Below are 57,101 nucleotides of genomic sequence, written 5' to 3' on the forward strand. Positions count from 1 at the left end.
CTCCGAGGACATACCCGCAGCGACCAATTCCCAGAACTGACGCTGCACCGCCACCAACGAATGATGAGTCGCCATCAACACCCCTACCTACGAAGTGTTGCAACCACCCCTTTAACCCAAGCGGGTACACGCCACGCTCGCGTCGATCTCGACGCAAACAAGCTGGTGAACAAGCGGCTAGCTGCAGATCGCTCCGGTGGCCGCCGACCCGACCAGCTTGACGTACTTGGCCAGCACCCCGGTCTTGTAACGGGGTGGTAGCGGCGCGAAACCCTCACGGCGGGAATCTAATTCGTCCGCGTCCAGCAGCACGTCCAGCGTGCCGTTGGCGACGTCGAGCCGGATCCGGTCACCGTCGCGCAGGAAGGCGATCGGACCGCCGTCGACCGCCTCGGGTGCGATGTGGCCGACGCACAGGCCGGTGGTGCCACCGGAGAATCGGCCGTCGGTCAACAACAGCACGTCCTTGCCCAGGCCGGCGCCCTTGATGGCGCCGGTGATGGCGAGCATCTCGCGCATCCCGGGCCCGCCCTTGGGGCCTTCGTAGCGGATCACCACCGCATCGCCGTGGGTGATGGTGCCGTCCTCCAAGGCGTCCAGGGCGGCCCGCTCACGCTCGAAAACCCTTGCGGTGCCCTCGAACACGTCGGAGTCGAAGCCGGCCGACTTGACCACCGCGCCCTCGGGTGCCAGCGAGCCGTGCAGGATGGTGATCCCGCCGGTGGGGTGGATCGGATTGTCCAGCGCCCGCAGCACCTTGCCGTCCGGGTCCGGCGGGGCGATGTGCGCCAGGTTCTCGGCCATGGTCTGCCCGGTCACGGTCAGGCAATCTCCGTGCAGCAGACCGGCATCCAGCAGCGCCTTCATCACCACCGGCACGCCGCCGATGTGGTCGACGTCGAACATCACATGCTTGCCGAACGGCTTGACGTCGGCCAGGTGCGGCACCTTCGCGCCGATCCGGCTGAAGTCCGCCAGCGACAGTTCCACCTCCGCCTCGTAGGCGATGGCCAGCAGGTGCAGCACCGCGTTGGTCGATCCGCCGAACGCCATCACCACCGCGATCGCGTTCTCGAACGCCTCCTTGGTCAAGATGTCGCGCGCGGTGATTCCGCGGCGCAACAGGCCGATGACCGCTTCGCCACTGCGCCGTGCGTAGCCGTCGCGGCGGCGGTCGGTGGCCGGGGGAGCGGCGCTGCCGGGCAGCGACATGCCCAGGGCCTCGGCGGCGCTGGCCATGGTGTTGGCGGTGAACATCCCACCGCAGGCGCCCTCACCCGGACAGATGGCCCGCTCGATCGCGTCGACGTCCTCCCTCGGCATCAAGCCGCGCGCACAGGCGCCGACGGCTTCGAACGCATCGATGATCGTGACGTCGCGTTCGGTGCCGTCGGACAGCTTCGCGCGGCCCGGCAGGATCGAACCCGCGTAGAGGAACACCGACGCCAGATCCAGGCGGGCGGCGGCCATCAGCATTCCGGGCAGCGACTTGTCACAGCCGGCCAGCAACACCGAGCCGTCCAGTCGCTCGGCCTGGATGACGGTCTCGACGCTGTCGGCGATCACCTCGCGCGAGACCAGCGAGAAGTGCATGCCCTCGTGACCCATCGAGATGCCGTCCGACACCGAGATGGTGCCGAACTCGAGCGGGTAGCCACCGGCGGCGAACACCCCCTCCTTGACCGACTTGGCCAACCGCTCCAGCGACAGGTTGCAGGGGGTGATCTCGTTCCAGGACGACGCCACCCCGATCTGCGGTTTGGCGAAGTCCTCGTCGTCCATGCCCACCGCCCGCAGCATCCCCCGGGACGCGGCTTTTTCCAGGCCGTCGGTGACCTCACGGCTGCGGGGCTTGATGTCGATGTCGGGCGAGAGACTCTTGGAGGGCATTGGTTGATTATGCGGCTAGCGGCAGAGCGGCCAAAATCATTAAAATACCCCCAAGGGGTATCAGCGTCACGTGAGAAAACCATGCCTTACCAGGGTGGCGTGGCGCGCAGGTGGCCCGATCGTTGACAATGGTGTCCACACCGGCGCCGTCGAGATGGCCCGAGCACGATCTTCAAGACCACGATGTCGGAGGGGCAGATGGCACCCACACACGGATATTCGTCGCAGAAAGACAACTACGCCAAGCGGTTACGGCGCATCGAGGGCCAGGTGCGCGGCATCGCGAAGATGATCGAAGACGACAAATACTGCATCGACGTGCTCACTCAGATCAGCGCCGCCAACAGCGCGCTGCAGTCCGTCGCGCTGAATCTGCTCGACGAGCATCTCGGGCACTGCGTCACCCACGCGGTTGCCCAGGGCGGCTCGGAGGCCGACCAGAAACTCGCCGAAGCCTCGGCGGCCATCGCGCGACTCGTTCGGTCCTGATCGTTAACACCACGCCTGCGATGCGTGGTTGAGTAGGGGCCGTGGGGCCAGCCCGTGCTACCGAGGGGCGAACTGCTACCAGCAGGCCCTGGACTCCCCGAATCGCGGTGCAGCTGGCCGTGCTGGCCGCAGCGGCCTTCACCTACGTCACCGCGGAACTGCTTCCGGTCGGCGCGCTGCCCGCAATCGCCCGGGACTTCCACGTCAGCGTCCCGATGGTCGGCACGCTGCTGGCCTGGTACGCGCTGGTCGCGGCGGTCACCACGATTCCACTGGTCCGCTGGACCGCGCACTGGCCGCGCCGCCGCGCGCTGCTGCTGTCGCTGTCCTGCCTGACCGCCTCTCAGCTGATCTCCGCGCTGGCGCCCAACTTCGCGGTGCTGGCCGGCGGCCGGGCGCTGTCGGCGGTCACCCACGGGTTGATCCTGTCGGTCATTGCGCCGATCGCGACGCGGCTGGTTCCGCAGAGTCATTCCGGACGTGCGACGACGTCGATCTATGTCGGCATCAGCCTGGCGGTGGTGGTCGGCAGCCCCGCCACCGCGGCCATGAGCCTGCTCTGGGGCTGGCGGATCGCCGTCGGCGGCGTGACCGCGATCGCCGCCGTCGTCACGATCGCGGCGGCCGTCGTCCTGCCGCCGCTGTCGCTGAGTGACGAGCAGCGCGCCCGGGTCGGTCGGGCGGCCGGGCATCACCGCAACCGCAGGTTGGTGATCGTGAGCCTGCTCACGATGGTCGCGGTCACCGGTCACTACATCTCGTTCACGTTCATCGCGGTGATCATTCGCGACGTCGTGGGTATTCGCGGGCCCGATATCGCCTGGTTGCTGTCCATCTACGGGATCGCCGGCCTGCTGGCGATGCCTCTGGTGGCCCGGCCGCTGGACCACCACCCCCGGGCCGCCGCGATCAGCTGCATGGTGGGCCTCTACGTGACGCAGCTCGTGCTGACCATGCTGACCTTCCATCGGTTGCCGGCTTTGGCGACCGCCCTGGTGGGAGTGGTGGCCATCGCACTGTGGGGTGGCTTCGCCAACGCGGTGTCGCCCATGCTGCAGGCCGCGGCGATGCGGGCCGGCGCCGACGACCCCGACGGTGCGTCAGGGTTGTACATGGCGGCGTTTCAGATCGGGATCATGGCCGGATCGTTCGCCGGCGGCCTTTTCCTCGAGCGCGGCGTCCTGGCCATGTTCGCCGCCTCCGCCGCGCTGATCGGCATCGGAGCGGCCGGAATGACCGCCGAGCGGCAGCTCTTCGCGGTCGCCGCGGCCGACCCGCAGTAGCGGGTAAATCCGCAGGTCAGCGGCCTGACAGCGCCCTCGTTATTGACGCGTCGGCAATCGCTGGATTCATGGAGCGACGGCGCGCTACGGCATACTGGCCAGAGACCGTGACTTGGAGGGAATCAAATGTCGCAATGGACCAAAGGTCCTCTGACCGCTGCGTTCGGTGCCGCGGGACTGACCGCTGCGCTGTTGATGGGGCATGGTGTGGCCATCGCCGACCCGGACCCGGACCCGGCGCAGCCCGGACCCGGAGTGGAAGCCCCCGGCCCCGGACCGGTCGAGCCGCTGCCGCAGCCCGTCGACCCGATGGCCGGCCAGCCACAGGTCGGGGTGCCGCCTGCGGGCAACCCGGTCGTGCCGCCGTCGGGTGACCCGGCCGCGGTTGCCGCCGCAGCGCAGACGGGACCGGTCGTCGGGCAGAACCCGGAGCCGTTCACCGGCCCGCCCCCGTTCGTGCCGCCGACCTTCAATCCGGTCAACGGATCGACCGTGGGTGTGGCCGAGCCGATCATCATCAACTTCGCCCGGCCGATCGCAGATCAGCGGATGGCCGAGCAGGCGATCCACGTGTCCTCGACCCCGCCGGTGTCGGGCAAGTTCTACTGGCTGACGGCCAGCCAGGTGCGCTGGCGCCCGCTCAGCTTCTGGCCCGCGCACACCGCGGTGCACGTCGACGCCGCCGGCACGCAGAACAACTTCGTTGTCGGCGACGCGCTGCAGGCCACCGCCGACGACGCGACGCACCAGCTGGTGATCACCCGCAACGGCGTGGTGGAACAGACCTTCCCGATGTCGATGGGGATGGCCGCAGGCGGGCATCAGACGCCCAACGGCACCTATTACGTGCTCGACAAGAAGGCCAAGGTCGTGATGGATTCGTCCACCTACGGCGTGCCGGTCAACTCGACCTACGGCTACAAGGTCAACGTCGAGGACGCCGTGCAGTTCGACAACAGCGGCGACTACGTGCACAGCGCTCCGTGGTCGGTGGCCGATCAAGGCAAACGCGACGTCAGCCATGGCTGCATCAACATCAGCCCGACCAACGCAAAGTGGTTCTTCGCCAACTTCGGCGCCGGTGATCCCATCGTGGTCAAGAACTCGGTCGGGACCTACAGCAAGAACGACGGCTCCAACGACTGGCAGCTCTGAGTCGTTCGGTCGGCGTGAAACCTAGTTCCAGATGCGGACCCGGTGTCCCGGGTCCAGGAACAACGCGTCGGCCTCGCTGACGTCGAAGGCGTCGTAGAAGCTGTCGATGTTGCGGATCACGCCGTTGCAGCGGAACTCCGGCGGTGAGTGCGGGTCGATGGCCAGACGCCGGATCGCTTCGGCGTCACGGGATTTGGTGCGCCACACCTGCGCCCAGCCGTAGAACACCCGCTGCACCCCGCTCAGGCCGTCGATCACCGGCGCGTCCGCACCCTTGCGCGACAACTGGTAGGCAAGCAGCGCGATGGACAACCCGCCCAGGTCGCCGATGTTCTCGCCGACGGTGAAAGCACCGTTGACGTGGTGCGTGGCGTCCAGGCCGCGAGGCGTGAAGGCTTCGTACTGGTCGATCAAAGCCTTTGTGCGCAGGCCGAATTCGGCCCGGTCGTCATCGGTCCACCAGTCGACCAAGTTGCCGTCGCCGTCGTACTTGGCACCCTGGTCGTCGAATCCATGGCCGATCTCGTGGCCGATCACGGCACCGATGCCGCCGTAGTTCGCGGCGTCGTCGGCCTCGGCGTCGAAGAAGGGGGGCTGCAAAATCGCTGCCGGAAAGACGATTTCATTCATGCCGGGGTTGTAATAGGCGTTGACGGTCTGCGGCGTCATGAACCACTCGTCGCGGTCGACCGGCCCGCCCAGCTTGGCCAGATCGCGGTCGTACTCCAGGGCGTAGCCGCGCTGGTAGTTGCCGTAGAGATCGTCGCGCGCGATCACCAGCGAGGTGTAGTCACGCCACTTCGCCGGGTAGCCGATCTTCGGCGTGAACTTGTCGAGCTTTTCCAGCGCGCGCTGCCGCGTCTCCGGGGTCATCCACTCCAGGTCGGTGATGCTGACCCGGTAGGCCTCCCGCAGGTTGGCCACCAGCTCGTCCATCCGCGCCTTGGCGTCCGGCGGGAAGTGCCGCTCGACGTAGAGCCGCCCGACGGCGTCGCCCATCAGACTCTCGACCAGGCCGACGCCGCGCTTCCACCGGTCTCGCAACTGCTCGGTGCCCGAGAGCGTGCGGCCGTAGAACGCGAAGTTCTCGTCGACCAGTTCGTCGCTCAACAGCGATGCCCGCCCGCTGATCACCCGCCAGCGCAGCCAGCGTCGCCAGTCCTCGATGTCTTCGCTTTCCCAGAGCGCGGCGAACGCGATCAGCGCGTCGGGCTGACGGACGACCACCTCGGCGGCCTGCTCACCCGTGACGCCCAGTGCGTGGAACCACACCGCCCAGTCGAAACCGGTTGCCTCGGAACGCAGTTCGTCGAAGGTGCGCAGGTTGTAGGTCAGGTCGGCGTCGCGGCGCTTGACGACGTCCCAGTGCGCCGCGGCGATCTTGGTCTCCAGGGCGACGATCTGCGCGGCGGTGGTCGCCCAGTCGCCGTCGTGCTCGCCGAAGACGAGCGCGAACATCCGCGCGATGTGCTTCGGGTATTCGGCCAGGATCGAGGCGTGCTGCGGGTCGCGGTAGTACGACTCGTCGGGCAACCCGAGCCCCGACTGGCTCAGGTGCAGCAGGTAGCGGGTGGAGTTCTTGGAGTCGGTGTCGACGTACAGGCCGGTGCCGCCGCCGATGCCGGTGCGCTGCAGCTCGCCGAGTTCGGCGGCCAGCTCGATCGGCGTCAGCGCGGCGTCGACTCCGGCGATCTCGTCGAGCAGGGGTCGGACGCCGAGGCCGGCGATGGTGTCGGTGTCCATGAAGCTGGCGTAGAGGTCGCCGATGCGCTGCGGATCGGTGCCCTCGGCGCCGTTGCTCGCCGCCGCCTCGGTGATGATGTCGCGGACCTGCTCTTCGGCGCGGTCGGCCAACAGGCGGAACGCGCCGTCGGTGGCCCGGTCGGCGGGGATCGCGTAGTCGGTCAGCCAGCGCCCGTTGACATGACCGAACAGGTCGTCTTGAGGGCGGGCACCAGTGTCGACATGGCTCAGGTCGATACCCGAGCGGATAGCTTCTACCGTCACGCTTCTCATTCTTACCCGAGTGGGCGGCCGCGCCTCGGGCGACCGGCGGCTGACGTCGGCGACTGCAGCGTCACGACGGGCCCGCTGCCGGTCGACATGTAGCCTCACGGCCATGCCCGACGAGGAGCAGACCGCCGCAGCAGCCGACGACGCAGCCGACGCCGGTGCCGAGAAGGCCGCCGAGCAGGCAGCCACCGAGGCGGGCGACAGCCGGATGTTCTCTCCCTACGGCGTCGCCTCGGCGGTACTGGGCGCACTGTGTGTCGCGGCGATCGCGCTGGGCGCGGTGATCTGGACCGGCCACCGCGACGACGCCGGCGAGCGCAGCTACCAGACTCGCGCGATGCAGGCCGCCGCCGACTGGACCGCTGTGCTGATCAACATGAACACCGAGAACATCAAAGAGAGCCTGCAGCGCCTGCACGACGGCACGGTCGGCGAGCTCAACGCCGACTTCGACTCGTCGATCCAGCCGTACCAGCAAGTGGTGGAGCGGCTGCAGTCGCGCAGTCGCGGCGAGGTCAACGCGGTGGCTTTCGAGTCGGTGCACCACGACCTCGACGCGCAACCGGGCCGCCCCGCACCGGCCGAGCTGCCGGCGTCCATCGCCCGCCGCAACGACACGATCATGGTGGTGGCCACGTCGGTCAGTGAGAACGCCGGCGGTAAACCGCAGACCGCGCACTGGAATCTGCGGCTGGGGATCGCCGACGTGGACGGCAAGCTGATGGTCTCGCGGCTGGAGTCGGTCCGATGAGAAACGCCTGGCGGGTACTGGCATTCGACATCGCCGCGCCGGTGGCCGCGATCGCGGCGCTGCTGGCGATCGGCTACGTGCTGAACTGGCCGGTCTGGTGGGTGTCGCTGTGCTCGGTGCTGACGCTGCTGATCGTCGAGGGCGTCGCGGTGAATATCTGGCTGTGGCGGCGTGACGCGGTCACTTTGGGCACCGACGACGACGCGCCCGGTCTGCGCCTCGCCGTCGTCGCGCTCACCACGGCAGCGATGGTCGCGGCCGTGCTGACCGGCTACCGGCAGTGGACGTCACCGGACCACGACCTGAAGGTCGACTCGGCCGAGGTGGTGCGCATCGCCACCGAGATGGCCCAGGCGACCGCGACGTTCGCGCCGTCGGAGCCGATGGCCGCCATCGATCGGGCCGCAGCGATGATGGTGCCCGAGCAGGGCAACACCTTCAAAGAGCAATTCGGCAAGGCCACAACGGATTTGGCTCGTCGCAACGTCACCGCCACCGCGGCGACGATGGAAGCGGGTCTGGAGGCGATCGGCCCGTCGGCGGCCGCCGTGGCGGTGGTCATGCGGGCGACGCAGAACGAACCGGGCCAGCCACCCGACAACGCGGTGCTGGCTTTGCGTGTCACGTTGACCAAGCAGAGCGGTCATTGGCTGGTGCTCGGTGTCGCGCCGCTCAACCCCCGCTGACGGCTAGCGGAGTCGGGCGTGTTCGACCATCAGGCAGCGGTCCATGACCACCTGCAGGCCCGCCGCCGCGGCTTCCCGACCGACCTCGTCGTGCCATAACCCCTCTTGCAGCCACAGCGTCTTGGGGTGCGGCGCGAGTGCGAGCGTGTCGTCCAGTACGGCGGGCAGGTCGTCGAACCGGCGGAACACGTCGACCATGTCGGGCACCACGGGCAGGTCGGCCAGCCGGGAGTACACCGGCGCGCCGTCGATCTCGGTGATCGTCGGGTTCACCGGAAAGACCTGGAACTGACCGGTATTCACGAGGTAGGTGTAGATCTCGTTGCTGGGCCGGGTCGGCTTGTCCGACGCGCCGACGACGGCGATGGTGCGAGTTTCGGCCAGGATCTGCCGCAGGGTCGAATCGTCGGGACGGCCCGGCATCAGCGTGAGCGCGGCGGTCGCTGCTGAGTGCGCTGTGGTTGCGAAGGTGGCTCGTGCGAGCGGGCTTTGGCGAAGCGGTCGGAGAGTCGGCGCATCCGGATCATCAACGACGCCGACGGACTGGTGGTGGCCGCGAGGTAAGCGCGCACCTCGTCGACGGGCACGCCGATCCGCGATGCGAACTCGGGCAGCTTCAGGCCGGATCGCTCGATCAGGACCCGGACGTGGCGGGCCACTTCGGTGCGCTCGTTGGCTTCGAGGTGGGCGCGGGCGCGGTCCAGCACCTCGGCCAGCGCCTTGGAGATGCCGTAGGGGTGCGAGGTTTCCAGCACCTCTTCGACCTGGCGCGCGGTGCGGCCGAACGGGTCACGCTTGATGGCGACCGCGATCTGCTTCCAGGTGGCGATGTCGCCACCTTCGAGGGCCGAGCGGATCGCTGAGGTCGGCCAGAATTCGACGGGCCGGTCACCGTTGCGGGGACCTTCCGGTGCTCGGTGCGGCGCCTGCCCATGGCGTCGGTCCGCTGCCAACGTCACCTCGCCTCCTCCAGCATCGCCACCGCTACCGCGAGGCAGCGTCGTCGGACACCTTCCCAGTCTGCCTTGGTATCGGACTCGGGCCAACCGTCGTCGTCACCATCCGACGGGTGGGGGTCAGCGAGTCGGCGGACCAACTGGCTGGCGATCCACTGCCGCCGGGGTGATTGCCCAGAGTAATACCTGTCCATCCCGGCCAGAACGACCGCGGCGTTCTCGGCGTCCATGGTGTCGACCAGCTCGGCGAATTCGGCGTAGTCCCGGCTGCTGTTGCGGCTCAAGAGCAGGTAACCCTTCAGGCGCAGCGTCTCGGCGCCGGTCGGGATCTGCAACCGGTCGCCGGTGGGCAGCTGGACGTGGGTGGTCTCCACCGGGCTGCGCCGCTCGAATGCCGGCTGTTCGTTGTCGTCATCGGCCTGTGCTGACAGGGCGTCCAACGCCACCGACAACCGGCCACGCCACAACGTCACCGGGTGGACGGGCCGCACCGCGCGCGGGGCCGCGCGACCCGCGCCGCCACGGTGTGAGAGATTGCCGACGAACTTGCGGGCCGCCGATTGACCGGGGCTGGTGGTTCCGCCGTTGGGGCCGTTCGGCGTGCCGATCACCGCCAGCTGGCGGGTCGTCGAGCTGGCCACGTACTCGGTGCCCTTGATCCGGGCGCGCGGCTCGCTGCTTCGCCCGCATCCGATGAAGGCCAGCGGGTCGGCGACGGTGATCGCATCGGGCACCAGGCTCTTCAACCGGGCCGCGGACTTCAGCACGATGCGCAGGTCGGCACCGGGCACCGCGGGCGCTGAGATGTCGTTGGGGATCATCAGGACATCACCGAGATCGACTGCAGGCAAAGGCTTTTCGAAGTCGACGGAAGGCAGGATGCGTTCCAGCCAGGCCGGCAGCCACCAGTTCCACTCGGCGAACACCGCCATCAGTGCCGGCACCATCACCAAGCGCACCACGGTGGCGTCCACCGCGATCGCCACCGCGCACGCCACCCCGATCTCGGCCACCAGCGGCATCCCGGCGAACGCGAAGCCGATGAACACCGCGATCATGATCAGCGCCGCACTGGTGATGGTCCGCGCGCTGGTGCTCACGCCGTAGGCGACCGCGTCGTGGGTGTTGCCGGACTGCAGGAACCGCTCCCGGATGCGGGTCAGCAAGAAGATCTCGTAGTCCATCGACAGACCGAACGTCATCGCCAGCACCAGCGGCGGAACCGTGCTGTCGATCGAGGTGATCTGCGCGAAACCGAGTTTCTCCAGCCAGCCCCACTGGAAGACCACCACCAGGCTGCCGTAGGCGGCGGCCACCGACAGCATCGTCATCACGACGCCCTTGAGGGCCAGGAACACCGATTGAATCGACAGCAGCAGCATCACGAACGCGATCAGCGCCACGAAGACCAGCACCAGCCATTGGGTCTTGGACACCTGGTCGTCGAAATCTTTGATCAGCGCGGTCGGACCGCCGACGCTGATCTGCGCCGACCCGCTGGTCGACGCGGGCAGGTGCTCGCGCAGCCAGGAGATGGTGTGGCGGGCCCCGAGGTCCTCGGGGTCCACCGTCAGGATCGCCGAGAGCATCGCGCTGCTGTTGTTGTCGGCGAACACCGGCGGCGCCACCGACAGGATGTTCGGCGAGTGCCCGATCTGGTCGCGGATCGCGGCGATCGCCTGCGTGTGGGTGGCCGACGAGGCGTCGCCGTCAGGGAAGGTCACCAGCACCTGCACCGGGCCGAGCGCGCCCGGGCCCAGCGCCTCCGAGGCGGCCGACACCCCGGCCCGGATCTCGTGCGACGAGTTGAATTGGCGAAGCAGACTGTTGCCCAACACCATGGACAGCGCCGGCACCGCCATCGCCAGCAGCACGACAGATGCCGCGGCCGCAGACGCCCACGGCCGGTGCATCACCCCGCCGATCCAGTGCGTCCAGAATCGTGACTGGGTGGTCTCGGGGCGCCGCGACCAATGCAGCGCCGCCGACCGTTTGGCGGCCGACCGGCCGAACGTCGCCAGCACCGCCGGCGTCATCGTCGTCGACGTCAGCATGGCCACCGCCACCGCGAGGATCGCGCCGGTGGCCATCGACGTCAGCGCGGGGGTGTCGATCAGGTAGATGCCGGTCAGCGAGGCAACCACGGTCATCCCGGACAGCGCGACCGCCAGGCCCGAAGTCGCCATCGCGGCGTCGATCGCCTCCTGCGGCTGACGTCCGGCGCGTAGTTCCTCGCGGAACCGCATCAGGATGAACAGCGAATAGTCGACCGCCAGCGCGATACCGAACATCGACACCGTCGAGGTGACGAAGACGGACATCACCGTGTACGCCGACAGCAGGTAGACCAGGCCCATCGTGATGATGACGGTGATGATGCCCAGCGCGAGGGGTATCGCGGCGGCGGCCAGCGAGCCGAAGACCGCCAGCAACACGATCAGGATGATCGGAACGTTCCACTGCTCGGCCTTGGCGATGTCGTGTTTGGTGTTGGCCGCCGCCGCGGTGCTGAGCGCGCCCTGGCCGATGACGTAGAGCCGGACCCGGCCGCTCTGCATCTGGCCCGGACGCTCACCCTGCACACCGACCTTGACCCGCAGCTTCTTCGCCGCGTCGCTGGCGCTGTTGTTGGTGGCAGCGTCGAGCCGCAGCGAGACGACGTACGGCCGGTCGGGCTGCGGGGACGGCTGGGCGGGGTTGGCCACCACCACGACGTCGGGCTGCTGTTTGGCGACTTGCTGCAGGAAGCCGGCCGCGGCGTTCATGTCCTCGTAGCTGGCGTCCGCCCGCGGCGCCGCGACCAGTGCCAGCGGCGACGAGCCCTGGTCGGGATAGTGCGCTTCCAGTGCGTCGTGCACCCGCAGCGACTGGGACTCGGGCACCTCGAAGCCACCGCCGGTGAGGTGACCCGACGAGGTCAGCACCAGGTAGAGGGCGGGGACCAGCGCCAGCACCCAACCGGTGAAGACCAGCCAGCGGAACCTGCGCAGGCTGCTGCTCAAGCGCATCATGAAGTGCTGGATTGTGGTCTCCCCGCATTCGTTGCCACGCCCAGACCCGCAGGACTTTGCGTGTCCGCGAGCCTACCGCAGCCAGATACGTGCTGACCTGGCTTCCGGGTCGCTGAGCTGCAACAACTCGGCAACGAAGTCGATTCCTGCACAGGTATCCCACAGGTGTGACGAAAACCGCTCCGCCGGGTGGCGCCCGGCGCTGGATCGGATGGCAGGATGACCGCTAGGTGTCGGCCTCGAGCCGGCGACTGTCTGCGGGGGGCAGAGAATCCTCGCATGCCACGAGGAGCTCGACATGACGTCCCTGACTGGGAGTGCGGCTACGCAGCGCCGCCGACTGCTGGCCGCTTTGACCGCGACCGGGCTGGGCGGTGCCTCGGCGGCGATCCTGCTCTCCGCGCCGGCGGCGGTTGGTACGCCGGACCCCTGTGCCGCCAGCGAGATGGCGCGCACTATCAGCAACGTGGCCAGGTCCGCGGGTGACTACCTCGACGGGCACCCGGAGACCAACCAGGCGATGACCACCGCCCTGCTGCAACCTCCCGGCCCACAGTCGGCCGAGTCGCTGCGGACCTATCTCGGCGCCAATCCGAAGGCCGCCAGCGACCTGCAGACCATCGCGCTACCGCTCGCGGGATTGGCGACCACGTGTCAGACCCCGCAGATCAGTCTTCCGCAGGTGCTCGGGTTCCCGCAGTTCGCGTTGAGCGGCCCGCCGCCGACCAGTCCCGCCGCGCGAGCCGGCTACGGAGCGCCGGGTGCCCCGCCGGTGAACACCGCAACACCGGGGACGGGTGCTGCTAGATAGCGCTCTCGGCGGCGTCGGGACCCGTGTCATCGTCGCCGGCGTCGAGGTGGCTCTCGGCGCGGAACATGAAGAAGAACACCACCCAGCCGACCGCGGCCAGCATCAGCCAGCTGATCAGCCGGTAGATCAACATGGTCGAGACCGCGCTCGGCAGTGACATGCCGCTGGACACCAGGCTGGGCACCAGGACCGCCTCGACCACCAACAACCCGCCGGGCATCAACGGGATGGTGCCGACCGCACGGGCGGCGGCGCAGGCGACGGTGAGCCCTCCGAGCGACGCATGCGCGCCGGCCGCGTAGGCCGCGAACGCCAGACAGGCGACGTCGGCGAACCGGTTGATCACCGACCAGCTGAAGGCCGTCGCCAGGTCGCGGCGGCTCAGGCTGACCGATTCCAGCTGGCACAGCATCTCTCGCCACTTGGCCAGGCCGACGTCGGCGGGTCGGCCACGCAGCGCGTTGAATCGCGCCAACACCCGGCAGCCGATGCCTTCGATCAGCTCGGGTCGCGAGGCCACCGCCTGCGCGAGCAGTAGCAGCGCGACGAAGCCGCCCAGCGTGAACAGCAACGAGAACGGGTTGTTCTTGGCGCCCAGCACCAATGCGCCACCCAGGCCGAGCAGCGCCAGCCCCACCGCTTGCAACACGCCCGACAAGACCAGCTGCCACGACGCGACCAACGTCGAGGCGCCCCAAAGTCGTTGCTGCCGTAGGAGAAACGTCGCCGCGATCACCGGGCCTCCCGGCAGGGTGGTGCTCAGCGAGTTGGCCGCGTAGTAGGCGGCCTCGGATCGCGGCTTCGGAACCGGGACTCCGGCCGAGGCCAGTAGCGTCCGCTGCACCTCGGCGAAACTGTGCATCAACAACACCGCTGCCAACGCGCTGGCCAGTAGCCACCACCACTTTGCCGCATACAGGCTGCCGGCTGCCTTGGTCAGCTGATCCCAGGCCAGTTCGACCTCGACGCCCAGCACTACAGCCACGACGGCAAGGGCGGCCCACCGCAGCCACCAATACTTACCGCGGGCCCGCTCGGGAACCTGACCGTCGACGTTCCTGGGCGGTGCGTCGTGCGACACGCGCACAGCGTAACGCCGCAGGTCGTGTCGGATCGCTGCGCGACGCGGGTGTTCGCCCCTAGTCTTGCTGGTATGCCAGCACAGGCCGCCCACGATTACGCCGAGTCGGTCGAACCGATCGTCCGCAAGACCGCCGCCTGGGCCTGGCGTCTGTTGGTGATCCTGGCCGCTGTCGTCGCATTGCTCTGGGTGGTCGAGCGGCTGGAAGTGATCGTCGTTCCGCTGTTGCTGGCGTTGATGCTGAGCGCCCTGCTGGTCCCGGTCGTGGATTGGCTGGACAAGCGCGGCGCTCCCCGCGGCGGTGCGGTCGCGCTGGTGTTGCTGGCGAGCTTCGCGACCCTCGGCGGCATCCTGACGTTCGTCGTCAGCCAGTTCATCGTCGGCGTACCGGATCTGGTCGACGAGGTCACCCACAGCATCGACTCGCTGAAGAAATGGCTGATCGACGGTCCGCTGCATCTGAGCCGCCAGCAGATCGACCACGCCGGCAACTCGGCGATCCAGGCGCTGCAGAACAATCAGGAGAAGTTGACCAGCGGCGCGTTGTCCACCGCGGCCACCATCACCGAGATCGTCACCGCCGCACTGCTGGTGCTGTTCACGTTGATCTTCTTCCTCTACGGCGGCCGCAACATCTGGAGTTACGTCACCAAGCTGGTTCCCGCCCATGTTCGTGAACGTGTGCGCGCGGCCGGCGGCGCCGGATTCCGCTCGCTGACCGGCTACGTGCGGGCCACCTTCCTGGTGGCTCTGGTCGACGCGGCCGGCATCGGCACCGGGCTGGCGATCATGAGCGTGCCGCTGGCGTTGCCGCTGGCGTCACTGGTCTTCCTGGGCGCATTCGTCCCGCTGGTCGGTGCGGTGCTCAGCGGTTTCCTCGCGGTGATCGTCGCTCTGCTCGCCAAAGGCTTTGTCTATGCATTGATCACGCTCGGTCTGTTGGTCGCGGTCAACCAGCTCGAGGCTCACATCCTGCAGCCGTTGGTGATGGGCCGGGCGGTCTCGATTCATCCGCTGGCGGTGGTCATCGCAATCGCCACCGGCGGCGTGCTGGCCGGGATCATCGGCGCGTTGTTGTCGGTGCCCACCGTGGCGTTCGTCAACAACGCGTTCAAGGTGCTGCTGGCAGACGACCCGGAATCAGCGGCCGACGTATCCGACGAGGATGCCAAGGTGATGCAGGCCGACCCCGACGAGGTTCAAGTCAAAGATTAACGGCGTCAGGCGGATTCGCGCCTAGATGCGACCTTCCCGGCGGAGCAGGTCCTGGGCGCTGAGCCCGCCGCCGCGGCGTGGCCGAGGCTTTTCGCCGCGGGCGTTCAACTTCTCGGTGGCCGCGTCGGTGTCCTTGTCCTCCCGCGGTCCGGTCGGGATCGCGGTGGTGGCGTCGTCGGCTTCGGGTGGCGGCGGGTTCGACGGCTTCTCCCGCGGCGGGATCTGCAGCGCCCGGGTCTCGTCGGCCGACGGCTGCGGCGGCTTGGGCGCGGCACCGCGTTGTTCGCCGGTCGGCCCGCCCCGCAGGTCGCTGAGCCAGGACTCGATCTCGCGGTCTTCTGCGCGCGGGGGAGCGGCCGGCGCCGGTGGGCGACCGGAGGCCGGGGCGGCCGACGGGTTCGGCTGGGCCGAAAAACGAGTCGTGGGAGCCTCTTTCGACTCGGGTCGCCCGGGCGCCGACATTCTGGATGTGCCGGCGGTCGACGGCAGGTCCTGAGCTGGTGGCCGCGGGTCCGGTCGCGGCGCGGGCGGCGGTACCGGTGCAGCCGGCCGGGTCGGACGCGAGGCACCCTCGGCGGTGGGGTGCGTCGGGTCGTGCGGCGGCCGCGGTGCCGGTGCAACCGGCGGTCGGGTGGTCGCCGCGGGCCGGGACGACCGGGCTCGCGCCGACGGCGCCTTGCGCTCGTCGGGCAGGTGAATCTCGCCGAGCCCCAAGCGATTCTGCAGGCGCTTCATCCAGTGCGGCGCCCACCAGCAGTCGTCGCCGAGCAGCTTCATCACCGACGGCACCAGGAACATCCGGACCACGGTGGCGTCCAGCAGCAGCGCCGCCATCAGTCCGAACGCCAGGCACTGCATCATCATCAGGTCGGAGAATGCGAACGAACCGGCGACCACGGCAAGCACCAATGCCGCCGCGGTGATCAGGCGCCCGGTGGTTGCCGTTCCGATCCGGATCGCCTCGGCGGTGGACATGCCTCGGGCCCGAGCCTCGACCATGCGCGAGACCAGGAAGACCTCGTAGTCGGTGGCCAGACCGAAGCCGACCGCGACCACCAAAGCGATGATCACGATCATCAATGGCGCCGGCGTGAAGTTCAGCAAGTCGGCGAAATGTCCGTCAACGAAGATCCAGGTCAGAACGCCCAGCGTGGAGCCCAGAGTCAACGCGCTCATCACCGCGGCCTTGATCGGCAGCACCACCGATCCGAACGCCAGGAACATCAGCAACATCGTCGTGCTGAGCAGCACCACCGCCATCAGCGGCGCCTTCGCGGACAGGCTGTGAATACTGTCCTGCTCGAGCGCCGGGACACCACCGACCAGTACCGACAATCCCCGCGGCGCCGTCATCGAGCGCAGTTCAGCGAGCTTTTTCGCGGCGTCGCTGGCGTGCGCCAGCCCGTTCTGGATCACCCGGACCGAGTCGTCCTTCGGATGGGTTCCGTTGGGTCCCGAGACGCAGGGGTTGCCTTCGATCGCCGGGCAGGGGCGTTCCTGCCAGGTGGTGTCGGTGAACCCGCTGATCGACGCGGCGGCGTTGCGAACCTCGGCGACCTGCTGATCGGTCACCTTGCTGTGGTTGTTGCTCTCGATCACCAGCGTCAGCTGGTTGGTTCGATATCCGGGGAAGAGTTTGTCGAAGTTCTGCTGCGCCTGGCGCACCGAGTTGTTCGGCGGGAGATAGGTCTCGCTGATCCCGCCGCCGAAGGACAGGTTGTGCAGCGGAAGGATCAGCACGATCATCCCGATGATGATCGGGATGGCAAACACCAGCGGCCGCTTCATGACGACGTTGACCAGCTTGCCCCAGAATCCGGCTTCGACCTCTTCGCGGGTCTTGGTCTTCTGCAACCGGTCGGCCAGCCAGTTCAGGTAGGCCCGCGACGGCTTCCAGCTCGCCAGGAACGGGATGCGGAACAGGGTCCGCACGCCCAGCGCGTCGACGTGGTTGCCCAGTACCGACAGCACGGCCGGCAGCAGGGTGATCGACAGGATCGCGGCGAGTGTCACCGAGATGATCACCGCATAGGTCAAAGACTTCACAAAACCCTGCGGCAGCAGGAACAGACTGGCCGCCGAGACAGCGATCAACGTCGCCGAGAACGCCACGGTTCGGCCTGCGGTCATCACCGTGCGGCGCACAGCGGCCTCGGTGTCGTAACCCTCGGCGATCTCCTCGCGGAAACGGCTCACCACGAACAGCCCGTAGTCGATGGCGATACCGAAACCCATCATCGACACGACCGGCTGGGCGAAGAAGTGCACCGGCCCGAACTCAGCCATGAGTCGCAGGATGCCGAGCGAGCCGGCGATGCTCAGCCCGCCGACGATCGCGGGCAGCGAGGCGGCGACGGCACCGCCGAAGACCAGGAACAGCACGACCGCCACCAGCGGCAGTGCCAGCACCTCCATGCGTTTCTGGTCGGTGCCGATGGTCCCGGTCAGCGCGCTGGCGATCGGCTCGAGGCCGGCCAACTGGACGTTGCCGCCGTTGAGCTTCTGCAGATCCGGCGCGATGTCGTTGTAAGTGGTCAAGATGGCGTCGTCGTTGTCGCCCTTGAGCGGGATGCTGACGAAGGTGTGCTTGCCGTCCTCGCTGGCCATCCCCTTGATGACGGCGTCAGTGCTGGTCGGCGCCGCGAGCCAGCCGGCCCAGCCGACCACCTGGTCGGGGTGGTCCTTTTTGAAGGCGTTGAGCTCGTCGACGACCTTCTTCTGCCATACCGGGTCGTTGACCGTCTTGGGCGCGGTGAAAATGGCCACGACGTGGCTGGTTCGATCGCGTCCGTAGGTGTCGTCGCCGAGCACCGACGCCTTGACCGACTGGCTGCCGCCGTCGTAGAAACCACTCTGGGTGACGTGCTTGCCGAGGCTGATTCCGAAGACGCCGCCAAGCAGGCTCAGCGCCACCATGACGCCGATTACGATGAACCGGTAGCGATATACAGTTCGACCCCACCAGGCGAACACGTGAGCTCCTTTACTGGATCTGCAACGACCCGCGCATTGCTGTTGAGTTGTCAGACACGCGAGGTCAGCAACGAGGACAGTGGCCGGAACGGTTGCAGCCACGCCCCCTTGTCAGGCAGCGAATCGAGGCCGATTCGCGGCAGGGGCTCCCGGAAAACACCTGTTATGTCCTCCAGGTCGACAAACTCCAAGGTATCCGACGCTAGCGCCCAACTGGCATGTTCACGAAATCCAAGCACCTGGACGGGTACCCCGCTACGCGAGATTTCCTCCAGCGGCGTGCGGAAGGCCTGACCGTCGGCGGACGCCACCACCAGCGCCGCCAATCCTTCCTGGTAGCGCTCCGCGATGTGGGCGAGCATGTCGCCGTCGACGTCACTGTCCTCGTCGAGCTTCGGCTTGGCGAACACCGCGAAACCGGCGTTGCGCAACGCATCAACCCATGGCCGCACCACATCGGCGCTACCGGCGGCGATGTTGGTGAACACGGTCGCTTCAGGTTCCACCGCGACGCCGTCGTGGTCGGCCGACACCTCCGCGGTCCGGCCCAGCAACCAGCGGCCCAGCGCGTCGAAGCGGGGACGTTCCAGCGCGGTCGGCCGACGGCCCAGGATCGATCCAAGGCCCATGTCGAGGTTCGGCGCATCCCAGACCAGAAGTGCGCGCCGCGGGGCAGGGCCGGATTCGACTGCGGGGTCGATCGCTTCGGTAAGGCTCATCCGCGGGTCCGTTCCCAGATGAACTCGGTGACGGAGCTGCCGGCGTCGCGTGCCTTGCCCTCGTATTTCGTCGCCGGACGGACGGTCGAGACGGCCGTGGCCGCACCCGCGTCGAGCCTGCTCAGCAGCGGTTCCGCGTCGCCGACCTCGGCAATCTGCTCGGCGTAGCCCGCGTGATCGGTGGCCGCGTGCAGCACCCCACCCGGCCGGAGCCGGTCGGCGATCGTCGCGACGACCTCCGGCTGCAGCAGCCGGCGCTTGTGGTGCCGGGCCTTGGGCCACGGATCGGGGAAGAACACCCGGACCCCACTGAGCACGCCCGGCGTGAGCAGATGATCCAGCACGTCGACGGCGTCGCCGCGGATCAACCGGATGTTGGTGACGTGCTCCCGGTCGATGCCGGACAGCAGCTGTGCCAGCCCGCGCCGGTAGACCTCGACCGCGATGACGTCGACGTCCGGCTCGGCCTGCGCCATCGCCAAGGTAGAAGTTCCTGTGCCGCAACCGATTTCGAGAACAAGCGGGGCGTCGCGACCAAACCAGGCCTGGGTGTCCAGCGGTTCGGGGGCGGCACCGGGGTCATCCCCGGCCACGGCGACGCGGCCCAGCTCCGGCCACCGCCGTTCCCAGGTCCGCTGCTGCGCGGCAGACAGCTGTGACCGCCGGGTGCGGAAGCTGGTGGTCCGCCGGTAGCCACCGACGCCAGGTTCCGCGGGCAGGGCGGTATCAGGCGTCGGCGGAGTGGCCGCGTCCACCCAGGGGTGCGCGCGCATCCGTTCATCGTCGCCCATGAACCCATCATGTCGCCGCCCGCGGGGCAGATTGATACCCAACAGTTGCCTTCGCCTGGTATCGGTGACTCGCCTCGCAACCGCGCAAATGTCACCATTCGACCGACAAACCGGTGGTGCTACGTCCCAAACGCCAGGTACTCGGCCACAATGAGGGGTTAGCAGCACCTGCAAGGCGACTTGAGCGGAGGGGCATCCGATTTTCGTCGAAGAGCTGGCGCGGTTCGCGGCCACCATTGGCGACCCGCGCTGTGCCGCGATCGCCGAACGGCTCGCCGCCCCGCCACGGGTGATCGTGACCGGACGCCGCGGCGTCGGCCGGTGCACCGTCGCGCACGCCCTGACCCGTTCCGGGCTTGCCGTGACCACGTCCGCGGACGCGGACCTGGGCGTCCACGTGCTCGCCGACGTGGTCAAACCCGAGGATCGTGCCGCGGTCGACGCCGCCGACCGGCCGGTGCTGCTGGTGCTGAACAAGGCCGACCTGATCGCCACCACCGCTCCCGGCCGACGCCAGGACGGTCCGACGGCCGCGGCCCGGGCCCGCTGCGTGCAGCTGTCGGCCCGCAGCGGACGGCCGGTCGAACCCCTGGTCGGCCTGCTCGCGGTCGCCGATCTCGACGACTCGCGGTGGGCGCTGCTGGGGACGCTGGCCGCCGGGAACGCCGTCGAGCCCGCCGACCGCGGACGGCTGACAGACCGCCTCGACACCTTCGGCATCCGGCAGGCGATCGCCGCGATCCGGCGAGGCGCGACGCGCGCTGACGTCACCGAGCTCCTGCGCGACCTGAGCGGTATCGACGCGGTCGTCGACGCACTCGACGTACTCGGCGCGCCGCTGCGCTACCGGCGCGTGCTGGGCGCGGTGGCCGAGCTGGAGACGATGGCCGTGACCGATCGGCGGATAGCCGAGTTCCTGACGCACGACGACACCGTGGTCGCCCGGATGCGGTGCGCCTTCGACGCCGCCGAGGCGAGCGGTATCGACGTGGACCGCGCCGACACCGCGGCCGCCCACCTGCGCCGGGCCAGGCATTGGCAGCCCCGTCGGCGCGGCCCGGCCGGGCTCCGGCAGGCCTGCGGCAACGACATCGTGCGGGGATCGCTGCGGCTGTGGTCAACGGCCGGGGGCACGGCGTGAGCGGCAAGAAGGCGGCGGCCGAGGTCGACGCGATGGTGGCGGCCATCAGCCCGCAGCTCGGCGCGCCGGGTATCGAGCGGCTGGACGCGGTGCTGGTGACCGGCCCGTGGCTGGCCGGAGTCACCGGCGTGGTCGCCGCGCTCAGCGAGCGGATGCCCAAGCAGAAGTTCGTCGAACCGTCAGACCTGGACGCCGGCGTGGCGCCGATGGTGGTGGTGTTCGTCGTCTCGGCGGCCGCCGCGCTGACCCAGTCCGACTGCCTGCTGCTCGACGCCGCGGCGGCCGAGACCGACGGCGTGATCGGCGTGGTGTCCAAGATCGACGTCCACCAGAACTGGGAAGAGGTGCTGGCCGGCAACCGCACCACGTTGGCCTCCTACGCGCCGCGCTACCGCGACGTGCACTGGGTCGGGGTCGCTGCCGCGCCCGAGGAGGGTGAGCCGCGCATCGACGACCTCGTCGGCGCGGTGTCCGAACAACTGGCCAACGCGGAGCTGGCGCGTCGAAACAGGTTGCGGGCGTGGCAATCCCGCTTGCAGACCATCGCCGATCGATACGACCGTGACGCCGACGGCGCGGGTCGTCGCGCGCGGGTCGAGGCGTTGCGCGAGCAGCGCAGCGAGATCCTGCGGCAACGACGGCTGTCGAAGTCCGAGCGCACGGTCGCCCTGCGCAGCCAGACCCAGCAGGCCCGCGTCCAGCTGTCCTACTTCGCCCGCAACCGCTGCGCCTCGGTGCGCACGGAATTGCAGGAGGACACCGCGAACCTGAGTCGCGGCACGCTGGCCGAGTTCGAACCCGGGGCGGCCGCCCGGCTCCGGGACGTCATCGCCGAGGTGGACGACAGCACCACGACGCAGCTGGCCGAACTGGCCACCACGTTGGCCCTGGAGATCGACCTTCCGGCGCCGGCGCCGCTTCCCGTCGTCGACCTGCCGGCCGCGCCGCTGAAGTCACGGAAGCTGGAGACCAGGCTGATGATGCTGGTCGGAGCAGGCTTCGGGCTGGGCGTGGCGCTGACCCTGAGCCGGTTGCTGGCCGATCTGACGCCCGGGCTCACGGTGGCCGGTGCGGTGGCGTGCGCGGCGATCGGACTCGCGCTCACGGTGTGGGTCGTCGGGATGCGCGGCTTACTCCGCGACCGGGCCGTGCTGGACCGATGGGCCGGCGAGGCCACCGCCTTGGTGCAGTCTGCGGCCGAACAGCTGGTGGCAACGCGGGTGCTGACTGCCGAGTCGGCGCTCACGGCCGCACTCAGCGAGCAGGACGAAGGTGAGAGCACCCGGGTGGCCGAGCAGGTCAGCATCATCGACACCGAGCTGCGGGAACACTCCGTCGTCGGGGCACGGGCCGCGGCGCTGCGGGTCAGGGAGATGCCGGCATTGCAGGCCGCGCTCGAGGCGGTGCGAGCCCAGCTCGGCGAGCCGGAGCCAGCCGAAGACGGCGCGGACGAGGGGCCCGGGGAGCCGGTATCGGGTGACGTTTCCGACGCCGGCGCTGACGAGAATTCGCCGTCGAACACTGCCGACAACGTGTTCTGAATCGTTCCTGTGAGTTATGCGATAGGCTCCCGACTTTTTCTGGGTATTCAGCTCGCGATAACCTGTGTGAAGGCCGCCGCAAACTAGCCGCGCACGACGCACCCGCGAATGCAGGAGATTTTGATGACTTCAGCGACCGTTCCCGGTCTGGACACTGCCCCGACTAACCACCAGGGCCTGCTGTCCTGGGTGGAGGAAGTCGCCGAGCTCACTCAGCCGGACCGGGTGGTGTTCGCGGACGGCTCCGACGAGGAGTGGCAGCGCCTGGCCGACCAGCTGGTCGAGGCCGGCACCTTCACCAAGCTCAACGAGAAGAAGCACAAGAACTCCTACCTGGCGCTGTCGGACCCCTCCGACGTGGCGCGGGTCGAGTCCCGGACTTTCATCTGTTCCGAGCGCGAGGTCGACGCCGGCCCCACGAACAACTGGAAGCCGCCGGCCGAGATGCGGGCCACCATGACCGACCTGTACCGCGGCTGCATGCGCGGACGGACCATGTGGGTCGTCCCGTTCTGCATGGGGCCGCTGGGCGCCGAGGACCCGAAGCTCGGCGTCGAGATCACCGACTCCGAGTACGTCGTCGCCTCGATGAAGGTGATGACCCGGATGGGCAAGGCGGCACTGGACAAGCTCGGCGACGACGGGTTCTTCGTCAAGGCGCTGCACTCGATCGGCGCCCCGCTGGAGCCCGGCCAGCAAGACGTGCCGTGGCCGTGCAACGACACTAAATACATCACCCACTTCCCCGAGACCCGCGAGATCTGGAGCTACGGCTCCGGATACGGCGGCAACGCGCTGCTGGGCAAGAAGTGCTACTCGCTGCGGATCGCCTCGGCGATGGCGCACGACGAGGGCTGGCTCGCCGAGCACATGCTGATCCTCAAGCTGATCTCCCCGGAGAACAAGGCGTACTACTTCGCCGCCGCGTTCCCGTCGGCCTGTGGCAAGACCAACCTCGCGATGCTGCAGCCGACCATCCCGGGCTGGCGCGCCGAGACCCTCGGCGACGACATCGCCTGGATGCGGTTCGGCAAGGACGGCCGGCTGTACGCGGTCAACCCCGAGTTCGGCTTCTTCGGTGTCGCGCCCGGCACCAACTGGGACTCCAACCCCAATGCGATGAAGACCATCGCCGCGGGCAACACCGTCTTCACCAACGTCGCGCTGACCGACGACGGCGACGTGTGGTGGGAGGGCCTGGAAGGCGAGCCCGACCACCTGATCGACTGGAAGGGCAACGACTGGGTTCTCCGCGAGACGGAAACCAAAGCCGCGCACCCGAACTCGCGGTACTGCACCCCGATGTCGCAGTGCCCGATCCTGGCGCCGGAGTGGGACGACCCGCAGGGTGTGCCGATCTCGGGCATCCTGTTCGGCGCCCGCCGCAAGACCACGGTGCCGCTGGTGACCGAGGCGCGCGACTGGCAGCACGGTGTGTTCATGGGCGCCACGATGGGCAGCGAGCAAACCGCCGCCGCCGAGGGCAAGGTCGGCGATGTGCGCCGCGACCCGATGGCCATGCTGCCGTTCCTGGGCTACAACGTCGGGGACTACTTCCAGCACTGGATCGACCTCGGCAAGAACTCCGACGAGTCCAAGCTGCCGAAGGTGTTCTTCGTCAACTGGTTCCGTCGCGGCGAGGGTGGCAAGTTCCTCTGGCCGGGCTTCGGCGAGAACAGCCGGGTGCTCAAGTGGATCGTGGACCGCATCGAGCACCAGGCCGGCGGCCAGGAGACCCCGATCGGCGTCGTCCCGACCGCCGACGACCTCGACCTGAGCAAGCTGGACGTGGACGCGGCCGACGTGGAGCGTGCGCTCGCAGTCAACGCCGATGAGTGGCGTCAGGAACTGCCGCTGATCGAAGAATGGTTCGAGTTCGTCGGCGACAAGTTGCCGACCGGCGTTCGCGACGAGTTCGAGGCGCTCAAGCAGCGTCTGGCCGAGTCGGACTAAGGCCGGTCCCGCACTCGCGGCAGGGTTGCCACAACCGAAGTATCGGCTAGCCGAATTCTCGATTGCGAGGCTGCTGACCAGCAAATTTGATCCGCACGTCGGATCGATTTGGTAGCCAGGCTATGTTGCTGGGACGGTGTTCGCCGGGTAACTTGGCGGCGTGACAACAACTGCGTGCGGTGTAACGGCGCCGGAGGTCCGGACGCGGACGCTGTTCCGTTCTCTGGCCATCGTCGGTGTCGTCATCGCGCCTGCCCTGGTCCTGCGCATCCTCGGTGTGCAGCTCGATCCCGTGGTCGGCCTGGTCGCTTACGGCGCCGCTGTGGTGGGCGCCAGTTTCGTGCTGGCCTGGGCCGCCGAAGCCGCCCAGGTCGACGTGTCCGGCAGCCTGGCCGTCGCCGTCCTGGCAGTGATCGCGGTGCTGCCCGAGTACGCGGTCGACCTGTACTACGCCTACACCGCCGGCCACGTACCGGAGTACACCCAGTACGCGGCCGCAAACATGACCGGCTCGAACCGGCTGCTGATGGGTCTCGGGTGGCCGGTGGTCGTTCTGGTCAGCGTGTTGGTGGCCCGCCGGGCGTCCGGTCGCAGGCTCGACGGTTTGGAGCTCGAGCCGAGCAACCGGGTCGAGATCGGCTTTCTGATGATCGCCGGGGTTGCCGCTTTCACCATTCCCCTGACCGGTCGCATCCACATCGCCCTTGGTCTGGCCCTGCTGGGCTGGTTCGGCTACTACCTCTACAAGCTCAGCCGCGGTGACGTCGAGGAGCCCGAGCTGATCGGCACCGCCGCGGCGCTGGGTGCCCTGCCCGACCGGGTTCGCCGGATCGCGGTGTCCGGGCTGTTCATCCTCGCCGCTGCCGTCATCGTCGCGTGTGCAAAACCGTTCGCCGACAACCTGATCGGGGCGGGAACGCAGCTGGGCATCGACCGGTTCCTGCTGGTGCAGTGGCTGGCGCCGCTGGCGTCGGAGGCGCCGGAGTTCATCATCGCGACCATCTTCGCGGCCCGGGGCAAGGGCGGGGTGGCGATCGCGACCCTGATCTCGGCGAAGGTGAACCAGTGGACGCTGCTGATCGGCTCGCTGCCGGTGGCGTACATGCTCGGTGGCGGAAGCGCCGCAATGCATCTGGACGGCCGTCAGGTCGAGGAGATGGTGCTGACCGCGGCGCAGACATTGATGGGTGTGACGCTGTTACTGGGCCTGCGGTTCCGGCGCTGGGCCGCCTGGGCGCTGCTGGGCCTGTTCGCCGTACAGTTCCCCCTCACCTCGACCGAGGGACGTCTGCTGCTCAGCGGCGTCTACGCGGTCATCGCCCTGATCGCCCTGGTGCGGTATCGCCGCGAGTTGCCGGCGACGCTGTCCGCGCCCTTCGCCGGCCGGGCCAAGCGCCATGCCGGACACCCGCATCCGCAGCCCGAGCCGGTGGCTTCGCACTAGTCGCGCCCTCTTGACAGCTGTCAAGTTTCGCGGCGGTACAGTCTGCCCATGCAGATTCGTGAGCACACCTCCATCGGCGGAGGAGTCAACAAGCCGGCCATCATCCTGCACCCCTCCGGCACGGTGATCAGCTTCGACGAGCTGGAAGCCCGCGCCAACCGGCTGGCGCACTATTTCCGCCAGGCCGGCCTGGTCGAGGGCGACGCGGTCGCGATCCTGATGGAGAACAACGAGCACATCCACGCCGTCATGTGGGCGGCGCGCCGCGCCGGCCTGTACTACGTGCCGATCAACACGCACCTGACCGCGCCCGAGGCCGCGTACATCATCGACAACAGCGCCGCCAAGGCGATCATCGGTTCGGCCGCGCTGCGCAAGACGTGTGAGAACCTCGCCGAACACCTGCCAAGCGGTCTGCCCGGATTGCTGCTGATTGCCGACGATGATCTCGACGGATGGCAGCGCTACCCCGAAGCTGTTGCCAGTCAACCCGATACGCCGATCGACGATGAGATCGAGGGTGATCTGCTGCAGTATTCGTCGGGGACCACCGGCCGGCCCAAGGGCATCAAGCGTGCGCTGCCGCATGTTCCACCGGCCGAGGCGCCGGGCATGATGTCGGCTCTGGTCGGATTCTGGATGCATCCGGAGACCGTCTACCTCAGCCCCGCCCCGCTGTATCACACCGCGCCTTCGGTGTGGTCGATGACGGTGCAGGCCGGTGGCATCACCACCGTGGTCCTGGAGAAGTTCGACCCGGAAGGCTGTCTGGACGCGATCCAACGCCACCGTGTCACGCACGGGCAGTTCGTCCCGGTCATGTTCACCAGAATGCTGAAACTGCCTGAGGCAATCAGGAATTCGTACGACCTGTCCAGTCTGGAGCGGGTGATGCATGCCGCTGCCCCCTGCCCGGTGGAGATCAAGAAGCAGATGATCGACTGGTGGGGCCCGATCGTCGACGAGTATTACGCGTCCTCCGAAGCCATCGGGTCGACGTTGATCAGCGCCGACGAGTGGCTGGCGCACCCGGGTTCGGTCGGCAAGCCGATGATGTGCCAACTGCACATCCTCGACGAGGACGGCAACGAACTGCCGCCCGGGCAGCCCGGCGAGATCTACTTCGAGGGCGGCTTCTCCTTCGAGTACCTCAACGACTCGGAGAAGACCGCGGCGTCCCGCGACAAACACGGCTGGACGACGGTCGGCGACGTCGGCTACGTCGACGAGGACGGCTACCTCTTTCTCACCGACCGCCGTCACCACATGATCATCTCCGGCGGCGTGAACATCTATCCGCAGGAAGCCGAGAACCTGCTCGTCACGCACCCGAAAGTGCTTGATGCGGCGGTCTTCGGGATCCCCGACGAGGAGATGGGCCAAAGCGTCAAGGCGGCTGTGCAGACCGTCGAACCGGCCGACGCGACCGAGGAGTTCGCCGCCGAATTGACCGCCTGGCTGCGCGAGCGCCTGGCGCACTACAAGTGCCCGAAGTCGATCTCGTTCGAGGCACAGCTGCCGCGCACCGACACCGGCAAGATGTTCAAACACGAACTGGTCAAGAAGTATTCGGTGTGACACTGCGCGTCGTCGACGTTTCGGAGCCCGACTCCACGATCGACTCCGCGGTGCTCGGAGTTCCGATCGTGGCGGTCGGGTCGATGGCGCGCGCGACCGAGTTCTGGTTGCAGCAGGCAACATTCACCCTGACCGAGGACCAGGCCGACGATCGTCGGGTGATCACCGTCGCATCGGTCGATGCGGCTGTCGGCGCACTGGTCGAGCGCGTCGAGCGCTGGCCGATCGCGGCGGCGACATGCGACGACGTGCTGCGGTCCGTCGACCCGGCAGGTCCGGTACTGCCGGGCGTGGTGACCGAGTCGCTGGCCTACTCCACCCTGCAGGCCGGACCGGAGTTCGCCCGCTGGCTGGCCGACCGCGGGCCCGCCACGATGCCCGACATTCCCGACCCGGTGCGGGCCGACCGGGACGGCGGCACCTTGCGGATCGCGTTCAACCGGCCGCAACGGCACAACGCGTTCTCCACCGACGCCCGCGCGGCACTGCTCGAGGCTTTGACTGTGGCACAACTCGATTCGTCGGTCGAGGAAGTCGTGCTGACCGGCAACGGGCCGTCGTTCTGCAGCGGTGGTGACCTCGACGAGTTCGGCACCCTGCGCGACCCGGCCAGCGCACATCTGGCCCGCACCCGCTACAGCCCCGCGCTGGCGATCGATGCCATCACCGCGCGACTCGGCGACGCGTGTCGCGCGGAGGTGCACGGCCAGGTGATCGGCAGTGGACTGGAGATGGCCGCCTTCTGCGGACGAATCGAGGCCGTGCCCGGCACGGTGTTCGGATTGCCGGAGCTCAACCTCGGTCTGGTCCCCGGCGCCGGCGGCACCGTCAGTGTGACTCGGCGGATAGGACGTTGGCGGACAGCCTATTTGGTACTCAGCGGCCAGAAGCTCGACGCGTCCGAGGCTTTGGCGTGGGGCTTGGTCGACGCCGTGCGCTGAATTTCGAAACAGAAGCCACGGCTGCGATTCGGCGGCGATCGCGACCCTGGCTTCTGTTCCGCGACCGTCAGAGCCCGCCGCGTGACACCAGTTGCGCGGCGATCACATTGCGCTGGATCTCGTTGGTCCCCTCGCCGACGATCATCAGCGGCGCGTCGCGGAAGTAACGCTCGACGTCGTATTCGGTGGAATACCCGTAGCCACCGTGGATTCGGACGGCGATGAGTGCGATCTCCATGGCCACCTCGGAGCAGAACAGCTTGGCCATCCCGGCCTCCATGTCGCAGCGTTCACCGCTGTCGTAGCGTTCGGCTGCGTAGCGGGTGAGTTGGCGGGCGGCGGTGAGCTTGGTCGCCATCTCGGCCAGATAGTTGCCGACCGACTGGTGCTTCCAGATCGGCTGACCGAAGCTCTCCCGCTGCTGCGCGTAGGCCAGCGCGTCGTCCAGGGCGGCGGTCGCCACCCCGAGGGCTCGTGCGGCCACCTGAATACGGCCCGTCTCAAGGCCTTTCATCATCTGCGAGAAACCCTGGCCCGCGTCGCCGCCGAGGATCGCGGAGTGTGGCACCCGGTAGCCGTCGAACGACAACTCGCAGCTCTCCACGCCCTTGTAACCCAGCTTCGGCAGGTCCCGCGACACCGTGAGCCCGGGCCCGTGCTCGACGAGCAGCACCGAGATCCCGGCGTGCCGGGGCTGGGCGGCCGGATCGGTCTTGCACAGCAGCGCGATCAGCCCGGACCGGCGGGCATTGGAGATCCACGTCTTCGAGCCGTTGACCACCAGATCCTCGCCGTCGGACAGGGCGGTGGTCGACATGTTCTGCAGGTCGCTGCCACCGCCGGGCTCGGTCAGCGCCATCGTGGCGCGCAATTCGCCGGTGGCCATCGGTGGCAGGTAACGCTGCTTCTGCTCCTCGGTGCCGAACAGCGTCAGCAGCTTGGCCACCACCGTGTGACCACCCATCGCGCCGGCCAGGCTCATCCAGCCGCGGGCCAACTCCTGGGTGACCTGCACGTAGCACCACATCGACACCGGCGTGCCGTCGTACTGCTCGGGCACGGCCAGGCCGTAGATGCCGATGCGCTTCATCTGCTCGATCCACGCTTCGGGATACTCGTTGGCATGCTCGACTTCGCGCACCGTTGGCCTGACCTCTTTGTCGACGAATTCGCGCACCGTCGCGACCAGCATCGCCTCGTCATCCATAGGGCCATGCTGACACGGAGGCAAACCCGATGACCTCCGGCCCGTACTTCGACCAGGTGCACACCGGCCAGGTGTTCACCGGGGCGCCGTCGATGACGCTCACCGCGGGGCTGGCCGCGGTGCACCAGAGCATCCTGGGTGACCGGCTGCGGCTGCCGCTGGACGCCGAGCTGTCCGCCGCGGTGACCGGCTTGCCCGCGCCGCTGGCGCATCCGGGGCTGGTGTGCGACGTCGCGATCGGCCAGTCGACGCTGGCCACCCAGCACGTCAAGGCGAACCTGTTCTATCGCGGGCTGCAGTTCTTCCGCTTCCCGGCGATCGGCGACACGCTGTTCACCCGGACCGAGGTCGTGGGGCTGAAGAAGAACTCGGCCAAGCCGGGCCGCGCGCCCACCGGGCTGATGGCCTTGCGGATCACCACCATCGACCAGGCCGACCGGCTGATCCTCGACTTCTACCGCTGTGCGATGCTGCCGCTGAGCGCGGATGCCGATCCCGACGGGTCCAACCACGCCGACGACCTTTCGGCCATCGGTGCCGACCTCGCGCCACCGCCGTCGGCCGCCGCGGATTGGAACGGCGGGGCGTTCCGCCAGCGGGTCACCGGACCGCACTTCGACGACGGGCTGGCCGGCTCGGTGCTGCACAGCAGCGCCGACGTGGTCAGCAGCGCACCCGAATTGGCCCGCCTCACCCTGAATCTTGCCGGTGTGCACCATGATTCACGCATCGGTGGACGACGTCTGGTCTACGGCGGCCACACCATCGGCCTGGCGCTGGCACAGGCCAGCAAGCTGCTACCCAATCTGGCGACCGTGCTGGGCTGGCAGTCCTGCGACCACACCGGACCGGTGTACGAAGAAGACACCCTCTACAGCGAACTGCACATCGAGTCCGCCGAACAGGCCGACGACGGCGGAGTGCTCGGATTGCGGTCACTGGTCTACGCAGTCGGCGGCCAACCCGACGAGCCCCGGCAAGTCCTCGACTGGCGTTTCACCGCGCTGCATTTCTGATGCTGGACGAAGCCCGCCGCGTCGCCGCCGACATCGGCGGGCTTCTCGGTGTGGACGTCGACGCCGCGGTCACCGTGGCGGGGCGGGCGGCCATCATGAATCTTGGTCCGCCGTGCCGGATTTCGGCCGGTGGTGCGACCAGGCTGGTACGCAGCGCCGACGGGTGGTGCGCGGTGGCGCTGCCGCGCGACGACGACATCGCCGCGCTGCCCGCGCTCATCGAAGTCGACGGCGTCGTCGATCCATGGGCCGAGCTCACGAGTTGGGCGGCACAGCGTTCCAGCCAGGACGTGACTGCCCGTACCCGACTGCTCGACATCGCGGCGTCCGAGCTGGGCGAAGCATCCCCTGCGCCACCGACGGTCCGGAAGTGTGGCGCCGAGGTCGGGCCGCGGCGCGCCGAGGGCCTGCTGGTAGTGGATCTGTCGTCACTGTGGGCGGGCCCGCTGTGCGGTCAACTCCTCGCCCGGGCGGGTGCGCACGTCGTCAAGGTCGAGAGCCCCCGTCGCCCGGATGGCACCCGGCGCGGCGAGCCGGCGTTCTTCGACTGGATGAATGCCGGAAAGCTCTCCTACGCGGTCGATTTCGACACGGATGCGGATGCGTTGCGCCGCCTGCTGGCCGTCGCCGACATCGTCATCGAGGGCTCACGCCCGGCGGCGCTTCGACGACGCGCCTTGAGTGCCGACGATGTGGTAGCGCGACCGGGCCGAATCTGGTTGCGCATTTACGGCTACCGTGACCAACCGGACCGGCCGGCCTTCGGGGACGACGCGGCGGTCGCGGGTGGGCTGGTCGGCTCGTCTCTCCAGGGCCCGGCGTTCTTCGGCGACGCGATCGCCGACCCGCTCAGTGGGCTGGAAGCGGCGCGCGCGGTCGGGGAGTCACTGCGCCGCGGTGGCGGCGAAGTGATCGACGTGGCGATGGCGCAGGTGGCTGCCCGCTACGCGACGGTGCCGCGCGGGGCCGCCCCGACGGCCGACCGCCCCGAGACCTCACCCGCATCGCCACTGGGTGCCGACAACGCCGCGGTCGAGCGCCTGGTCGCCGAGAGAGCCGGTGCCACATGCTGATTCAACGGGCGCGAACGCTGGACGGGGTGACGGTCGACATCAGGGTGGGCGAGTGCATCGACGAGGTCGCCGAGTCGCTGAGCCCGCAGCCCGGCGAGGATGTGTTCGACGCCGCGGGCGGAGCTGTGCTGCCCGGCCTGCACGACCATCACGTACACCTGTACTCGGCGGCTGCCGCGGCGACGTCGATCCGGGTGGGTCCGCCGCAGGTGCGCGACCGCGACCAGCTGGCGGCGGCTCTGGCATCGGCCGGCGCGGACGAAACCGGCTGGGTCCGCGCGGTGGCCTACCACGACTCGGTCGCCGGAGCGCTGGACCGCGACGCCTTGGATGCCCTGGCTCCGACGACGCCGGTGCGCATCCAGCATCGCAGCGGCGTGCTGTGGATGCTCAACTCCGCCGGCTTGCAACGCATCGGCCTGGCCGACCACCCCGACGGACGGTTACGCAGCACCGACTCCTGGGCCGAAGCGTTGGGCCGCAGCGAGGCCAGTCTGTCCGACCTTAGCGAACGGCTGAGCAGCTACGGTGTCACCGGAATCACCGACGCCACACCGGACCTGGCGATCGCCGACGTCATGCAGCTGTCCGAGCTGCACCGGCACGGTGAGCTTCGTCAGCGGGTGCACTGCCTGGCCCCCGGCAAACGCATCCTGCACGACGACGATCTGGACCTCGAGCAGTTGGCGGGCTGGATCGCCGCGATACACCGCGACGACCATCCGGTCGCGATCCACTGTGTCACCGCAGCGCAGTTGCTGGTGACGATGGCGGCACTCCGCGAAACCGGTTCTCATCCCGGTGACCGCATCGAGCATGCGGCCGTCGTACCGCAGGACAGTCTGGCCGACCTGGCAGAGCTCGGCGTGACCGTGGTGACCCAGCCCAATTTCGTTGCCGAGCGCGGAGATCAATACCTCGACGAGGTGCCCGTCGCCGAACACGACCAGCTCTGGCGGCTGGCGTCGTTGCTCGATGCCGGTGTGCCGGTGGCGCTGTCGACCGACATGCCCTTCGGCGACGGCGACCCGTGGGCGACCGTGCGCGCAGCGGTGAACCGCAGGACGCCCAGCGGCGATGTTCTGGGTGGACGCGAATGTGTCTCGGCCAGAACGGCTTTGACGATGTTCCTGGGCGGCGCCGAGCAGCCCACCCGGCCGCGGCTCGTCGAGCCCGGTGAACCCGGTGACCTGTGCGTGCTGGCGCTGCCGCCGGAGACCGCGCTCGTCGAGTTGGACGTCGAGATGGTCACCGCGACGATTGTCGGTGGCGAAATCATCTACACCCGAGGCTGACTCAGGAGATATCGCCGATCAGGTAGCGCTGCAAAGTGGGTGCTACCGCGTTGACCAGGGTGTCGACGTCCATCGAGTGAATCGGCTCGACCCGCACCCCGTAGCGCATGATGCCCAGGCCGACCACCGCCGAGGCGCACAGCGAGGCACGGAACGTGATCTGGTCGGCGCCCAACGCCTTGAGCAGTGGGTTGAAAACCGGACCGATGAACAGGCCCTGCGCGATATCGACCGTTTTGGCTAGTCCTGCCGTGGCAATCGCGCTGGCCGCGAATGGCCCGCCACCGGTGGCATCCCAGGTGGTGATCAGCATCTGCAGAGTCCGCCGCCCGGCTTGGTCCACGCCGCCACGGACGATCTTGTCGATGAAATCACGGGTGCCGAAAGGCAGATGAAGCCTGCGTGCAACCGGGTCGAGAATTCCGCGTAACGGGTTTTCGCGCGGGGCCACGCTGCCAGGATGGCACGGGCCGGGTCAGTGCGGCAAGTCCCGGAACGGTGTGTTCTTGTACGGCTCAGGCTCTTTCGGCAGGCCCAGCACTCGTTCGCCGACGATGTTGCGCTGAATCTGATCGGTGCCGCCGCCGATCGAGGTGAAGTAGGCGTTCAAGGTCCGGAACGTCACGGCGTCGCCGATGGGATTCTCCGGGCCGGTCAACATCGCTTCGGCGCCGACGATTTCAGTCTCGACGCGCGCCGTCTCGTGCAGAATCCGCGACATCGCGATCTTGCCGAGCGCCATCAGGGTCGCCGACTCGACGCGATCGGTGGCGGCCTTCGACCGCTGGGTGTTCCACCGGTTGACCGCGGCCAGCGCGTCGACGCGGGCGATCTGCTGGCGAATGTAGGGATCGTCCAACCGACCCGCATCGCGCGCCAATTCGACCAGCAGATGCCCTTTTTCATCCCGCGGCCGCTTGGCGTCTTTCGCGGTGCGGGCGATGTCGGCCATGAAGCGGCGCTCGTAGGCCAGGGCGGTCTGCAGTACCGACCAGCCGGCGTTCAACTCGCCGACCAGGTTGGTCGCCGGGACGCGGGCGTCTTCGATGAAGACTTCGTTGAACTCCGATTCGCCGGTGATCTGGTGAATCGGCCGGACCTCGACGCCGGGCTGACGCATCGGCAGCATGAAAAAGCTGATGCCCTGGTGCTTCGGCACGGTCCAGTCGGTGCGGGCGACGAGCATGCCGTAGTCGGCGGTGGTGGCGAACGACGTCCACACCTTCTGGCCGTTGATCACCCAGTCGTCGCCGTCACGCTCGGCCCGGGTGCGCACACCGGCCAGATCCGAACCCGCACCGGGCTCGCTGTAGAGCAGGCACCATTTGCTCTCACCGCGGATCGACGGCGGAATGAGTCGTTGCTTCTGCTCCTCGGTTCCCAGGTCGTGCAAGGTGCATGCGAACAGGTTCCCACGGTCGTGCCCACAGCCGTGGGCCCCGACAGCGGCGAACTCTGCTGCCACCAAACGAGATTGGGCATCCGTCAGGCCACGACCGTAGAACGCCGGCTCCCAGCTGGGTGTCGCCCACCCGGCGTCCACCACGATGTGGGCCCAGGTGCCACGATCGAGATCGGGATTCCAGTTGCCCGCCAACCACTCTCGGACCTCGACCCGCAACTCATCGTCTGTCATGCGCCGCTCCTTCTCATCGCTTCGCTCTGCATCGTCGCCGGCGCGGTCTGTCATGAAAGCTCACGCTCCGATCTGTTGCAGGTAGCGCTCTCGGTGCCAGGACGCGCCGCCGAGCAGCTGGGCGTCACTGCGGGCGCGGCGCAGATACAGGTGCGCCGGATGTTCCCAGGTGAACCCGATTCCCCCGTGCACCTGAATGCTGGTCGCCGCCACGAACACGAACGCATCCGAGCAATACGCCTGCGCCAGAGCGAGATCGGCGAGACGGGACGGTGCTTGCGACGCAAAGGCCGCGACGGCGAAGCGTGCCGCCGACACCGTCGATTCCGCCTCCAGCAGCATGTCCGCGCACATGTGCTTGACGGCCTGGAAGCTGCCGATCGCGCGACCGAACTGGTATCGGGTCTTCGCGTATTCGGTGGCCATCTCGACCACGCGACGGGCGCCGCCGGCCTGCTCGCTGATCAGCGCCAGCGCCGCCCGGTCCAGCGCCGCGTCGAACACCTCGACACCGGTGCCCGGCCGGCCGACCAACCGGGCCGGGGTGTCGACGAACTGCAGGCGGCACTGCTTGCGTGTCGGGTCGACGGTGGTCAGCGGCGTCACGGTCAAACCGGGTGCGCCCGCATCGACCGCGAACACGCTCGGGCCCGCATCCGTGGCGGCCAGCACGTAGACCAGTTGCGCCGACAGTCCGTCGAGGACGAAGTGCTTGTATCCGGTGAGGTGCCAGGCGCCGCCGATCAATCCGGCGGACGTGGCGATCGGATCCGGTAACCGGGCCGAACCGTCTTCGGCGAACGCAGCGGTCGCGATCAGGTCACCCGCGGCGATCCGCGGCAGCACCGCGTCGCACTCGGCGGCATCGCGCGTCTCGGCGAGCAGGCCGGGCACCAGCACCGCGGTCGACAAGAACGGGCTGACCAGCAGCGCCCGGCCCATCTCCTCCATCACGATGCCCATATCGGCCGGGCCGGCTCCGGCTCCACCGTGCTTCTCGTCGATCAGCAGACCGGTTAGTCCCATGGCCGCAAGTTCGCGCCACACCGCCGGGTCGAGCCCCGTCTCGGTCGCCATCTGCGCGCGCACCTGCGCCTCGCTGGAATGACGGGTCATCAGGTCGGCGACCGCGCCGCGCAACGCACGCTGTTCGTCACTCACCGCGAAAGAGGGCGCGCCGATCGCCATCAGCGTGCGACGGCCAGAGCGGATCGCAGACTCGCACATTGACTGGCGAAAAACGATCTGGACACAGCCGCTTTCGGCACCACGAGGTCGAAACCGTGAAACGCGCCAGGGATCGTCTCGATCTGGCACGGCACACCCGCAGCGGTGAGCCGGGCGGCATAGGCGACATCTTCGTCGTGGAACAAGTCGTGGGTGCCAACGCCGATCCAGGCCGGGGGCAGCCCGCTGAGGTCCTCGTGACGGGCCGGCACCGCAACCGTGGGGTCGGCGTTGCCGAGGTAGGCCGCCCATCCGAAGCGATTGCTCTTCGGTCCCCAGAGCCGGTAGTTCGGGTTCTCCGGGGTCGATCCGCTGCGGTCGTCGAGCATCGGGTAGGCCAGCAGCTGCAGGACCGGCGTCACCTCGGCCCGGTCCCGCGCCAGCAACGCCAGGGCAGCCGCCAGGCCGCCGCCGGCGCTGGCCCCGCCGATCGCAATGCGCGCGGGGTCGACCGCGGGCAGCGCAGCCAGCCAGGTCAGCGCCGCGTAGCAGTCCTCCAGCGGGGCGGGGTAGGGGTGCTCGGGCGCCAACCGGTAGTCCACGGATGCGACCGTGACGCCGAGCTCGCGGGCGAATCGGCGGCACAGTTCGTCGTCCTGTTGCGCGGTGCCGATGACGTAGCCACCGCCGTGAATCCACAGCAGCGCCGGCCCGGGCTGGCCGGCGGCGGCCGGCCGGTGGAGCCGCACTCCGACACCGGAGCCCAGGATGAGTGCCTCGACGTCGCGACTCGCACCGCCGCGCTTGACCGCCGGCGAAAGTCGGCGAATCAGCTTCAACGACCTGGGGCCGACCAGCGCGCGCGGCGCGAAGCGAGCGACTTTGCGGAGGTCGGGGTGGAATTCTGGGCTCGGCATCGATCCAGTATCGCCAACGCCGACCAACTGCCGGTATCCGGACTACTCGACCGGCGTCCTACGGACGCAACTGCTCTGTTCCGATAGGTCAAACAAGCTGTAGCTCTTGTTAATTGAAGATTCCCGGATCTGAAGGTCAGTGATCTAGGCGCGAAGTTTCCGTCGGGAGAATCGTCTGATCGGGATCCCGGTGCGTGGCAGCGATGAAGTCGTCGAGGATGTCGATCACCGCTTTCGGGGACTCGACGTGCGGAAAGTGCCCGACGCCGGCCAGCACCTCGAGTCGGCTACCCGGCACAGCCTCGTGCGCGGCGTATCCGTGCGAGACGGGAATGATCCGGTCCTGGTCACCCCAGATCAGCAAGGTGGGCAAGCCATAACTGATGTGGATCTTGCCGAGCGCGCTGACCGCCTGCCCGCGGTAATCGACCACCGACCGCAACGTTCGCAGAAATGCCTGGCGAGTCGGCCGATCTGACAGCGTGCAGTAGGCGCTCCACATCTCGCTCGCGCGAGGCGACTGGATTCCGGCCGACGTGAACCACGATCCCAGCCTGTTGCCGAGGTTCAACACCGGCTGAGGAGCGACGACCGGCAGCACGAACTCGGCGCCGGGTGCCGAGAGCAACCGCAGTATCCAGTTCAGGTCGGGGCCGAGGCCGCCGCTGCTGATGAGAACGAGGCGCTGGCAGTAGTCGCGATGTTGGTAGGTGAACTGCATGGCCACTCCGCCACCCAGGGACTGACCGATCACCGTTGCCCGGCTGATGCCCAGCTCGTCGAGCAGATCACGCAGCCACGCCGCGAAGGCTCCCAGCGAATAATCCCCGCGCGGTTTAGCCGATTCACCATGCCCGAGCAGGTCCGGGGCGACCACCCGATACTTCTTCGCCAATTCGGGGATCACCGCACGCCACGTCGCAGAGCTCCCCGCCATGCCGTGGATCAACAGCAGCGCCTCGCCGGTGCCTTCGTCTCGATAGGCAACGCGCTCACCGTGCAGATCGAGATAACGCATCTCGGTCACCTGAACCGGCCTCCGATCGCTGGGACGCTTCCACGCCAGCCGCTCCGCTGGCCTCAGCCTGACCCTAGTCCAACCTACGATAGCGTAGGTTACCGATCAGTAGCTTGCCGCCACCGGAAGCGCGGTTCGGTCCTGACCGACACCATCGCCGGCGCGCGACTCGCGACGCCACTGTCGTACCGCCGCGATGGCGGTCTTGAGGCCGCGACGACGTCCGGTCGCCGGGTCGGTCCCGCTGAAACCGGGCTCCAGTTCGGCGAACATCCGCTCGCTGCGGGTCTCCGGGGCGTCATCGGCGGTGTCGCGCAAGTAGCGGTCCGGTAGCGACAGTTTGGCGATGGTGCGCCACACTTTCGCGCATTGCACCAGGAATGAGCCTGTGGTGTAGGGCAAGTCGTACTTGCTGCACACCTCGCGCACTCTCAGAGACACCTCGTGCAGCCGATTGCTGGGCATATCGGGGTAGAGGTGGTGCTCGATCTGGTAGCACAGGTTGCCGCTCATGAAACGCATCGTCGGCCCGGCGGTGAAGTTGGCGCTACCCAACATCTGGCGCAGATACCACTGGCCGCGACTTTCGCTGACCGTGTCGGACAGAGCGAATTTCTCTGCGCCGTCGGGGAAGTGACCGCAGAAGATCACCGCGTCGGTCCACAGGTTGCGGATCACGTTGGCCACGATATTGGCCTTCAGCGTCGACGCGAACGTCGCCTTCGGTGACACTGAGGTCAGCAATGGGAACGCGGCGTAGTCCTTGGCCAGCTGCTTTCCTGCTTTGGTCGCGAATTCACGGACTCGTTGAACAGCCTGGTCGCCCTCGGGCCCGTCGTCGAGAACCTTCTCGAATTCCAAGGGCTGCAGGCCGATTCCCCACTCGAAGCCGAGTGCGAGGACGGTGTTGTAGAACAGGTTGCCGAGGTTGCGCAACTCCCAGGGCTGGTCGCGGGTGACCCTCAGGGTGCTGTAGCCGACATCGTCGTCCATGCCGAGGATGTTCGTGTACTTGTGATGCTGGAAGTTATGGGTGGCTATCCAGTGTTTCGAGGCCCCGCTGAGGTCCCACTCCCAGGTAGTGGAGTGAATCTCGGGGTCGTTCATCCAGTCCCATTGGCCGTGCATGACGTTGTGGCCGATTTCCATGTTCTCGACGATCTTGGCCACCCCGAGTGTTGCCGTGCCTGCCCACCACGCGGTTCGGCGTTTGCCCCACGCCAGCAACAGCCGGCCGGCTATCTCGAGGAAGCGTTGCGCGGCGATGGTGCGGTGGATGTAGCGTGCGTCGGATTCGCCGAGGCGCGCGTCGACATCCGACCTGATCGCGTCCAGCTCTGCGGCCAGGTTGTCGATGTCGGCATTGGTCAGGTGAGCGAAGGCCGCTACGTCGGTGATCGCCATGGTCGTGCTTCTTCTTTCTGCGTTGGTGTGTCGGGATTTCCGGCCGTGACCGCCGGCATCAAAGCGATAGGCACCCGGCTCGGCCGCTGATTGCTGGCCGAGCCGGGGGGTCTGTCACCCGATCGGCGGTAGTGGCAGCGGCCGCCGGCCGCGCGTCCCAGCCGTCCCGGCCCGGCCGGCAATGCGCCGTCGGGAAAGAGAACGATGAGACTACGGGTGCGGTCATGGCGGCTACCTGATCTTGGGATGCGGCAGGAACGCGGCGCGCCATTGCGTTGCGAGGCAAGAGATTCGGGGCGCCAAGAGCTGCTGGCGAATCGGTGTGAGCGGCGCGAGCGTGTGCTCCTCGAATCGGCGGCGTTACAGCCAGATTCACTCCGCAGCGGCTGGACGTTTCAGCACCTTCAAGGCTACACCTGCCGGAAGGTGAGCGGCTGGGGCGAATCGGTGCGGCCGTGCCACAGCTACCGTCATTCGCGTCGTCGGCGCGGATCACGTCGTACTCGAGAATTCAGCGGGATGTTGCCGGACTGCTGCTCAGCGCATCTTCTCCGGAATCGAGTTCAGCGCGTGCAGGACGTGTTCCGCCAACTCGGTGGCTTCCTCGTCCTTGAGCTTGGAATGGGACACGAGGGCGTCCCTGACCAGTTCGACACGATCGAAATACGGTGAACGAGACGTCGTGGGTGAAGCCATTGGATTTCCTTTTCAGTCGGGCATTTTCGCTCGCTATCGAGCTGCCCGTCATCGTTGACCGTACGCCATCGGATGTAGCCCGGTCGCCGGCGGTGAACGGGGCTCGATTTCGGATTTAACCGCCATACCAAGGGGTACGCTGCGCTCATGACGGCTACACCGGCGCCGCGTCCTGCTGGGCGCTCCCTGGCGTCGCACATCAAATGGCTGCTGCGAGCCGGTCCGAGCGACTATGCGCTGGCGGCCAGTGACGCCTTGGCCTCACTTCCTTTGATCGGGCGGCACCTGGAACCGCTTGGTGGAATCACCGCCATGGGCATCTGGGGCTACCGCCTGGCGCCCGAGTATCTGGCGGCGTCCAAGGGTCGGCGCACTCCGGACAGAGACGCGACACGAAGGGCCGACCGGGCGCAAACGCAAGCGGTCACCGACGCGGCGCTACGCGGCTTGCTCCCGGCCGCAGACCTGGACATTGTGTGGCCGGCCGCCGACCGGTTCCCTCCTTTCTGGAGGGCGCGACAGCACCGTCGATTCCTGCACCGTGCGTCCGTGAGGTACGGCAAGAAGCCGACGCAGTTGCTTGACGTGTGGCGCCGGAAAGATTTGCCGGATAGCCCGGCGCCAGTGCTGATCTTCGTGCCCGGTGGCGCCTGGGTACATGGCGGACGTCAACTTCAGGGTTACGCGTTGATGTCACATCTGGCCGAGATGGGCTGGGTCTGTTTGTCAGTCGAGTATCGGGCATCGCCGCACAACCGTTGGCCCGCGCACATCACCGACGTGAAGACCGCAATCGCTTGGGCCCGCGCGAACGTCGACAAATTCGGCGGCGACCGCGATTTCATTGCGGTTGCCGGTTGCTCGGCTGGCGGTCATCTCGCCGCTTTGGCGGGTCTGACCGCGAACGACCCTGACATGCAAACCGATTTGACGCCGGACTCGGATACGTCCGTCGACGCCGTGGTGGGCATATACGGCCGTTACGACTGGGAGGACCGGTCGACCCCGGAGCGGGAACAGTTCGTCGACTTTCTCGAACGAGTGGTGGTCAAGCGTCGAATCAGCCGCCACCCCGAGGTGTTTCGCAACGCGTCGCCGATCGCACGGCTGCACCCGGATGCTCCGCCGTTCTTGGTCATCCACGGCAGCGGCGACGGGGTCATCCCGGTCGCGCAGGCGCGAAGTTTCGTTGAACGACTGAGAGCCGTTTCCCGTTCGATGGTTGGCTACGTCGAATTGCCCGGTGCCGGACACGGTTTCGACATGATTGACGGCGCGCGAACCGGCGCTATGACCACTGCGGTCGGGCTGTTTTTGTCCCAGGTTTATCGCAACAGGATGATCGCGGCCAAAGACGCAATTTAGCGAACGCACGGTTGTAGGGTCCATTCATGAAGCGGCTGAGCGGGTGGGACGCGGTACTGCTCTACAGCGAAACACCCAACGTGCACATGCACACGCTCAAAGTCGCTGTGATCGAGTTGGCCGCCGATCGTCGCGATTTCGACATCGAAGCGTTCCGACGGGTGATCCACAGCCGGCTCTACATGCTGGAGCCGTTTTGCTATCAGCTCATTGACATCCCGCTCAAACTGCACCACCCGATGTGGCGGGAGAACTGCGACGTCGACCTCACCTATCACGTTCGGCCGTGGCAGCTGCCGGCGCCGGGTGGGCGCCGCGAGCTGGACGAGGCGATCGGTGAGATCGCCAGCACTCCGCTGGACCGTGACCACCCGTTGTGGGAGATGTACTTCGTCGAGGGTCTGGCCGACGATCGGATCGCCGTGGTCGGCAAGATCCACCACGCGCTCGCCGACGGGGTGGCTGCCGCAAATCTGCTTGCGCGCGGAATGGATCTGGTGCCCGGGCCGACGTCCGGCCAGATCGATTACGCGCCCGATCCGGCACCGTCGACCGGGCAACTGCTGCGTTCGGCCTTCGCCGACCACCTGCGCCACATCCGCCGGATTCCAGCGACGATCGGCTACACCGCCAAGGGTGTCAACCGGGTGAGGCGCAGTCCGCGCAAGCTCTCGCCGGAACTGACCCTCCCGTTCGCTGCGCCGCCGACCTTCATGAATCACCGGCTTACTCCTGAACGTCGTTTCGCCACAGCTACTTTGGCGTTCAGCGACGTGAAGGAGTGCAGCAAGGCCCTGGGTGTCACGATCAATGACATGGTGCTGGCGTTGTCGGCGGGCGCGCTTCGCAAACTGCGGTTGCAGCACGACGGTGAGTCCGACGATCCACTGGTGGCGTCAGTGCCGGTCAGCTTCGACCGTTCTCCGGACCGGATCTCGGGCAACTATTTCACCGGTATGATGGTCGGCCTGCCCGCCGACGTGGAGGATCCGCTGGAGCGCGTGCGCCGCTCGCACGAATACGCCAACTCCGCCAAGGAAAGTCAGCAACTGCTCGGACCTGAGCTGGTCACCCGCTGGGCCGCGTATTTTCCGCCCGCGCCGGTGGAATCCTTCTTTCGGCGGTTAGCCGCCAGCACCGAGCGGAACAAGCTGATGAATCTGAATGTCTCGAACGTACCCGGCCCGCGCGAACACGGACGCGTCGGCGGCGCACTGGTCACCGAGATCTACTCAGTCGGACCTCTGACCGCCGGTACCGGTGTGAACATCACCGTGTGGAGTTACGTTGACCAGCTGAATGTCTCGGTCCTCGCCGACAGGGCCACCCTCGACGATCCGCACCAAATCACTGCCGCGATGGTCGAGGAGCTCAGCGAGATTCGGCGCGCTGCAGGTCTATCGGAGGAACTGACGGTGGTGGAAGAGGCTCTGGCGCAGGCCTGATTCTCATCCGTCAGTCCAGCGTTAGCCGAGCAGGCCGTGCAGATCGCGTCGCGAGATCTTGCCGGTGCTGCTGCGGGGCAATTCATCGAGCACGATGATCTCCCGCGGCACCTTGTAGTTGGCCAGATTCTCCCGGACATGCTGCTTGAGGTCATCGCCGGTGGCCGACGCGCCCGGCGTCAGAACCACGAAGGCGGCAAGCCGTTGTCCGTACTGTTCGTCGTCGACGCCCAGCACGGTGGCGTCGGCGACATCGGGGTGCAACCCCAGTGTCTTCTCCACCTCGATCGGGTAGACGTTTTCTCCGCCGGAGACGATCATCTCGTCGTCGCGGCCGACGACATAGAGGCGCCCCGCCTCATCGAGCCGGCCGACATCGCCGGACGCCATGAAGCCGTCGTGGAAGTTCTTCCCCCCGCCGGATGTGTAGCCGTCGAAGCGGTTCGAGTTTCGGACGAAGATCTGGCCGACCTCACCGGTGGGCACCGGCCGATGCTCGGAGTCGAGGATGCGAATCTCGGTACCCACAGCGGGTTTTCCAGCGGTGTCGGGTGCCGCCCGCAGATCCTCGGGTGTGGCGGTCGCGATCATGCCCGCTTCGGTTGCGTTGTAGTTGTTGTAGAGAATGTCGCCGAACTCGTCCATGAATTTCGTGACGACGTCGGGCCGCATCCGCGACCCGGACGCGGTGGCGAATCTGAGAGAGCGACCGCTGTACCGGTGGCGCACTTCATCGGGCAGATCCATGATCCGGTCGAACATCACCGGCACCACGCACAGTCCGGTGGCTTGGTGCCGGTCGATCAGGTCGAGGGTGGCCTCCGGATCGAACTTGCGCCGGGTGGCCACCGTGCAGCCGAGCGACGCGGCGAAGACAAGCTGCGAGAATCCCCAGGCGTGGAACATCGGCGCCACCACGACCGTCGTCTCCTCGGTGTGCCACGGCACCCGGTCCAGGATCGCTTTGAGCTCGGTCGCACCACCGCCGGAATGCTTGGCGCCCTTGGGGTTTCCAGTGGTGCCCGAGGTCAGCATGATCATCTTGCCGGTGCGATCCGCCTTGACCGGCCGATCGCCGAGATGGCCGCCGATCAGCTGCTCGACGGTGACGTCGTGCTGATCGGGGTGGTCGGTCCAGGCGACGATCCGGGTGACGCCGGATTTGTCGGCCAGCGCCCGATCGACCGACTCGGCGAACTCTTCGTCATAGATCACCGCGTCCGCGCCCTCACGATTCACCACGTCGGCCAGCGCCGGTCCGGCGAACGACGTGTTGAGCAGCAGGACGTCGGCGCCGATCCGGTTCGCCGCGATCAACGCCTCGACGAAGCCGCGGTGATTGCGGCACATGATGGCCACCACCTCCGGCGTTCCACCCGGCAAGCCCTGCAGCGCAACGGTCAGCGCGTCGGCACGCCGGTCGAGTTCGCGGTACGTCAGCGAACCCAGTTCGTCGATCAACGCGGCCCGGTTCGGGCACCGTTGGGCGGACATCCCGAATCCGCTTGTGACGGTGAGCCCTTCGCGGCGGACCACGCCGACGATGCGCAGATACTTGTCGGGTCGCATCGGCGCGATGATGCCCGCGCGGACCATGCTGCCCAGCAGACCGAGCGCCATGGCTATCCGATTACCGGTAGCCGGCGTTCCTTGGCCAGCCCGTCCAGTGTTTTCTGCATGACGCGCCGGACGTGCGAGTCGACTGTGTCGATGTCGGGGTTGTCACCGAATTCCGCTGCCACGTCGATAGGTTCGAGCACCTGCATGACGATCTTGGTGGGCAGCGGCACGTTGACCGGCAGCACCGCGGACACGCCGAAGGGAAATCCGATCGAAATAGGCATGATTTTCACCCGCAGCATTTTGTCGAGCCGCAGCAGCTTGGCCAGACCCGTTCCGCGGGACAGGTAGAGTTGGCTTTCCTGGCCGCCGATGGCTACCGCCGGCACGATAGGCACCCCGGCGTTCAGTGCGGCGCGCACGTATCCCGTGCGGCCGTCGAAGTCGATCACGTTCTCCGACAACGTCGGTCGGTACACGTCGTAGTCGCCGCCGGGGAACACCACCACCACCCCGCCGGACCGCAGCGCCTCGTCGGCGTTCTCGTGGTTGGCGCGAATGAAGCCGGCGCGGCGGAAGAAATCACCGGTCGGGCCCATGAAGATGAAGTCGTGGCTCAGCGTGTAAACCGGACGGTCGAATCCGAATCGCTCGTAAAATCCCGTCGCGAACACCGGCACGTCCACGGGAAACAGCCCGCCGGAGTGGTTGGCCACCACCAGCGCACCACCCGGGGGGAAAGACTCCAAGCCGCGGACCTCTGCCCGGTGGTAACCCTTGATCAGCGGACGCAGCCAGCCCATCACGCGCTCGGTGAGCCCGGGATCCCATTTGGTTATCTCGGTGGGTTCGACATCGTTGTCAGCCATTTGGCAGTGATGGTAGCCGAGCCGCTACGGCTCGATACCATCTCCTCGAAAGCCGTACTGGAAATCTATCAAGGAGTGTCACACCGCCGTGAGCACTGAAGAAGCCACCGAACCCGAAGTCCTGGTCGAGCAGCGGGACCGGATCCTGATCATCACCATCAACCGGCCCAAGGCCAAGAACGCGGTCAACTCCGCGGTGGCCCATGGTCTGGCCGATGCGGTGGACAAACTCGACGGCGACCCCGGCCTGTCTGTCGGCATCGTGACCGGTGCGGGCGGCTCCTTCTGCGCGGGTATGGACCTCAAGGCGTTCGCCCGCGGCGAGGTTCCCATCGTCGAGGGACGCGGGATGGGCTTCACCGAGCGCGGTCCGGTCAAGCCGCTGATCGCGGCGGTGGAGGGCTACGCGTTGGCCGGCGGCACCGAGTTGGCGCTGGCCACCGACCTGATCGTGGCATCCAGGGACGCGTCGTTCGGCATCCCCGAGGTCAAGCGCGGCCTGGTCGCCGGCGGTGGGGGACTGCTGCGACTGCCCGAGCGCATCCCACCGGCTGTCGCGATGGAGTTGGCGCTGACCGGTGAGAGCTTCACCGCCGAGCGGGCCCACGCGTTGGGGATGGTCAACGTGCTCGCCGAACCAGGCGGCGCGCTGGACGCGGCGATCGACCTGGCCGAGCGGATCACCGCCAACGGGCCGCTTGCGGTGGCCGCGACCAAACAGATCATCGTCGAGTCCCGCGGTTGGAGCCCCGACGAGCGTTTCGCCAAGCAGAACAACATCCTGATGCCGGTGTTCGGCTCCAACGACGCCAAGGAAGGCGCGATCGCGTTCGCTGAGAAGCGGCCGGCCAAGTGGACCGGCTCGTAGGGGCTCAGGCGGCCCGATCTTCCTCGGCGTCCGCGCTGTCTTCCATGGTGACCGGACCGGCCACTCCCGCCGCGGCGTCGGTGGTCGGTACCGGCGCCAGCCCCGGCTCCGGGGTGAGCAGCATGGTGGCGCGGGCGTCGAGCACATGCCCGATGAAGAAGTCGTAGAGCAGGATGCCGACGACGGCGCCGAGTAGCGGCACGAACACCGGGATCCACCAGTAATTGGTCGTCTGCCCATAGTCGCCGGGCAACGCCAGCTTGTCCCACCCCTCGAGCCAGGCGAACACCCGCGGACCGAGTTCGCGCGCCGGGTTGAGCGCGTAGCCGGCGTTGGTGCCGTAGGAGCAGCCGATCACCGCGATCACGAAGCCGATCAGCAACGGGGCCAGGTTGCCCGCGGGCGCCTGGTTGCGGTTGTCGATCAGCGCGGCGATCAGCACGATCAGGATCGCGGTGCCGACCAGCTGATCGACGACCGGCCCGAGGTAGCCGCCGTGGAAGTACTGGGCGGGCGAGGTGCCGAAGATCCCGTAGGTGTCCATGGCGTTCGATCGGTCGACCCCGGCGTCGTGCGCTTCGATGGCGGCGCGGTAGACCGCGTACACCGCCCCGGCGGCGCAGAACGCGCCGGCAAGTTGCGCCACCCAATACGGAATCACGTTGCGCCAGGCAAACTTTCGCGCAACCGCGAAGGCGAGCGTGACCGCCGGATTGAAGTGGGCGCCGCTGATGCCGCCGGAGACGTAAGCGGCCAGCGTCACCGCGAACGCCCAGCCGAAGACGTTGATCAGCCAGTTGTCCGGCCCGAACGGCATGGTCTGCCGGCCGGATCCCGGCAGGCCGACGATATTCACGGCGCAGGTGCCGAGGCCGAGCAGCAGCAGCACGAAGGTGCCGAAGAACTCGGCCAGCATCGCGCCCGCGATGCCGGCGCGCAGCCTGGTGAAGGTGGAATGGATGGCAGGTGGTGCTGATTGCAGGGTCGTCAATGCGCTGGTCCCCCAACTCGCTCGTGGTTGCTTGGTCAACTACTTGCGGCCTCGGAGCGGGGTAACCGGTCGATTTGCAGGTAAACGGTCCATCGACCGTGACGTCGGCCACGGCGTGGGGGGCAATGTGACGTCATCTAAACTGGCATGACACTTCTGCCAGGCTTTGTAACGTGTGGACTCCACAGAAAGTGCGAGCGTGAGTATTTCGCTACTTCTCGAGATGGCCAGCTCGAGCGATCCCGAGCGGACGGCCGTCGTCTCCGGAGACGTTCGGATGACGACCCAGCAGCTCAGCGATCTCGCCGACGGCGGCGCCGGAATCATCGCGGCCTCGGGGGCGTCGCACGTCGTCTACGTGGGAGTCGGCGGCGCGATGCTGCCGCTGCTGATCTTCGCGTCGGCGCGGGCCGGACAAACGTTCACGCCGATCAACTACCGGCTGTCTGCCGAGGGCATCAAGACGCTGATCGCGCGGCTGCCCGATCCGCTGGTGGTCGCCGACAGCCGTTACCTCGACGAGCTGGGTGGGCCGGCCGGTCTGGACGGGGTGGCGAAACAGGCCATCCTGTCCGACGACTTCCTGGCGCAGGCCCGCGACGCCGAGCCGGCGGTGGAGTTCGCCGATCCGGACTCGGTGGGCATCGTGTTGTTCACCTCAGGTACGACATCGCAACCCAAAGCCGTTGAGCTGACTCACAACAACCTGACCAGTTATGTCACCGGCACCGTCGAGTTCGGTTCCGCCGAGGCGACCGACGGTGCGTTGATCTGCGTACCGCCGTACCACATCGCCGGGGTGAGCGCGGCGTTGTCGAATCTGTACGCCGGACGCAAGATGGTCTACTTGCCCGTCTTCGAAGCGCAGGAGTGGCTGCGGCTGATCGACGCCGAGCACGTCACCAGTGCGACGGTGGTGCCGACCATGCTGGACCGGATCGTCACTGTGCTGGAGGGCGGCGCGCACCGGCTGCCGTCGCTGCGCAACCTCGCCTACGGCGGCTCGAAGGTGCCGCTGCCGTTGGTGCGCCGGGCTTTGGAGCTGCTGCCGCACGTCGGCTTCGTCAACGCCTACGGTCTGACCGAGACCAGCTCGACGATCGCCGTGCTGACCCCGGACGATCACCGCGAGGCGCAGGGCGCCGCTGATCCGTCGGTGCTGAAGAGGTTGGGTTCGGTCGGGCAGCCGGTGCCCAGCGTCGAAGTGCAGATCCGGGGCGAGGACGGCACGGTGCTGCCGGCGGGGCAGACCGGCGAGCTGTTCGTCCGCGGCGAGCAGGTGTCCGGCCGCTACACCGGGATCGGATCGGTGCTCGACGCGCAGGGGTGGTTCCCGACCAAGGACATCGCCATGCTCGACGAGGGCGGCTACCTGTTCATCGGTGGGCGCAGCGACGACACGATCATTCGCGGCGGCGAGAACATCGCACCCGCCGAACTTGAAGATGTGTTGGTCGAGCACCCGGACGTGCGCGACGTCGCGGTGGTCGGCGTCGAGGATCCGCAGTGGGGGCAGGCGATCGTCGCGGTGGTGGTGCCGGCCGCCGGCGCCGAACCCGACGCGGAGGAATTGCGTGAGCACGTCCGCAAGAGTTTGCGGGGGTCACGGACCCCTGACCGGGTAGTCTTCCGCGACGAGCTGCCCACCAACGCGACGGGCAAAGTGCTTCGCCGCGAGATCGTCGAAGAGCTTCGCGCCGCTCCGGCCGAGCAGTAACTCCAACCGAGGATCGAGATCATGATCAAAAACGGAACCCGTCTGGCCAGTCAGGTCTGCGACACCCAGGTGATCGTCGTCCGCAGCGCCGACAGCCTCGACGATTTGCGCTGCGGTGGCGCGCCGATGGTCGAGTTGGGTGCCGAGCGTTCCGGTGAGCTGGATCCCGCGTTCTCCGACGGAGCCATCATGGGTAAGCGCTACGTCGACGACGCCGGAGCCGAGGTATTGGTGACCAAGGCCGGCGCCGGAACGTTGTCGGTGGGCCAGACGGCGTTGAGCCTCAAGGAAGCCAAGCCGCTACCGGCCAGCGACTAGCAATCAGCTCTGCGGCACGCCGTTTCGGCGCACGAATTCCCTTGCCTTGACCAGGAATTCGAGCTGCTCGTAGACCTTGTGTAGTGGTTCGCTGCTGCGGGTGGATCGACACAGCACGACGGCGCCCTCCAGCGTGGCGATCGACATGACCGCCAGCGAGTCCGCGTCGGATTCTCCGAAGCCGTCGGCGACGAACGCCCAGGTGAGCGCCGTCCGCCAGTGCGCGAAGATGCGCGCGGCCTCGGCGGCCAGCCGGACTTCGTCATCGCCCGATCCGATCGCCGCGGCGACCACCGGGCAGCCGGCGTGGAAGTCGCTGTCGGCGAGCACCCGCTCCCAGAAGTCGACGAATTGCCGGACCAGCACCTTCGCGCCCCGGCCGGCGGCGTCGTCGATGTCCGCGGTGATCGCGTCGCCGGCGTACTGCAGCGCCTCGGCCAGGATCTGATTGCGGCCGTCGGGGAAGTGGTAGTACACCGAGCCGCGGGGAGCGCCGCTGCGATGCAGTACCTCGTCGATGGTCACGCCGGCGGCGCCGCGTTCGCGCATGACTTCGGCCGCACTGACCAGCATTCTGGTGCGGGTGTTGCCGCGGGTGCGGCGTGACTGAGTGGCTGACGTCATACAGGTGTGGGGCGGGCCGTCAGGCTGCGGGGCTTTGGCGAAGCTGCGGCATCCGCCACTGGAGGGACCTGATGGACCGCGCATTGAACCGCGCCGGCCGCAGCGTGCTGCGGCGCAGACCTGCCCATTCACCGCTCAGGCGGTAGCCGGCGACATTGAGTTCGACGATCAGCATGGTCATCTCCTGAGGACTATGTAAGAGACCATATAAGACTCGCGTCCAGCAAGCAACTCGAATATCGCTTCGGTGCTGGCTAAAGCCGGATATGACCTGTTGGATCTACCGCGACTCATTACCCACCTGAGGGCGCCGTTAAGCCTTCTTGCATAAAAGTGCGCGCAATCTCATCCGGAGGGTCACTCCACCTGCAAAATGCAGGGTGTGAGCGGGGAGACGATCACGCGGGCCGCGGAGTTCGAGGCGGTGGCGGAGTTTCTGTCCCGTGTGCAGATCGGACCCGCGGGCCTGGTCGTCGAGGGCGAGGCCGGTATCGGCAAGACGACGTTGTTGCTCGACGCCGTCGCCGAGGCGGAGCGGCGCGGGTTCCGGGTACTCGCGGCGCAGGGCTCGCCCGCCGAAGTGACCTATGCCTACGCCGCAATCGCAGACCTGCTGCGCGATGTCGACGTCGAGATGTTGCCCGCTCTGCATCGCGTCGCACTGGAGCGGGCCTGCAGTGGCGAGGCCGAGAACGGCGGCCCCGCCACCGACGAGCGGACGGTGGCCACCGCCTTGACGTCGGTGGTCGATCAGGTCAGCGGCCAGGTCCCGGTGCTGTTGGTGGTCGATGACGTCCAGTGGTTGGACGCGTCCAGTCGTGCCGTGCTCGGCTTCGCGGCTCGCCGACTCACCGGGCCGGTCGGGCTGGTGTTGAGCTTTCGCACCGGCGAACCGGATTCGGATGACGAGCGATCGTGGTTGCAGTTCCATCGACCCGAGAGCGTCAGCGGGGTCACGCTGCGACCGCTGGGCCGTCGGGCAGTGCACGCGTTGGTCACCGACCGACTGGGCCGCCCGCTGCCACGCCCGACGATCACTCGGATCTACGAGCTGTCCGGCGGCAATCCTTTTTTCGCAGTCGAGTTGGCGCGCTGCGCGGCCGATGACCTCAGCGCCAACAAAGTCGACCTGCCCGACAGTCTCGCCGCACTGGTGCGCCAGCGCGTCGGTCGCGTCGACATCGACGCCGCTGAGGTGCTGCTGGCGGTGGCGTGCAGTGCGGCGCCGACTCTCGAGTCGGTCGCACGCGCAACCGACAGGTCGACGGCCGATGTCGTCGAGGTGCTCGAATCGATGCGGCGGTTGCGCATCCTCGTCGTGGACGGCGACCGGGTGCGGTTTTCTCATCCGTTGTTCGCGTCCGGGGTGTACACCGATGCCAGCCCGTCGCAGCGCAGAGCCATGCACCGAAGACTCGCCGCCATCGTCGACCGGCCGGAAATCATGGCCCGCCATCTCGCCCTGGCCGCCGCCACCGGTGACGCGACCATGCTTTCGGCGCTGGACGCGGCGGCCGACGCGACCATCGCGCAGGGCGCTCCGGCTGTTGCGGCCGAACTGCTGGAACTGGCCTTGACGCTCGGCGGCGATGCCGTCTGGCGACTGATCCGGTTGGGCGAGCTGCACTTTCGGGCAGGTGCATTCGTCGCGGCGCGCACCCGGTTGCAAGCGGCGCTGGACGAGGCGCCACCAGGGGCGCTGCGTTGTCTGGCGCTGATGTGGTTGGGCGGGGTCAAAGCCTACGACGACGACATGGCCGGCGCCGTCGACACGATGAGCGAGGCGGTCGACGAGCTGGGGGACAATCCAGCCCTCGGTCTGCTGTGTCGACTGCGATTGGCCTTGGCGTTGGTGATGGCCGATCGCCTCAGCGACGCGTTGCGCATCATCCGGGAAGCGGTCGAGCTCGCCGATCAGGTTGGCGTACCGGGCCTGCGAAGCCAGGCGAGGTCGGTCTGGGTGGCCGCCAGCTTCGTCGCCGGCCTGGGTGTCGATGAGCAATCGCTGCAGGTGGCGCGGGAACTCGAGGATCCCGCCAGCGGAGCGACCACAACTTTCCGCGCCAGCGCCGTAGAGGCGATGGTCCACGGTTGTATGGGTGAACTCGACCGCGCCAGAAAAGAAATGCGGGCGGTTCGGCAGCAGATGCTCGACGGTGGCACCGAGGTCGACATCGTCTGGGCTGCAGCACATGTCGCGAAGGTGGACTTGTGGTCCGGCCGCTACGCCGATGCCGCCCGGGCCGCGCAGGAAGCGCTCGAGCACGCGGAGCAGATGGGCGGAAAATTCTCGCTCGTCACCGCATGGACTCTGCTGTGCGCCGTCGCCGCCTACACCGGACGCGAGAACGACGCCCGCGCGTTGGCTCAGGCGGCGGTCGACACGTCCGTGGCGATCGGCGCGCTCCAGATGGCGAAGGATCCGCGGAGCACCCTCGCGTTTCTCGATGTGTCACTTGGTGATTACCCCGCCGCGCTGGAGGTGCTGCGACCCGACCTGGACGCCTTCGACGGCCTGACCACCGAGATCGAAGGTGGCCGTCATCTGCCGGACGCGATCGAGGCGCTGATCGCCGTCGGCAGATCCGACGAGGCCGAACCTCTGATCGAAGCGTTGGAGGGCAATGGGATTCGGCATGACCGGCCGTGGATGTTGGCCATCGGTGCTCGAGGACGCGGCCAGCTACTTGCCGCTCGAGGCGATCTCGACGGGGCGCAACGCGTCGTCGAGCAAGCGATGACCCACCACAAGGGACTGCCGATGCCGTTCGAAACCGCCCGCACTCAGCTACTCCTGGGACAAATCCAGCGCCGCCGGCGCCGCCGCCAAGAGGCTGCCGGGTCGTTGGGTGAAGCCCTGGATGTCTTCGAGCGGCTGGGTGCGCCACTGTGGGCGACGCGGGCGCGCGCTGACCTTGCCCGTCTGGACAGTCCCCGCGGTGACGGGCTGGGTCTGACCGGCGCCGAGCAGCGCACCGCGGAGCTGGCCGCCACGGGCCGGTCCAACAAGCAGATCGCGGCGGCGTTGTTTCTTTCGGAGAAGACCGTCGAGATGCACCTGAGCGCCGTGTACCGCAAGCTCGGCGTCCGCTCCCGGGCGGCGCTCTCGACCGCGCTGGACCAGACCTGAGCAGGCTTCCAACAAACGCTGTTTGCAAACAAGTTGTGCGACTGCGTATTACGCGTGCGTGACAGGCTCCGAGTCCCCAGCAGTGACTAAGCCGCTCCGATTCTGCAAACCAGGCTGACTTTCCAGCACCCTCCGCCGCCGAATCGCGTTAGGCTCGGCCCAGACGATCGAAAGGCGTCAGCATGGGCCATTACAAGAGCAACGTGCGCGACCTCGAGTTCAACCTGTTCGAATTTCTGAAGTTGGACGAGGTGCTCGCCGAGCAGGCATTCGGCGACCTGGATGGCGACTCGGTGCGGCAGATGCTTTCCGAAGCCGCGCGATTGGCCGAGGGGCCGGTCGCTGAGTCGTTCGCCGAAGGCGACCGCCATCCGCCGACATTCGACCCCGACACCCACGTCGTCACCTTGCCCGAGCCGTTCAAGAAGTCGATGCGTGCGTGGGGCGAAGGCGAATGGTTCCGGGTAGGTCTCGAGGAGGCCGTCGGAGGTGTGCCGGCGCCGTCGATGGTGCAGTGGGCCATCAACGAATTGGTGCTCGGAGCCAACCCGGCTGTGTTCATGTACATGGCCGGCCCGATCATGGCCAACATCCTGTATGCCATCGGCAATGAGCAGCAACGTCATTGGGCTTCGCTGGCCATCGATCGCAATTGGGGCGCGACGATGGTGCTCACCGAACCCGACGCGGGCTCCGACGTCGGCGCCGGCCGTACCAAGGCGATCGACCAGGGCGACGGCACCTGGCACATCGACGGGGTCAAGCGATTCATCACCAGCGGTGACAGCGACGACGTCTTCGAGAACATCATGCATCTGGTGCTGGCCAGGCCAGAGGGTGCGGGACCGGGCACCAAAGGGTTGAGCCTGTTTCTGGTGCCCAAGTTCCTGCTCGACCCGCAGACCGGCGAGCCAGGCGCGCGCAACGGCGTCTTCGTCACCAACGTCGAACACAAGATGGGCCTGAAGGTCTCGGCCACCTGCGAGTTGACCTTCGGCCAGCACGGCGTGCCCGCGACGGGTTGGCTGGTCGGCGACACCCACCGCGGGATCGCGCAGATGTTCAAGGTCATCGAATACGCCCGAATGATGGTCGGCACCAAGGCCATCGGCACATTGTCGACCGGTTACCTGAATGCGCTGGATTACGCCAAGACTCGCATTCAGGGCGCCGACCTGACTCAGATGACCGACAAGACCGCGCCGCGCGTGACGATCATCCATCACCCCGACGTGCGGCGGGCTCTGCTGACGCAGAAGGCTTATGCCGAGGGGTTGCGCGCGCTCTACCTCTTCACCGCAGCGCATCAGGATTCCGCTGTCGCCGAAGCGGTCTCGGGGGCCGACGCCGATCTGGCCGAGCGGGTCAACGATCTGCTGTTACCGATCGTCAAGGGGGTGGGTTCCGAGCGGGCCTATCAATGCCTGACCGAGTCGCTGCAGACCTTCGGTGGGTCCGGCTTCCTGCAGGACTACCCGATCGAGCAGTACATCCGCGATGCCAAGATCGACTCGCTCTACGAAGGCACCACCGCGATCCAGGCGCAGGACTTCTTCTTCCGCAAGATCATTCGCGACCAGGGCGCGTCGCTGGGGCACCTGGTCACCCAGATCGAGGCTTTCATCGACAGCGACAGCGCGCGTCCCGAACTCGCCGACGCCCGCAGACAGTTGGCCACCGCGCTGGATGACCTGCAGGCCTGGGTCGCGACCCTGACCGGCTATCTGATGGCTTCCCAGGAAAGCGCCAAGGAGCTCTACCGTGTTGGCTTGGAGTCGGTGGCGTTTCTGATCGCCGTCGGCGACCTGTTGATCGGCTGGCTGCTGCTGCGGCATGCGGAGATCGCGCTGACGGCCCTCGACAGCGAACCGAGTCCGTCCGACCAGGCGTTCTATGCCGGAAAGGTTGCGACGGCAAACTTTTTCGTCAAGAACGTGCTGCCACGGTTGACCGCGGAACGCGAGATCGCGGCGAATGTCGATCTCGCGGTGATGCAGCTCCGCGAGGAGGCGTTCTGACGTTTGACGTGCTGCCCTGAAAAACTGCGGTGGACTGCGCGTTTCGCGCAACCCACCGCAGACGTTGATCCGATCAGCTGGTGAATTTGTCCTTGATGTTCTCGCCGACCTTCTTGACGCCGGACACGCCCTGATCCTTCTGGCCCTCGGCCTTGAGGTCGTCATTGCCCGTGACGTCGCCGACGGTCTCCTTGACCTTGCCGATTGCGTCCTCGGCGGCGTTTTTCGCTTTGTCTGCAATGCCCATTGCGTTACCTTCCTCGTCTCCTAACGACAATTTGTCGCTCACCGGTTGAGACGCATGGTCAGTGTGAAAGCGAACGCCATATCAATGTGATGTGCACCACGGTTGAATTCGCCAGCGGAAAGGCTTGCAGCAGAAGCCTGTTGGCCTCACCGTCACTGGTGCACGTCGTTGACGACGATGTCGATCGAAATCCCCGGCATGTTGCCGACGACCTCGGCGACCTCCGCCTCGCAGCGGGCGAGCGCCCTTGCGGTAGCTGCCGGAAGATCGGCCAGGTAGCGGCCACTTAGCTTGATCGAAACACCCTGCAGCGCAGTCCCCGACGATCGTAGTTGGATGTCGGTGACGGCGTAATCGGAGTCGCCTGCCAGTGCGCGCGACAGGCGGGCGCCTAGCGCCACGTCGCTCACGTACAGCGTGCCCGGCGCAGACCCGGGATGAGGATCCTCGACGACTAGGGGCCAACCGCCCCTCGGCGTCGAACGGACCGCGGTGAGCACATCGTTTTCGATCGCATGCCAACCAGGTTCCGGTTGTGCTCGCATCAGGTGTGCCGCGCGCTCTACCGCGCCGAGATCGCCTATCGCCATTGCAGAAGCCTTTGCTGGAGCGTGGCGCGCGCGCGGTGATGGTGGCCGCGCGCGCCGTCGGGGCTCATGTTGAGGATGGTCGCGATCTGCGGAAAGGTCAACCGCTCGAGTTCCCGCAGCATCCATGCGGCGCGCTGGCGCGGCGGCAGTTCTTGCAACGCCTCCTCCACCGCAGCCAGGAAGGCGCTGTTGGAGGCAGCCGCAAACGGATCGGTGTTGCGGTCGGTGCTTGCCGGTTCTATCAGCCGGTCGTCGATGGGGGTGGCGCGCTTGACCCGGTGGGAATCGACGACTTTGCGAGCGCAGATGGCGAACAACCAGGTTCGCAGCGAGGACTCCGCGCGAAAGCTTCCAATTTGACGCCACGCAGCAACAAAGGTCTCCTGAACGATGTCGGGCACCGCGTCGCTGTCACCCGTCATCCGGCGGGCGTAACGGTAGATCGCGGGACCGTGCTGACGCACCAGTGATTCGAACGCCGCGTCGTCGCCGGCCCGCGCTGCCGCGGTGAGGACCGCTTCGTCGAACGAGTCGTCGTCCTCCACTGACCACGACTCTGCGAACACTGGCCCCCCTGCGCGCCACAGTGGCCGATCGCGGCAGCGTCAACCACTGTTAGCAAACCACGAGTGTGTCTGGGATTACATGCTCGGGGCGTTCGGTTCCGCTCGTCGGTTGCGTCCACCTACCAGTAGAACCAATCGATGAAAGGACGAGGACATGGCAAGCAATCCCACGAGTCCGGTCGCCGAAGGCACCAACGGCCCGCTGGTGACCAGTCACGGTCAGACCACCATCGCCGACGTCGTGGTCTCCAAAATCGCCGGTATGGCCACCCGCGAGGTGCACGGTGTGTACGACCTGGGCGGCAACGCCAGCCGGGCGGTCGGAGCTCTGCGCGAGCGGATCCCGGGCGCGTCGACGAACTATTCGCAGGGCGTATCGGTCGAGGTCGGGGAGAAGCAGGCCGCGGTCGACCTCGACATCGTCGCCGAATACGGGGTGTCTATCGCCGACTTGGCCTCAGGCATCCGCCGCAATGTGATCGCTGCGATAGAACGCATGACCGGTCTCGAGGTAGTCGAGGTCAACATCACCGTGCACGACGTCCACGTCCCAGACGATGACTCGGACTCCGCGAGCAGTCACCTGGCTCGGGTGGAGTAGTGCCGGCATCAGAGGAGACCGACGCCGACACGGTGGCGGGCATTGCCCGCGCCGTGTCCGGCGTCATGGCGCTGCACCCCGGCAAATTCGGCGAGGTAGCCACTTACCTGCCGGGGCGTCGGGTTCCCGGCGTGCGCGTCGACGGTCGCCGGATCGAAATTCATCTCGTCGTGGCGGCCGACGCGCAGATCCGGGACACCGCTACCGCGGTCCGTCGGGCGGTAGCCGAGGCATTTCCCGACGCCACCGCGGTGGACGTGACGGTCGAGGACATCGCGTCCGGTCCACTGCGGCCGGGCGCGGGCGTCGTGAATCCACGCTAGAAAACAGGAGGACGGCAA

General features: G+C 67.4%; 50 protein-coding genes and 1 pseudogene (1 of these 51 running past the window's edge). 26 read left to right on the forward strand and 25 right to left on the reverse strand.

What is annotated here, in order from left to right:
- Nucleotides 1–177: 177 nt before the first annotated feature.
- A complete protein-coding gene (gene ilvD, locus CYU59_RS25260; protein ID WP_293004028.1) occupies nucleotides 178–1,890 on the reverse strand; it encodes a dihydroxy-acid dehydratase in 1,713 nt (570 codons plus the stop codon).
- 198 nt (nucleotides 1,891–2,088) lie between these two features.
- On the opposite strand from ilvD, the gene CYU59_RS25265 reads away from it, so the two are divergent.
- From CYU59_RS25265 to CYU59_RS25275, 3 genes are all read left to right on the forward strand, one after another.
- A complete protein-coding gene (locus CYU59_RS25265) occupies nucleotides 2,089–2,379 on the forward strand; it encodes a metal-sensitive transcriptional regulator (protein WP_293004029.1) in 291 nt (96 codons plus the stop codon).
- 41 nt (nucleotides 2,380–2,420) lie between these two features.
- Nucleotides 2,421–3,662: an MFS transporter gene (locus tag CYU59_RS25270; RefSeq protein WP_293004030.1), complete on the forward strand. Its 1,242-nt coding sequence runs from the start codon at nucleotides 2,421–2,423 to the stop codon at nucleotides 3,660–3,662.
- A 126-nt stretch (nucleotides 3,663–3,788) separates the two neighbouring features.
- Nucleotides 3,789–4,817 carry an Ig-like domain-containing protein gene (locus CYU59_RS25275; protein ID WP_293004031.1) on the forward strand — a complete coding sequence of 343 codons (1,029 nt, stop codon included), beginning with the start codon at nucleotides 3,789–3,791 and terminating at the stop codon, nucleotides 4,815–4,817.
- Between the two features lie 21 nt (nucleotides 4,818–4,838).
- Here CYU59_RS25275 and CYU59_RS25280 read toward each other — a convergent pair whose 3' ends face one another.
- Nucleotides 4,839–6,824 carry a M13 family metallopeptidase gene (locus CYU59_RS25280; protein ID WP_293004032.1) on the reverse strand — a complete coding sequence of 662 codons (1,986 nt, stop codon included), beginning with the start codon at nucleotides 6,822–6,824 and terminating at the stop codon, nucleotides 4,839–4,841.
- 112 nt (nucleotides 6,825–6,936) lie between these two features.
- Here CYU59_RS25280 and CYU59_RS25285 point away from each other — a divergent pair, with 112 nt between their 5' ends.
- Both CYU59_RS25285 and CYU59_RS25290 read left to right on the forward strand, forming a co-directional pair.
- Entirely contained in the window at nucleotides 6,937–7,581 is a 645-nt protein-coding gene (locus CYU59_RS25285) for a hypothetical protein (protein WP_293004033.1), read from the forward strand.
- Complete coding sequence (locus CYU59_RS25290; protein WP_293004034.1) at nucleotides 7,578–8,267, forward strand: hypothetical protein; 690 nt, start codon at nucleotides 7,578–7,580, stop codon at nucleotides 8,265–8,267. Before CYU59_RS25285 ends, CYU59_RS25290 begins: the two co-directional genes overlap by 4 nt.
- A 3-nt stretch (nucleotides 8,268–8,270) precedes the next feature.
- Here CYU59_RS25290 and CYU59_RS25295 read toward each other — a convergent pair whose 3' ends face one another.
- From CYU59_RS25295 to CYU59_RS25305, 3 genes are read right to left on the reverse strand one after another with little or no spacing between them, the layout of a single operon-like run.
- Nucleotides 8,271–8,690, reverse strand: coding sequence for a CoA-binding protein (locus CYU59_RS25295; RefSeq protein ID WP_293004035.1), 420 nt, complete (start codon nucleotides 8,688–8,690; stop codon nucleotides 8,271–8,273).
- Nucleotides 8,690–9,226, reverse strand: coding sequence for an XRE family transcriptional regulator (locus tag CYU59_RS25300; protein WP_293004036.1), 537 nt, complete (start codon nucleotides 9,224–9,226; stop codon nucleotides 8,690–8,692). The genes CYU59_RS25295 and CYU59_RS25300 overlap by 1 nt, the downstream gene beginning before the upstream one ends.
- The gene (locus tag CYU59_RS25305; RefSeq protein ID WP_293004037.1) at nucleotides 9,223–12,234 is read right to left on the reverse strand and encodes an MMPL family transporter; all 3,012 of its coding nucleotides are present in this window, start codon (nucleotides 12,232–12,234) and stop codon (nucleotides 9,223–9,225) included. Before CYU59_RS25305 ends, CYU59_RS25300 begins: the two co-directional genes overlap by 4 nt.
- Before the next feature lie 298 nt (nucleotides 12,235–12,532).
- Between CYU59_RS25305 and CYU59_RS25310 the strand changes: the two genes are divergently transcribed.
- Nucleotides 12,533–13,045, forward strand: coding sequence for a hemophore (locus CYU59_RS25310; protein WP_293004038.1), 513 nt, complete (start codon nucleotides 12,533–12,535; stop codon nucleotides 13,043–13,045).
- Here CYU59_RS25310 and CYU59_RS25315 read toward each other — a convergent pair.
- Nucleotides 13,038–14,126, reverse strand: coding sequence for a YbhN family protein (locus tag CYU59_RS25315; RefSeq protein WP_293004039.1), 1,089 nt, complete (start codon nucleotides 14,124–14,126; stop codon nucleotides 13,038–13,040). The genes CYU59_RS25310 and CYU59_RS25315 overlap by 8 nt on opposite strands.
- A 72-nt stretch (nucleotides 14,127–14,198) precedes the next feature.
- Here CYU59_RS25315 and CYU59_RS25320 point away from each other — a divergent pair, with 72 nt between their 5' ends.
- Nucleotides 14,199–15,341, forward strand: coding sequence for an AI-2E family transporter (locus tag CYU59_RS25320; protein WP_293004040.1), 1,143 nt, complete (start codon nucleotides 14,199–14,201; stop codon nucleotides 15,339–15,341).
- A 21-nt stretch (nucleotides 15,342–15,362) separates the two neighbouring features.
- Here the strand turns inward: CYU59_RS25320 and CYU59_RS25325 are convergent, their stop codons facing one another.
- From CYU59_RS25325 to trmB, 3 genes and pseudogenes are all read right to left on the reverse strand, one after another.
- Complete coding sequence (locus CYU59_RS25325) at nucleotides 15,363–18,314, reverse strand: MMPL family transporter (RefSeq protein ID WP_293004041.1); 2,952 nt, start codon at nucleotides 18,312–18,314, stop codon at nucleotides 15,363–15,365.
- Nucleotides 18,315–18,364: 50 nt separating this feature from the next.
- Nucleotides 18,365–18,973: pseudogene (locus CYU59_RS25330) on the reverse strand (NYN domain-containing protein); the annotation flags it as partial.
- 56 nt (nucleotides 18,974–19,029) lie between these two features.
- Nucleotides 19,030–19,824 carry a tRNA (guanosine(46)-N7)-methyltransferase TrmB gene (trmB, locus tag CYU59_RS25335; RefSeq protein WP_293004042.1) on the reverse strand — a complete coding sequence of 265 codons (795 nt, stop codon included), beginning with the start codon at nucleotides 19,822–19,824 and terminating at the stop codon, nucleotides 19,030–19,032.
- A 199-nt stretch (nucleotides 19,825–20,023) separates the two neighbouring features.
- Here trmB and CYU59_RS25340 point away from each other — a divergent pair, with 199 nt between their 5' ends.
- The 6 genes from CYU59_RS25340 (at nucleotide 20,024) to CYU59_RS25365 (ending at nucleotide 28,422) form a co-directional block, all read left to right on the forward strand.
- Complete coding sequence (locus tag CYU59_RS25340) at nucleotides 20,024–20,965, forward strand: hypothetical protein (RefSeq protein ID WP_293004125.1); 942 nt, start codon at nucleotides 20,024–20,026, stop codon at nucleotides 20,963–20,965.
- Nucleotides 20,966–20,997: 32 nt separating this feature from the next.
- On the forward strand, nucleotides 20,998–22,506 hold the full coding sequence (locus CYU59_RS25345) for a hypothetical protein (protein ID WP_293004126.1): 1,509 nt from the start codon (nucleotides 20,998–21,000) through the stop codon (nucleotides 22,504–22,506).
- A gap of 123 nt (nucleotides 22,507–22,629) precedes the next feature.
- A complete protein-coding gene (locus CYU59_RS25350) occupies nucleotides 22,630–24,459 on the forward strand; it encodes a phosphoenolpyruvate carboxykinase (GTP) (protein ID WP_293004043.1) in 1,830 nt (609 codons plus the stop codon).
- A gap of 160 nt (nucleotides 24,460–24,619) precedes the next feature.
- Nucleotides 24,620–25,903, forward strand: coding sequence for a sodium:proton exchanger (locus tag CYU59_RS25355; RefSeq protein ID WP_293004044.1), 1,284 nt, complete (start codon nucleotides 24,620–24,622; stop codon nucleotides 25,901–25,903).
- Nucleotides 25,904–25,951: 48 nt separating this feature from the next.
- A complete protein-coding gene (fadD4, locus tag CYU59_RS25360; protein ID WP_293004045.1) occupies nucleotides 25,952–27,481 on the forward strand; it encodes a fatty-acid--CoA ligase FadD4 in 1,530 nt (509 codons plus the stop codon).
- Nucleotides 27,482–27,564: 83 nt separating this feature from the next.
- Entirely contained in the window at nucleotides 27,565–28,422 is an 858-nt protein-coding gene (locus tag CYU59_RS25365; protein WP_293004127.1) for an enoyl-CoA hydratase/isomerase family protein, read from the forward strand.
- 67 nt (nucleotides 28,423–28,489) lie between these two features.
- Here the strand turns inward: CYU59_RS25365 and CYU59_RS25370 are convergent, their stop codons facing one another.
- Nucleotides 28,490–29,629 (reverse strand): acyl-CoA dehydrogenase family protein, encoded by a 1,140-nt coding sequence (locus CYU59_RS25370; RefSeq protein ID WP_293004046.1) that lies wholly within the window; start codon nucleotides 29,627–29,629, stop codon nucleotides 28,490–28,492.
- Nucleotides 29,630–29,658: 29 nt separating this feature from the next.
- On the opposite strand from CYU59_RS25370, the gene CYU59_RS25375 reads away from it, so the two are divergent.
- From CYU59_RS25375 to CYU59_RS25385, 3 genes are read left to right on the forward strand one after another with little or no spacing between them, the layout of a single operon-like run.
- Entirely contained in the window at nucleotides 29,659–30,645 is a 987-nt protein-coding gene (locus tag CYU59_RS25375; protein WP_293004047.1) for a MaoC family dehydratase, read from the forward strand.
- Nucleotides 30,645–31,718, forward strand: a complete 1,074-nt coding sequence (locus CYU59_RS25380) for a CoA transferase (protein ID WP_293004048.1) — start codon at nucleotides 30,645–30,647, stop codon at nucleotides 31,716–31,718. The genes CYU59_RS25375 and CYU59_RS25380 overlap by 1 nt, the downstream gene beginning before the upstream one ends.
- Nucleotides 31,712–33,013: an amidohydrolase family protein gene (locus tag CYU59_RS25385; RefSeq protein ID WP_293004049.1), complete on the forward strand. Its 1,302-nt coding sequence runs from the start codon at nucleotides 31,712–31,714 to the stop codon at nucleotides 33,011–33,013. Before CYU59_RS25380 ends, CYU59_RS25385 begins: the two co-directional genes overlap by 7 nt.
- Nucleotide 33,014: 1 nt before the next feature.
- Here the strand turns inward: CYU59_RS25385 and CYU59_RS25390 are convergent, their stop codons facing one another.
- The 7 genes from CYU59_RS25390 to CYU59_RS25420 all read right to left on the reverse strand — a co-directional run bounded on the left by CYU59_RS25390 (nucleotide 33,015) and on the right by CYU59_RS25420 (nucleotide 39,851).
- Nucleotides 33,015–33,464 carry a hypothetical protein gene (locus CYU59_RS25390; RefSeq protein WP_293004050.1) on the reverse strand — a complete coding sequence of 150 codons (450 nt, stop codon included), beginning with the start codon at nucleotides 33,462–33,464 and terminating at the stop codon, nucleotides 33,015–33,017.
- Nucleotides 33,465–33,488: 24 nt separating this feature from the next.
- Nucleotides 33,489–34,649: an acyl-CoA dehydrogenase family protein gene (locus CYU59_RS25395; protein ID WP_363115303.1), complete on the reverse strand. Its 1,161-nt coding sequence runs from the start codon at nucleotides 34,647–34,649 to the stop codon at nucleotides 33,489–33,491.
- 60 nt (nucleotides 34,650–34,709) lie between these two features.
- A complete protein-coding gene (locus CYU59_RS25400) occupies nucleotides 34,710–35,810 on the reverse strand; it encodes an acyl-CoA dehydrogenase family protein (protein WP_293004052.1) in 1,101 nt (366 codons plus the stop codon).
- A 26-nt stretch (nucleotides 35,811–35,836) separates the two neighbouring features.
- Nucleotides 35,837–36,733 (reverse strand): alpha/beta hydrolase, encoded by an 897-nt coding sequence (locus tag CYU59_RS25405; RefSeq protein ID WP_293004053.1) that lies wholly within the window; start codon nucleotides 36,731–36,733, stop codon nucleotides 35,837–35,839.
- A 136-nt stretch (nucleotides 36,734–36,869) separates the two neighbouring features.
- On the reverse strand, nucleotides 36,870–37,751 hold the full coding sequence (locus CYU59_RS25410) for an alpha/beta fold hydrolase (protein WP_293004054.1): 882 nt from the start codon (nucleotides 37,749–37,751) through the stop codon (nucleotides 36,870–36,872).
- Between the two features lie 105 nt (nucleotides 37,752–37,856).
- Entirely contained in the window at nucleotides 37,857–39,155 is a 1,299-nt protein-coding gene (locus tag CYU59_RS25415) for a fatty acid desaturase (protein ID WP_293004055.1), read from the reverse strand.
- Between the two features lie 537 nt (nucleotides 39,156–39,692).
- Nucleotides 39,693–39,851, reverse strand: coding sequence for a DUF6307 family protein (locus CYU59_RS25420; RefSeq protein WP_293004056.1), 159 nt, complete (start codon nucleotides 39,849–39,851; stop codon nucleotides 39,693–39,695).
- A 147-nt stretch (nucleotides 39,852–39,998) separates the two neighbouring features.
- Here CYU59_RS25420 and CYU59_RS25425 point away from each other — a divergent pair, with 147 nt between their 5' ends.
- Nucleotides 39,999–41,216 (forward strand): alpha/beta hydrolase, encoded by a 1,218-nt coding sequence (locus tag CYU59_RS25425; RefSeq protein ID WP_293004057.1) that lies wholly within the window; start codon nucleotides 39,999–40,001, stop codon nucleotides 41,214–41,216.
- 26 nt (nucleotides 41,217–41,242) lie between these two features.
- Nucleotides 41,243–42,661, forward strand: a complete 1,419-nt coding sequence (locus CYU59_RS25430) for a wax ester/triacylglycerol synthase family O-acyltransferase (protein WP_293004058.1) — start codon at nucleotides 41,243–41,245, stop codon at nucleotides 42,659–42,661.
- 21 nt (nucleotides 42,662–42,682) lie between these two features.
- On the opposite strand, the gene fadD12 is transcribed toward CYU59_RS25430, so the two are convergent.
- Nucleotides 42,683–44,281, reverse strand: coding sequence for an acyl-CoA ligase FadD12 (gene fadD12 / locus CYU59_RS25435; protein ID WP_293004059.1), 1,599 nt, complete (start codon nucleotides 44,279–44,281; stop codon nucleotides 42,683–42,685).
- A 2-nt stretch (nucleotides 44,282–44,283) separates the two neighbouring features.
- Nucleotides 44,284–45,090, reverse strand: a complete 807-nt coding sequence (locus tag CYU59_RS25440) for a 1-acyl-sn-glycerol-3-phosphate acyltransferase (protein ID WP_293004060.1) — start codon at nucleotides 45,088–45,090, stop codon at nucleotides 44,284–44,286.
- Between the two features lie 88 nt (nucleotides 45,091–45,178).
- Here CYU59_RS25440 and CYU59_RS25445 point away from each other — a divergent pair, with 88 nt between their 5' ends.
- Entirely contained in the window at nucleotides 45,179–45,958 is a 780-nt protein-coding gene (locus CYU59_RS25445; protein ID WP_293004061.1) for a crotonase/enoyl-CoA hydratase family protein, read from the forward strand.
- 4 nt (nucleotides 45,959–45,962) lie between these two features.
- Here CYU59_RS25445 and CYU59_RS25450 read toward each other — a convergent pair whose 3' ends face one another.
- Nucleotides 45,963–46,949: an MIP family channel protein gene (locus tag CYU59_RS25450; RefSeq protein ID WP_293004062.1), complete on the reverse strand. Its 987-nt coding sequence runs from the start codon at nucleotides 46,947–46,949 to the stop codon at nucleotides 45,963–45,965.
- Nucleotides 46,950–47,148: 199 nt separating this feature from the next.
- On the opposite strand from CYU59_RS25450, the gene CYU59_RS25455 reads away from it, so the two are divergent.
- Together CYU59_RS25455 and CYU59_RS25460 are read left to right on the forward strand one after the other, a co-directional pair.
- Nucleotides 47,149–48,666 (forward strand): fatty acid--CoA ligase family protein, encoded by a 1,518-nt coding sequence (locus tag CYU59_RS25455; RefSeq protein WP_293004063.1) that lies wholly within the window; start codon nucleotides 47,149–47,151, stop codon nucleotides 48,664–48,666.
- Nucleotides 48,667–48,687: 21 nt separating this feature from the next.
- Nucleotides 48,688–48,984 (forward strand): hypothetical protein, encoded by a 297-nt coding sequence (locus CYU59_RS25460; RefSeq protein ID WP_293004064.1) that lies wholly within the window; start codon nucleotides 48,688–48,690, stop codon nucleotides 48,982–48,984.
- A gap of 3 nt (nucleotides 48,985–48,987) precedes the next feature.
- Here the strand turns inward: CYU59_RS25460 and CYU59_RS25465 are convergent, their stop codons facing one another.
- The gene (locus CYU59_RS25465) at nucleotides 48,988–49,608 is read right to left on the reverse strand and encodes a TetR/AcrR family transcriptional regulator (protein ID WP_293004065.1); all 621 of its coding nucleotides are present in this window, start codon (nucleotides 49,606–49,608) and stop codon (nucleotides 48,988–48,990) included.
- Nucleotides 49,609–49,627: 19 nt separating this feature from the next.
- Nucleotides 49,628–49,783 (reverse strand): hypothetical protein, encoded by a 156-nt coding sequence (locus CYU59_RS25470; RefSeq protein WP_293004066.1) that lies wholly within the window; start codon nucleotides 49,781–49,783, stop codon nucleotides 49,628–49,630.
- 207 nt (nucleotides 49,784–49,990) lie between these two features.
- Here CYU59_RS25470 and CYU59_RS25475 point away from each other — a divergent pair, with 207 nt between their 5' ends.
- Nucleotides 49,991–52,738, forward strand: a complete 2,748-nt coding sequence (locus CYU59_RS25475; protein WP_293004067.1) for a LuxR family transcriptional regulator — start codon at nucleotides 49,991–49,993, stop codon at nucleotides 52,736–52,738.
- A 182-nt stretch (nucleotides 52,739–52,920) separates the two neighbouring features.
- Nucleotides 52,921–54,756 carry an acyl-CoA dehydrogenase gene (locus CYU59_RS25480; protein ID WP_293004068.1) on the forward strand — a complete coding sequence of 612 codons (1,836 nt, stop codon included), beginning with the start codon at nucleotides 52,921–52,923 and terminating at the stop codon, nucleotides 54,754–54,756.
- A 73-nt stretch (nucleotides 54,757–54,829) separates the two neighbouring features.
- Here the strand turns inward: CYU59_RS25480 and CYU59_RS25485 are convergent, their stop codons facing one another.
- The 3 genes from CYU59_RS25485 to CYU59_RS25495 form a co-directional block, all read right to left on the reverse strand.
- Entirely contained in the window at nucleotides 54,830–55,003 is a 174-nt protein-coding gene (locus CYU59_RS25485; RefSeq protein ID WP_293004069.1) for a CsbD family protein, read from the reverse strand.
- 152 nt (nucleotides 55,004–55,155) lie between these two features.
- Complete coding sequence (locus tag CYU59_RS25490; RefSeq protein ID WP_293004070.1) at nucleotides 55,156–55,593, reverse strand: hypothetical protein; 438 nt, start codon at nucleotides 55,591–55,593, stop codon at nucleotides 55,156–55,158.
- Complete coding sequence (locus CYU59_RS25495; protein WP_293004071.1) at nucleotides 55,584–56,138, reverse strand: sigma-70 family RNA polymerase sigma factor; 555 nt, start codon at nucleotides 56,136–56,138, stop codon at nucleotides 55,584–55,586. Before CYU59_RS25495 ends, CYU59_RS25490 begins: the two co-directional genes overlap by 10 nt.
- A gap of 175 nt (nucleotides 56,139–56,313) precedes the next feature.
- Here CYU59_RS25495 and CYU59_RS25500 point away from each other — a divergent pair, with 175 nt between their 5' ends.
- The 3 genes in view from CYU59_RS25500 to CYU59_RS25510 are tightly spaced (at most 17 nt apart) and all read left to right on the forward strand, a layout consistent with a single transcriptional unit that may run on beyond the window.
- Nucleotides 56,314–56,760: an Asp23/Gls24 family envelope stress response protein gene (locus tag CYU59_RS25500; RefSeq protein ID WP_293004072.1), complete on the forward strand. Its 447-nt coding sequence runs from the start codon at nucleotides 56,314–56,316 to the stop codon at nucleotides 56,758–56,760.
- Nucleotides 56,760–57,083: an Asp23/Gls24 family envelope stress response protein gene (locus CYU59_RS25505; RefSeq protein ID WP_293004073.1), complete on the forward strand. Its 324-nt coding sequence runs from the start codon at nucleotides 56,760–56,762 to the stop codon at nucleotides 57,081–57,083. The genes CYU59_RS25500 and CYU59_RS25505 overlap by 1 nt, the downstream gene beginning before the upstream one ends.
- 17 nt (nucleotides 57,084–57,100) lie before the next feature.
- Nucleotide 57,101: a 1-nt sliver of a hypothetical protein gene (locus CYU59_RS25510; protein WP_293004074.1), read on the forward strand. The gene runs 179 nt beyond the window's last position; just 1 of its 180 coding nucleotides falls inside the window; its start codon straddles the right edge of the window (only 1 of its three bases is visible, at nucleotide 57,101); the stop codon falls past the right edge of the window.

Source organism: Mycobacterium sp. (genome assembly GCF_002863225.1).
Lineage (GTDB): Bacteria > Actinomycetota > Actinomycetes > Mycobacteriales > Mycobacteriaceae > Mycobacterium.

What these genes read in the sequence shown, in the direction of transcription:
- ilvD (WP_293004028.1), bottom strand. Translation starts at nt 1,890, where the DNA reads ATGCCCTCCAAGAGTCTCTCGCCCGACATCGACATCAAGCCCCGCAGC.
- CYU59_RS25265 (WP_293004029.1), top strand. Translation starts at nt 2,089, where the DNA reads ATGGCACCCACACACGGATATTCGTCGCAGAAAGACAACTACGCCAAG.
- CYU59_RS25275 (WP_293004031.1), top strand. Translation starts at nt 3,789, where the DNA reads ATGTCGCAATGGACCAAAGGTCCTCTGACCGCTGCGTTCGGTGCCGCG.
- CYU59_RS25285 (WP_293004033.1), top strand. Translation starts at nt 6,937, where the DNA reads ATGCCCGACGAGGAGCAGACCGCCGCAGCAGCCGACGACGCAGCCGAC.
- CYU59_RS25290 (WP_293004034.1), top strand. Translation starts at nt 7,578, where the DNA reads ATGAGAAACGCCTGGCGGGTACTGGCATTCGACATCGCCGCGCCGGTG.
- CYU59_RS25295 (WP_293004035.1), bottom strand. Translation starts at nt 8,690, where the DNA reads ATGCCGGGCCGTCCCGACGATTCGACCCTGCGGCAGATCCTGGCCGAA.
- CYU59_RS25305 (WP_293004037.1), bottom strand. Translation starts at nt 12,234, where the DNA reads ATGATGCGCTTGAGCAGCAGCCTGCGCAGGTTCCGCTGGCTGGTCTTC.
- CYU59_RS25310 (WP_293004038.1), top strand. Translation starts at nt 12,533, where the DNA reads ATGACGTCCCTGACTGGGAGTGCGGCTACGCAGCGCCGCCGACTGCTG.
- CYU59_RS25320 (WP_293004040.1), top strand. Translation starts at nt 14,199, where the DNA reads ATGCCAGCACAGGCCGCCCACGATTACGCCGAGTCGGTCGAACCGATC.
- trmB (WP_293004042.1), bottom strand. Translation starts at nt 19,824, where the DNA reads ATGGGCGACGATGAACGGATGCGCGCGCACCCCTGGGTGGACGCGGCC.
- CYU59_RS25345 (WP_293004126.1), top strand. Translation starts at nt 20,998, where the DNA reads ATGGTGGCGGCCATCAGCCCGCAGCTCGGCGCGCCGGGTATCGAGCGG.
- CYU59_RS25350 (WP_293004043.1), top strand. Translation starts at nt 22,630, where the DNA reads ATGACTTCAGCGACCGTTCCCGGTCTGGACACTGCCCCGACTAACCAC.
- fadD4 (WP_293004045.1), top strand. Translation starts at nt 25,952, where the DNA reads ATGCAGATTCGTGAGCACACCTCCATCGGCGGAGGAGTCAACAAGCCG.
- CYU59_RS25365 (WP_293004127.1), top strand. Translation starts at nt 27,565, where the DNA reads ATGGCGCGCGCGACCGAGTTCTGGTTGCAGCAGGCAACATTCACCCTG.
- CYU59_RS25370 (WP_293004046.1), bottom strand. Translation starts at nt 29,629, where the DNA reads ATGGATGACGAGGCGATGCTGGTCGCGACGGTGCGCGAATTCGTCGAC.
- CYU59_RS25375 (WP_293004047.1), top strand. Translation starts at nt 29,659, where the DNA reads ATGACCTCCGGCCCGTACTTCGACCAGGTGCACACCGGCCAGGTGTTC.
- CYU59_RS25380 (WP_293004048.1), top strand. Translation starts at nt 30,645, where the DNA reads ATGCTGGACGAAGCCCGCCGCGTCGCCGCCGACATCGGCGGGCTTCTC.
- CYU59_RS25385 (WP_293004049.1), top strand. Translation starts at nt 31,712, where the DNA reads ATGCTGATTCAACGGGCGCGAACGCTGGACGGGGTGACGGTCGACATC.
- CYU59_RS25395 (WP_363115303.1), bottom strand. Translation starts at nt 34,649, where the DNA reads ATGACAGACGATGAGTTGCGGGTCGAGGTCCGAGAGTGGTTGGCGGGC.
- CYU59_RS25405 (WP_293004053.1), bottom strand. Translation starts at nt 36,733, where the DNA reads ATGCCGAGCCCAGAATTCCACCCCGACCTCCGCAAAGTCGCTCGCTTC.
- CYU59_RS25410 (WP_293004054.1), bottom strand. Translation starts at nt 37,751, where the DNA reads ATGCGTTATCTCGATCTGCACGGTGAGCGCGTTGCCTATCGAGACGAA.
- CYU59_RS25415 (WP_293004055.1), bottom strand. Translation starts at nt 39,155, where the DNA reads ATGGCGATCACCGACGTAGCGGCCTTCGCTCACCTGACCAATGCCGAC.
- CYU59_RS25420 (WP_293004056.1), bottom strand. Translation starts at nt 39,851, where the DNA reads ATGGCTTCACCCACGACGTCTCGTTCACCGTATTTCGATCGTGTCGAA.
- CYU59_RS25425 (WP_293004057.1), top strand. Translation starts at nt 39,999, where the DNA reads ATGACGGCTACACCGGCGCCGCGTCCTGCTGGGCGCTCCCTGGCGTCG.
- CYU59_RS25430 (WP_293004058.1), top strand. Translation starts at nt 41,243, where the DNA reads ATGAAGCGGCTGAGCGGGTGGGACGCGGTACTGCTCTACAGCGAAACA.
- fadD12 (WP_293004059.1), bottom strand. Translation starts at nt 44,281, where the DNA reads ATGGCGCTCGGTCTGCTGGGCAGCATGGTCCGCGCGGGCATCATCGCG.
- CYU59_RS25440 (WP_293004060.1), bottom strand. Translation starts at nt 45,090, where the DNA reads ATGGCTGACAACGATGTCGAACCCACCGAGATAACCAAATGGGATCCC.
- CYU59_RS25460 (WP_293004064.1), top strand. Translation starts at nt 48,688, where the DNA reads ATGATCAAAAACGGAACCCGTCTGGCCAGTCAGGTCTGCGACACCCAG.
- CYU59_RS25465 (WP_293004065.1), bottom strand. Translation starts at nt 49,608, where the DNA reads ATGACGTCAGCCACTCAGTCACGCCGCACCCGCGGCAACACCCGCACC.
- CYU59_RS25470 (WP_293004066.1), bottom strand. Translation starts at nt 49,783, where the DNA reads ATGCTGATCGTCGAACTCAATGTCGCCGGCTACCGCCTGAGCGGTGAA.
- CYU59_RS25480 (WP_293004068.1), top strand. Translation starts at nt 52,921, where the DNA reads ATGGGCCATTACAAGAGCAACGTGCGCGACCTCGAGTTCAACCTGTTC.
- CYU59_RS25485 (WP_293004069.1), bottom strand. Translation starts at nt 55,003, where the DNA reads ATGGGCATTGCAGACAAAGCGAAAAACGCCGCCGAGGACGCAATCGGC.
- CYU59_RS25490 (WP_293004070.1), bottom strand. Translation starts at nt 55,593, where the DNA reads ATGGCGATAGGCGATCTCGGCGCGGTAGAGCGCGCGGCACACCTGATG.
- CYU59_RS25500 (WP_293004072.1), top strand. Translation starts at nt 56,314, where the DNA reads ATGGCAAGCAATCCCACGAGTCCGGTCGCCGAAGGCACCAACGGCCCG.